Annotated in this window: 47 protein-coding genes and 7 pseudogenes (1 of these 54 cut by a window edge); 32 read left to right on the forward strand and 22 right to left on the reverse strand. The window is 68.6% G+C overall.

Annotation, left to right across the window (positions count from 1 at the left end; all coding sequences use genetic code 11):
* Window positions 1–382 precede the first annotated feature (382 nt).
* Window positions 383–1,303 (forward strand): DUF6545 domain-containing protein, encoded by a 921-nt coding sequence (locus GA0070608_RS28940; protein ID WP_091632445.1) that lies wholly within the window; start codon window positions 383–385, stop codon window positions 1,301–1,303.
* Here the strand turns inward: GA0070608_RS28940 and GA0070608_RS28945 are convergent.
* The 12 genes from GA0070608_RS28945 to GA0070608_RS28995 form a co-directional block, all read right to left on the reverse strand.
* Window positions 1,259–3,643, reverse strand: a complete 2,385-nt coding sequence (locus tag GA0070608_RS28945; RefSeq protein ID WP_176733890.1) for an EAL domain-containing protein — start codon at window positions 3,641–3,643, stop codon at window positions 1,259–1,261. The two genes, GA0070608_RS28940 and GA0070608_RS28945, sit on opposite strands and share 45 nt — an antisense overlap.
* Before the next feature lie 812 nt (window positions 3,644–4,455).
* Complete coding sequence (locus GA0070608_RS28950; protein WP_091632453.1) at window positions 4,456–5,097, reverse strand: hypothetical protein; 642 nt, start codon at window positions 5,095–5,097, stop codon at window positions 4,456–4,458.
* Window positions 5,098–5,767: 670 nt separating this feature from the next.
* Window positions 5,768–5,953, reverse strand: coding sequence for a hypothetical protein (locus GA0070608_RS32405; RefSeq protein ID WP_141719593.1), 186 nt, complete (start codon window positions 5,951–5,953; stop codon window positions 5,768–5,770).
* Between the two features lie 44 nt (window positions 5,954–5,997).
* Window positions 5,998–6,255, reverse strand: coding sequence for a hypothetical protein (locus GA0070608_RS28955; RefSeq protein WP_091632457.1), 258 nt, complete (start codon window positions 6,253–6,255; stop codon window positions 5,998–6,000).
* Complete coding sequence (locus GA0070608_RS28960; RefSeq protein WP_245716000.1) at window positions 6,252–7,799, reverse strand: ATP-binding cassette domain-containing protein; 1,548 nt, start codon at window positions 7,797–7,799, stop codon at window positions 6,252–6,254. Before GA0070608_RS28960 ends, GA0070608_RS28955 begins: the two co-directional genes overlap by 4 nt.
* Window positions 7,796–8,839 carry a branched-chain amino acid ABC transporter permease gene (locus tag GA0070608_RS28965; RefSeq protein WP_091632461.1) on the reverse strand — a complete coding sequence of 348 codons (1,044 nt, stop codon included), beginning with the start codon at window positions 8,837–8,839 and terminating at the stop codon, window positions 7,796–7,798. The genes GA0070608_RS28960 and GA0070608_RS28965 overlap by 4 nt, the downstream gene beginning before the upstream one ends.
* On the reverse strand, window positions 8,836–9,714 hold the full coding sequence (locus GA0070608_RS28970; RefSeq protein WP_091632466.1) for a branched-chain amino acid ABC transporter permease: 879 nt from the start codon (window positions 9,712–9,714) through the stop codon (window positions 8,836–8,838). The genes GA0070608_RS28965 and GA0070608_RS28970 overlap by 4 nt, the downstream gene beginning before the upstream one ends.
* A 33-nt stretch (window positions 9,715–9,747) precedes the next feature.
* Window positions 9,748–10,563, reverse strand: a complete 816-nt coding sequence (locus GA0070608_RS28975) for a class I SAM-dependent methyltransferase (protein WP_245716001.1) — start codon at window positions 10,561–10,563, stop codon at window positions 9,748–9,750.
* Window positions 10,564–10,578: 15 nt separating this feature from the next.
* Window positions 10,579–11,787: an ABC transporter substrate-binding protein gene (locus GA0070608_RS28980; RefSeq protein WP_091632469.1), complete on the reverse strand. Its 1,209-nt coding sequence runs from the start codon at window positions 11,785–11,787 to the stop codon at window positions 10,579–10,581.
* The gene (locus tag GA0070608_RS28985; RefSeq protein ID WP_091636427.1) at window positions 11,784–12,362 is read right to left on the reverse strand and encodes a GTP-binding protein; all 579 of its coding nucleotides are present in this window, start codon (window positions 12,360–12,362) and stop codon (window positions 11,784–11,786) included. Before GA0070608_RS28985 ends, GA0070608_RS28980 begins: the two co-directional genes overlap by 4 nt.
* 53 nt (window positions 12,363–12,415) lie before the next feature.
* The gene (locus GA0070608_RS28990; protein WP_091632472.1) at window positions 12,416–12,817 is read right to left on the reverse strand and encodes a roadblock/LC7 domain-containing protein; all 402 of its coding nucleotides are present in this window, start codon (window positions 12,815–12,817) and stop codon (window positions 12,416–12,418) included.
* Window positions 12,814–15,279, reverse strand: a complete 2,466-nt coding sequence (locus GA0070608_RS28995) for a sensor histidine kinase (RefSeq protein WP_091632476.1) — start codon at window positions 15,277–15,279, stop codon at window positions 12,814–12,816. Before GA0070608_RS28995 ends, GA0070608_RS28990 begins: the two co-directional genes overlap by 4 nt.
* Before the next feature lie 907 nt (window positions 15,280–16,186).
* On the opposite strand from GA0070608_RS28995, the gene GA0070608_RS33820 reads away from it, so the two are divergent.
* The 3 genes and pseudogenes from GA0070608_RS33820 to GA0070608_RS33825 all read left to right on the forward strand — a co-directional run.
* The gene (locus GA0070608_RS33820) at window positions 16,187–17,290 is read left to right on the forward strand and encodes a radical SAM protein (RefSeq protein ID WP_091632480.1); all 1,104 of its coding nucleotides are present in this window, start codon (window positions 16,187–16,189) and stop codon (window positions 17,288–17,290) included.
* Complete coding sequence (gene tmk, locus GA0070608_RS29005) at window positions 17,287–17,901, forward strand: dTMP kinase (protein ID WP_176733892.1); 615 nt, start codon at window positions 17,287–17,289, stop codon at window positions 17,899–17,901. The genes GA0070608_RS33820 and tmk overlap by 4 nt, the downstream gene beginning before the upstream one ends.
* 29 nt (window positions 17,902–17,930) lie before the next feature.
* Window positions 17,931–18,545, forward strand: a pseudogene (locus GA0070608_RS33825) (endonuclease/exonuclease/phosphatase family protein); the annotation flags it as partial.
* A 9-nt stretch (window positions 18,546–18,554) separates the two neighbouring features.
* On the opposite strand, the gene GA0070608_RS29015 reads toward GA0070608_RS33825, so the two are convergent.
* Both GA0070608_RS29015 and GA0070608_RS29025 read right to left on the reverse strand, forming a co-directional pair.
* Complete coding sequence (locus GA0070608_RS29015; protein ID WP_091632492.1) at window positions 18,555–19,244, reverse strand: class IV adenylate cyclase; 690 nt, start codon at window positions 19,242–19,244, stop codon at window positions 18,555–18,557.
* A gap of 241 nt (window positions 19,245–19,485) precedes the next feature.
* Window positions 19,486–20,265, reverse strand: a complete 780-nt coding sequence (locus GA0070608_RS29025; protein ID WP_091621200.1) for a transposase family protein — start codon at window positions 20,263–20,265, stop codon at window positions 19,486–19,488.
* A gap of 271 nt (window positions 20,266–20,536) precedes the next feature.
* Between GA0070608_RS29025 and GA0070608_RS33830 the strand changes: the two are divergent.
* From GA0070608_RS33830 to GA0070608_RS33840, 8 genes and pseudogenes are all read left to right on the forward strand, one after another.
* Window positions 20,537–20,875, forward strand: a pseudogene (locus tag GA0070608_RS33830) (nucleotidyltransferase family protein); the annotation flags it as partial.
* 133 nt (window positions 20,876–21,008) lie between these two features.
* Complete coding sequence (locus GA0070608_RS33835) at window positions 21,009–21,440, forward strand: hypothetical protein (RefSeq protein ID WP_245716003.1); 432 nt, start codon at window positions 21,009–21,011, stop codon at window positions 21,438–21,440.
* A gap of 107 nt (window positions 21,441–21,547) precedes the next feature.
* Window positions 21,548–21,898, forward strand: a complete 351-nt coding sequence (locus GA0070608_RS34425; RefSeq protein ID WP_425413261.1) for a hypothetical protein — start codon at window positions 21,548–21,550, stop codon at window positions 21,896–21,898.
* A gap of 44 nt (window positions 21,899–21,942) precedes the next feature.
* The gene (locus tag GA0070608_RS29040; protein WP_091636430.1) at window positions 21,943–22,776 is read left to right on the forward strand and encodes a carbon-nitrogen hydrolase family protein; all 834 of its coding nucleotides are present in this window, start codon (window positions 21,943–21,945) and stop codon (window positions 22,774–22,776) included.
* A gap of 88 nt (window positions 22,777–22,864) precedes the next feature.
* Window positions 22,865–24,244 carry a helix-turn-helix domain-containing protein gene (locus GA0070608_RS29045; RefSeq protein WP_091632495.1) on the forward strand — a complete coding sequence of 460 codons (1,380 nt, stop codon included), beginning with the start codon at window positions 22,865–22,867 and terminating at the stop codon, window positions 24,242–24,244.
* Window positions 24,241–25,140 (forward strand): ribokinase, encoded by a 900-nt coding sequence (locus tag GA0070608_RS29050; RefSeq protein WP_091632498.1) that lies wholly within the window; start codon window positions 24,241–24,243, stop codon window positions 25,138–25,140. The genes GA0070608_RS29045 and GA0070608_RS29050 overlap by 4 nt, the downstream gene beginning before the upstream one ends.
* A 212-nt stretch (window positions 25,141–25,352) precedes the next feature.
* On the forward strand, window positions 25,353–26,132 hold the full coding sequence (locus GA0070608_RS29055; protein WP_091621200.1) for a transposase family protein: 780 nt from the start codon (window positions 25,353–25,355) through the stop codon (window positions 26,130–26,132).
* A gap of 119 nt (window positions 26,133–26,251) precedes the next feature.
* Window positions 26,252–26,516: pseudogene (locus GA0070608_RS33840) on the forward strand (IS630 family transposase); the annotation flags it as partial.
* A gap of 3 nt (window positions 26,517–26,519) precedes the next feature.
* Here GA0070608_RS33840 and GA0070608_RS34090 read toward each other — a convergent pair.
* A complete protein-coding gene (locus tag GA0070608_RS34090; protein WP_281186163.1) occupies window positions 26,520–26,651 on the reverse strand; it encodes a hypothetical protein in 132 nt (43 codons plus the stop codon).
* 772 nt (window positions 26,652–27,423) lie between these two features.
* Here GA0070608_RS34090 and GA0070608_RS29065 point away from each other — a divergent pair.
* Complete coding sequence (locus GA0070608_RS29065) at window positions 27,424–28,509, forward strand: asparaginase (RefSeq protein ID WP_425413262.1); 1,086 nt, start codon at window positions 27,424–27,426, stop codon at window positions 28,507–28,509.
* Window positions 28,502–28,627: pseudogene (locus tag GA0070608_RS33845) on the forward strand (DUF296 domain-containing protein); the annotation flags it as partial. The gene GA0070608_RS29065 and the pseudogene GA0070608_RS33845, both read left to right, overlap by 8 nt.
* Here the strand turns inward: GA0070608_RS33845 and GA0070608_RS32925 are convergent.
* A complete protein-coding gene (locus GA0070608_RS32925) occupies window positions 28,615–29,202 on the reverse strand; it encodes a hypothetical protein (protein ID WP_176733893.1) in 588 nt (195 codons plus the stop codon). The pseudogene GA0070608_RS33845 and the gene GA0070608_RS32925 overlap by 13 nt on opposite strands.
* Entirely contained in the window at window positions 29,199–29,507 is a 309-nt protein-coding gene (locus GA0070608_RS29080; RefSeq protein WP_091632503.1) for a transposase, read from the reverse strand. Before GA0070608_RS29080 ends, GA0070608_RS32925 begins: the two co-directional genes overlap by 4 nt.
* Before the next feature lie 251 nt (window positions 29,508–29,758).
* Between GA0070608_RS29080 and GA0070608_RS29085 the strand changes: the two genes are divergently transcribed.
* Together GA0070608_RS29085 and GA0070608_RS33850 are read left to right on the forward strand one after the other, a co-directional pair.
* Window positions 29,759–30,658 carry a 2-hydroxyacid dehydrogenase gene (locus GA0070608_RS29085; RefSeq protein ID WP_091636440.1) on the forward strand — a complete coding sequence of 300 codons (900 nt, stop codon included), beginning with the start codon at window positions 29,759–29,761 and terminating at the stop codon, window positions 30,656–30,658.
* 523 nt (window positions 30,659–31,181) lie between these two features.
* A pseudogene (locus tag GA0070608_RS33850) lies at window positions 31,182–31,403 on the forward strand (IS5/IS1182 family transposase); the annotation flags it as partial.
* Window positions 31,404–31,435: 32 nt separating this feature from the next.
* On the opposite strand, the gene GA0070608_RS29095 reads toward GA0070608_RS33850, so the two are convergent.
* Window positions 31,436–32,278 (reverse strand): IS5 family transposase, encoded by an 843-nt coding sequence (locus tag GA0070608_RS29095; protein ID WP_091632506.1) that lies wholly within the window; start codon window positions 32,276–32,278, stop codon window positions 31,436–31,438.
* A gap of 332 nt (window positions 32,279–32,610) precedes the next feature.
* Here GA0070608_RS29095 and GA0070608_RS29100 point away from each other — a divergent pair, with 332 nt between their 5' ends.
* Window positions 32,611–33,357 carry an ABC transporter ATP-binding protein gene (locus GA0070608_RS29100; protein WP_091632509.1) on the forward strand — a complete coding sequence of 249 codons (747 nt, stop codon included), beginning with the start codon at window positions 32,611–32,613 and terminating at the stop codon, window positions 33,355–33,357.
* Window positions 33,354–35,960 carry an ABC transporter permease gene (locus GA0070608_RS29105; RefSeq protein WP_245716004.1) on the forward strand — a complete coding sequence of 869 codons (2,607 nt, stop codon included), beginning with the start codon at window positions 33,354–33,356 and terminating at the stop codon, window positions 35,958–35,960. The genes GA0070608_RS29100 and GA0070608_RS29105 overlap by 4 nt, the downstream gene beginning before the upstream one ends.
* 50 nt (window positions 35,961–36,010) lie before the next feature.
* On the opposite strand, the gene GA0070608_RS29110 is transcribed toward GA0070608_RS29105, so the two are convergent.
* The gene (locus GA0070608_RS29110) at window positions 36,011–36,670 is read right to left on the reverse strand and encodes a LuxR C-terminal-related transcriptional regulator (RefSeq protein ID WP_091632516.1); all 660 of its coding nucleotides are present in this window, start codon (window positions 36,668–36,670) and stop codon (window positions 36,011–36,013) included.
* Window positions 36,658–37,773: a sensor histidine kinase gene (locus tag GA0070608_RS29115; RefSeq protein ID WP_245716005.1), complete on the reverse strand. Its 1,116-nt coding sequence runs from the start codon at window positions 37,771–37,773 to the stop codon at window positions 36,658–36,660. The genes GA0070608_RS29110 and GA0070608_RS29115 overlap by 13 nt, the downstream gene beginning before the upstream one ends.
* A gap of 1,100 nt (window positions 37,774–38,873) precedes the next feature.
* On the opposite strand from GA0070608_RS29115, the gene GA0070608_RS29120 reads away from it, so the two are divergent.
* From GA0070608_RS29120 to GA0070608_RS29185, 14 genes and pseudogenes are all read left to right on the forward strand, one after another.
* On the forward strand, window positions 38,874–41,573 hold the full coding sequence (locus tag GA0070608_RS29120; RefSeq protein WP_091636443.1) for an AAA family ATPase: 2,700 nt from the start codon (window positions 38,874–38,876) through the stop codon (window positions 41,571–41,573).
* Between the two features lie 3 nt (window positions 41,574–41,576).
* Window positions 41,577–42,455, forward strand: coding sequence for an alpha/beta fold hydrolase (locus GA0070608_RS29125; RefSeq protein WP_091632524.1), 879 nt, complete (start codon window positions 41,577–41,579; stop codon window positions 42,453–42,455).
* A gap of 342 nt (window positions 42,456–42,797) precedes the next feature.
* Complete coding sequence (locus tag GA0070608_RS29130) at window positions 42,798–43,469, forward strand: ABC transporter ATP-binding protein (protein WP_245716006.1); 672 nt, start codon at window positions 42,798–42,800, stop codon at window positions 43,467–43,469.
* A complete protein-coding gene (locus GA0070608_RS29135) occupies window positions 43,466–45,076 on the forward strand; it encodes a hypothetical protein (protein ID WP_091632531.1) in 1,611 nt (536 codons plus the stop codon). Before GA0070608_RS29130 ends, GA0070608_RS29135 begins: the two co-directional genes overlap by 4 nt.
* 47 nt (window positions 45,077–45,123) lie before the next feature.
* Window positions 45,124–46,092 (forward strand): annotated as a pseudogene (trpD, locus tag GA0070608_RS29140) (anthranilate phosphoribosyltransferase); the annotation flags it as partial.
* Between the two features lie 554 nt (window positions 46,093–46,646).
* Complete coding sequence (locus GA0070608_RS29145; RefSeq protein WP_091632539.1) at window positions 46,647–47,156, forward strand: hypothetical protein; 510 nt, start codon at window positions 46,647–46,649, stop codon at window positions 47,154–47,156.
* 569 nt (window positions 47,157–47,725) lie between these two features.
* On the forward strand, window positions 47,726–48,865 hold the full coding sequence (locus GA0070608_RS29150) for a DUF932 domain-containing protein (protein ID WP_091632544.1): 1,140 nt from the start codon (window positions 47,726–47,728) through the stop codon (window positions 48,863–48,865).
* Between the two features lie 126 nt (window positions 48,866–48,991).
* A complete protein-coding gene (locus GA0070608_RS29155; RefSeq protein WP_091632547.1) occupies window positions 48,992–49,528 on the forward strand; it encodes a hypothetical protein in 537 nt (178 codons plus the stop codon).
* A gap of 334 nt (window positions 49,529–49,862) precedes the next feature.
* A complete protein-coding gene (locus GA0070608_RS29160) occupies window positions 49,863–51,386 on the forward strand; it encodes a ParB/RepB/Spo0J family partition protein (RefSeq protein ID WP_245716007.1) in 1,524 nt (507 codons plus the stop codon).
* A 522-nt stretch (window positions 51,387–51,908) separates the two neighbouring features.
* Window positions 51,909–52,058, forward strand: coding sequence for a hypothetical protein (locus tag GA0070608_RS33860; RefSeq protein WP_245716008.1), 150 nt, complete (start codon window positions 51,909–51,911; stop codon window positions 52,056–52,058).
* 63 nt (window positions 52,059–52,121) lie between these two features.
* The gene (locus GA0070608_RS29170; RefSeq protein ID WP_091632552.1) at window positions 52,122–53,318 is read left to right on the forward strand and encodes a tyrosine-type recombinase/integrase; all 1,197 of its coding nucleotides are present in this window, start codon (window positions 52,122–52,124) and stop codon (window positions 53,316–53,318) included.
* A 52-nt stretch (window positions 53,319–53,370) separates the two neighbouring features.
* Entirely contained in the window at window positions 53,371–55,773 is a 2,403-nt protein-coding gene (locus GA0070608_RS29175; RefSeq protein WP_218107610.1) for a tyrosine-type recombinase/integrase, read from the forward strand.
* Between the two features lie 40 nt (window positions 55,774–55,813).
* Window positions 55,814–55,990, forward strand: a pseudogene (locus tag GA0070608_RS33865) (YnfA family protein); the annotation flags it as partial.
* Between the two features lie 217 nt (window positions 55,991–56,207).
* Window positions 56,208–56,468: a hypothetical protein gene (locus GA0070608_RS29185; RefSeq protein WP_091632556.1), complete on the forward strand. Its 261-nt coding sequence runs from the start codon at window positions 56,208–56,210 to the stop codon at window positions 56,466–56,468.
* Window positions 56,469–56,793: 325 nt separating this feature from the next.
* Here the strand turns inward: GA0070608_RS29185 and GA0070608_RS29190 are convergent, their stop codons facing one another.
* Window positions 56,794–57,261: a hypothetical protein gene (locus GA0070608_RS29190; RefSeq protein ID WP_091632559.1), complete on the reverse strand. Its 468-nt coding sequence runs from the start codon at window positions 57,259–57,261 to the stop codon at window positions 56,794–56,796.
* Window positions 57,262–57,542: 281 nt separating this feature from the next.
* Window positions 57,543–57,671, reverse strand: the 3' portion of a protein-coding gene (locus GA0070608_RS29195) for a hypothetical protein (protein ID WP_245716009.1). Its footprint extends 120 nt past the window's final position; 129 of the gene's 249 nt are visible here — the last part of the coding sequence; the start codon falls outside the window, past its right edge; it ends in the stop codon at window positions 57,543–57,545.

A 57,671-nucleotide genomic window follows, 5' to 3' on the forward strand; every position in this document is an offset into this window, starting at 1 on the left:
CCGCATGCACCGCAGGCAGGGTGCGCGCTGCATCCCGAGTTCCACAGCGGAGGCAAGGCGACCCGATCGACATGCTGAACTGTGGCATGTGCCCACGACACTCCGGCATGGCTTTTTACCGGGTGCCGCTTGACCATGAGGGGGAGCTTAGCGGACTGCGGTTTCTCTAGCGGGAAACGATGATCGGACACCCGCAGGTGACGCTTCGGGCGCTACACTCTGACCTTTCGATCATCACTGATCGTAGTTTCGGGGGGTCGGGGTGGTTTGGGCTCGTGCGCGTCTGCGGCGGCGTCTGCGCACGGTGAGGGTGCCGCCGCCACCCGAGCCCTACACATTGGAGGCGTGGTGCCAGGCGATTGGTGATTCTCGGGGCCGGCCGTTGGTTATCCGCGACGAACGGTTCGACGCGGAATACCCCTCCGGTGTACTTGTTCCCCTGGACCGCGCCGACTACATCCTCGTCGACGCGAGCCTGCCGATGCTTGCGCGGACGCAGAGCGTGCTGCACGAGGTAGCGCATCTCGTCCTCGGCCACGCTGGCAACGCCTTGCATTCCGACATTGATCCCGCCCTGGAGGCCGAAGCGGAACTAGCCGCCGACCTGCTGTACCAGCAGATGATCCGCGCCGCTGCCAAATCCGGCAGCAGGCACGGCGAGAGGCCGGCACGACTGCGGTCCTGGCGGCCCTCGACGTGGTGGGCGGACCGCCGTACGGACTGGCACGTCAACCAGTTGTGGATCAAGCTGAGGGCCGGCTTGCCCGACGCGACGATCGTCAGCACGACCACGGGCGTCCCACTCCCGGTGGAGATCGGCGGTAGCCGGCATCGCCACCGCCGCGTCATCGAGGTTCACGACGCGCTGCGGCTTCTGCGCCCCTGGTGCAGCAGGCAGGTGCATGCCAGCGCGCAGCGGCGCGCGCACCGCTATCGCCTGGACTCCGCCACCGCCGCCGCGGTCGCGGACGCCGCCACACTCGCCGTCGCGCTGCGCCGACGCCAAGCCGCGTTTCCCGCCGTCCATGACCCGCTCGACACGACACCACCTGTCGACGTGTCCGATGTGCGAGGCGAAACCCGCCGCCTCGCGCGCATCTCCTGCGCATGGCATGACTCACCCGTTGTTGCTGCCGAGGTCGCTCGCTGGGCACCCGTGGTCGCGACCATCAACGCGAGCGACGAGCCACGCCACTCGCCTCTCGCGCAGATGCTGTCTGTGGCGCCGCTGCCCGAGGGCATCGCCCGACGCGGCCGGTCATCCCGAGCGGTGCAGCCGCAGCACTCTCGCCCGCCCGGGTAGAGCCCGTGGCTGCCACAGCCGCCCGTGGTTCCTCAACTGGCTGGGGAACATCGCGCCGCCGAACAGTGAGCCGCTGCCCAGAGCACAGCCGAGGGTAGCCAGCTCTTCTCGCTCGTCTTCCCTGGCGATGCCGGAAGCGATGACTGCGAAGCCCAGGTCGATGGAGAGGTCGACCGCCGCGCGGATGACGGAGCGGGCTGGCCGCCAGCCCGCGTCCAGCGCATAAGCCGGATGCAGACGCAAGAAGCTCCAGGTGGCGGCGTTCAGTACCTCGATGCTGTTCTGGTCGCTGCCAAAGTTCGCCAGCAGAAGCCGTATGCCGTAGTGCCGCAGCTGCTCGACGGTGTTCCGGTCGCGCAGTGCGGTCGGCTCCGCGACTTCCAGCACCAGCGATGACGCGGCCACGCCGTAGCCGCTCAGCATCTCGCGCAGAGAGTCAGCAAGCTGCGGCGTCAGCGCACGTGCCGGCACCGGCACGATCAACGCTGTCCGAGGCAGCGCCTCCCGCCAGGTGGTCGCCGCCGATACCGAGCGAGCGACCACCTTGCGCGCGAGGTCCTGCAAGGCTTCCTCATCGTCGATGAGTTGGTAGATGTCCTCGTCGGCGGCGAACACGTCGTGTCGGGAGTAGAGGAATCGCGGCGTTGACTGCACCATGACGATGCGGCCGGTGGTGAGGTCCACGATCGGCTCGCACGAGATCGCCATGCGCGCGTCCAGCAGCTCTCGGGCCAGTGAGGTGCCGGGTACGGGAGCCGTTTGGTAGGACACCAGCCGGTCCTGTCCCGCGCGGACCGCCCGCCACATCACCCGCTCCGCGCCATCCAGCAGGTCGTGCGCCTGCGCGGCCGGTCCCGACGTCATCCCGGCGCTCGCCCGCACGCTCAACGGGCCCTTCTCGTCGGTGACCAGTCGACGCAGCGCCGCCACCGCCCAGCACGCCCGCTGGTAGGCGGTGTCCTTTGACAGGCCCCACATGACCAGCGCGAATTCCGCGTCGCCGACCCGGCCGACAACAGAAGCCGCATCTCGCGCAGCCCGGCACAGCCGGCCGGCGAGTTCGTCGAGCACCCTCAGCGCGCGGTCCCTGCCGACCGCATCAGCCAGAAACTGGTAGTTCTCGAGGCGGACGACCACCACATGACACGTCCCGGTCGCCTTCGTCGCAACCCGAGACAGCAGCGCCATCCGATTCGGCAAACGGGTGTCAGGATCCTGGGTCGCCGCCAGCTCGTGCCGATGCGCATCTTCCGCCAGCAGCCCGTAGGCATGAACGCCGTCCAAGCTGGTCGACAGGTTAGCGGCGAAAGCCCGCAACGTTGCCTGCTCACGCACCGACAACACGTCACGCCGGCCCGTCAGGTACAGCCGCACCATGCCCTGCAACCCGGTCGCATCACGCCGGATCTCGTGCCGCACCACCGTCCGGGCGCCAGCCATCTCGGGAGCCTCGGACGCAGGGCCGTCGTACACGACTCCCGCCTCCCCTGCCTCGCTGTCGGCGCGCACCAGCCGCTCGCCGCCGTGAATCTCGATGTCGGCCGCCCGGGTGCCGAACAGTCCGACCGCTCCGACTGCGGCAGTGTGCAAGACGGTGTGCAGGTCCCGGGCCGACAGCGCGTCGGTCAAAGCCGCCAGGTGCTCCCAGGCGCCCCGCTCCTCACGAATACGCAGCCGGTACGTCACCGCGAGGTACAGCACGAGCATCACCGCAGGCAGGGCGATCATCGCCCGCTTGTCGAGCCCAATAACGACCGCGAACAGGCCGGCAGTGACGGTCTCGCCGAGCGCGACAATCAGACGGGTGCGCCAGAGGGTACGCAGCACCAGCGCGAACGGCTTACTGGTTGCCAGCGTCACCGCGGCGCTCGTGACCAACTCTTCGATGGCGAACAGGACGGCCGCCGCCACTAGAAGACCCGCCCCAAGACGTGCCAGCCCCGACGTATCCATCTCGGCCTCGACGAAGCCGGGACGCACCCCGAAGACATACAAAACCGCCGCTGCGGCAGCAGCCGCAACGATATCCATGGCGGTGTTCTGGATCGCCTTGTGCACGCCCGACGCTCGGGGGTACCGCGTCACCATCCGTGCCACCGCCACGCCGACGGCCGCACACAAGATCACCCAGGGCGCCGGCAACGCCGCGGCACACACCAACGACGCGGTGGGCGTCAGAGTGATCCGAATGGGCATCCGCTGCGGCAATGGCGCCGAACAGATCGCGCCCACCGCCATCAGCGCCGCACCCATCAGCGGATACACGAAATAGTAACGCGCCGGTTGCCCCACATGGTTCACCGCCCATACGAGGCACACCGACGCCAAAACGCAAACCATGGATGTCAATGTGACCAGCGCCCATCTTCCACGCTGGTTTGGCATCAATCAGGCCCCCATGATCATCGGCCCAGTCCTCTCGTGCAAGTCGTCCACAGTAGCAGCTCACACCGGTTCCTCAGCCCCACTCGACGCCCTTGCGCATGCCGCCACCTCCCTAGGCCGGATCGAGATCAGAGGGAACATATGCCATTACATAGGCTTCAATCAACGCGAAAGGTCTTTTTAGTCACCACTCGCGCACTGCGGCTTCTCCGCTGGCAAATCAGGGCGGAGCAGGCAGATCCCACAGAGGTCAAATCGACCCGATTGGCACCACTGGCATCGCCGGCAGGAAAAGACGCAGCCAGGTAGACCTAAATCACCCAGCTTTTCTGAGCAATCACCGCCGCCGCCGCGACAACCACCTCGCGGTGAGGCGCCCGCCACCCACATGCCGGTAGAACGCGCCTCGCCGCCAGCCGGGTCCGTCAGGCCGCAGCACGAGACGGACACGACCTCGACGCCCGCGCCGCGCCGCACGTCCCAAGGAAGGATCTGGTTGCGGTGGCCCGGTGCTGCACGGCGAGCTGGTCACGCCGACGGCACCACCGGCCCCGTCCGCGCCGGGCCCCCTCGACGTGCAGCGGCTGCTGGCCAGCCACCCGCACCAGCGAGGGATCAACTTGACCCGGCTGCACGACCGCCGTCCTCACCACCCTCGCCCGTACTTTGGCCCAACAGCAGCTCATCTACCGCTGGTCGGCAAAGGAACCAGCGCAGGTAGCCGTCTTGTTGCCGGGATCCGTTGCGGTATCCCCGCCGGCGGTAGCTCATGGCATCGCGACGGGATCCAGGAAGGCGCACTGGGTGGCGATCAACATCGGCAGGTTCACCGCCACCTCGCGGGCAACTCCCTCAGGCGTGAGGCCGATCGGGTCCTCACCCGCCGCCAACTCCTCCTCGTCAGCCCGTGCGAAGTAGGCGCAGGCTTCCCAGAGGTTGGGGTGCAGGAAGGAGAACGCCCACATGACGTAGGCGTCGTTCTGGAGCGCTACCAGGGGGCGGCGGTGATGGCCCATCCGGTGGTAGTGGGGCTCCTCGGCTGTCGATCCCATGCCCTCGGCGGTAGGGAAGAGACGGTAGTGCCGGAACAGGTCTTCGAGTGGGCCTTCGGGGTCGAACTCCAGCAGCAGGCCCCGGTTGACCAGATCTTCGACCAGTCCTGCGGCGTCAGGCTGTGGCTTCGGTGCGGTCAGCAGCGACTCCACCAGCCTCGCCCGGTCCACGCGCAGCTCCGAGTGGCCCTCGACGTCCAGAAAGACGGCCCCGTAGACGCCGACCTCGTCCTCGCTGAGGTCGACCATGTCGGCGCCGAGGTGGATCTCCCACGACTCCGGCGTCGGGTCGGCGGGACGCACATATCGGTGTTGTGGTCCGAGGCTGAAGCCCACCGGGACGATGACGCGAGGCATGGGCCGTTCCTTCGAACACTCTCGCGGATGCTGTCGACGATTTGTTGTTGCCGGCCGCTGTCCCAGGAGCCGGGGGCGCGGCGGCGGTCGGTCAGCCCGCCTTGCGGGCGTGGATTGCCCTGCATTGGTAGGGAGCTCAGGACCAGGTCAGGGTGGGCCATGAGGATGAGGAATTGGTTGAGGTCGGCGTCGGTGGTGTCGGGTCCGCGCAGAGTGGGTCGGAGTCCATCGACGACGTCGGCAAGTAGACGGCATCCGGGGCCGCCGCCGGTCCAGGTTTCGGTACCGGTGTGGGTACAGGCCTGGACCATGCCGGTGCCGATGAGCTGCTGGTCGATGTCGAGCGGCCACGTGGCGCCGCCGTCGGGGCCGGCGATGGTGCGATAGACGCTGCGCATGACGGTGTGGATCAGGCGGGCGTCATCCGCGCTCGCCCGTAGACGTCGATGACGTAGGTGGGATGCAGGTGTCGGGTGTCGTGGTCGACGCCTGCGACGGATCCTGTCGGGCCGACAAGAGGCAAGGCGGGTGGTGATGTTGCTGACGCGCGCGATATCAAGGACCTGCTGCCCGGGTGTGATGAGGAGCTTGTCCAGTTCGCGGTGGATGAGCGGGCTCAGCAGGCGATTCGCGGGTGGCGCGGAGTGCACGGGCGGGGCGGTGGTGGCCGTCATGGACCTGGATCTTTCTGCTTCGGTGTCGACGCGAGGTAGCGGGCGGCCCAGCGGGCGTACTCGCAGGGGAAGGGTTTGAGTTGCTGGTAGGCGATGTGGCAGCCGTGGCACATGCCGTCGTCGTCGGTGTGGGCTGCCTGGACCGCGCGGGCGTCGTCGAGAGGATCGTGCGAAGAACCCACAGGGCCGCGACGGTGGCCCTCGGGTTGACGGCCGGGTGTGGAACTCATGGCGGGCTGTGTGGCTGAGGCGGGGGCGAGGGTTCGTCGTCGATCCAGGCGACATCGGCGTTGTGGAGGCGGGCGACGCCGTCGGCGTTGGTGCAGAGTGCGAGCAGGGTGCGCCGGCCGTGCAGGTTGACGGCGAAGGCGCTTCCGTCGGGCAGGGCCAGGCCCCAGCCCACGATCTGCGGTGGGCTGTCGTCGTCGGGGTAGGCGAGAAGCGCGAAGCGGCTTGGCTTGTCCTCGGCGGGGTTGCTGCTCATGCGTTGGCTCCGACCGGGGTGACGCCAAGCAGGTCGTGGAGGCGCCGGTGATGAGATTCGGTGAAGTCGGCGGTAGCGGCGGTGAGGGCGACGTGACCGTGTTCGAGCACGACCACGTCGTCGGCGAGGGACAGGGCGAGGGACAGGTTCTGCTCGGCGATCACGACGCCGACGCCTTGGGCTGCGATCGTGGAGATGGCAACGCTGATCTGCTGCACGAGGGCAGGGGCGAGTCCCTCGGACGGTTCATCAAGCAGCAGCACTCGGGGGCGGGCCAGCAGCGCGCGGGCGAAGGCGAGCATCTGCTGTTCACCGCCGGAGAGGCGTTCGGCGGAATGGCGCAGGCGAGTGCCCAATGCGGGCAGAAGCGCGAGGATGTCGTCGCGGCTCCACTGTCGGCCGACGTGGCGGTCTCGGGTGGCGGTGGCAGCCGCGACGGTGAGGTGTTCGGCGACGGTCAAGCTGAACAGTCGTCGGCCTTGCGGCACGAGAGTCAGGCCGGCGCGGGCGATGCGGTGCGCGGCGGTGGGTAACCTGCCTCCGCCGAGCGTGACGCTGGTGGGCGGTGTGAGAGGCGTGAGCCCCGCCAGGGCGTTGAGCACGGTGGTCTTGCCGGCGCCGTTGCGGCCGAGCAGTGCCAGGATTTTCCCCTCGAAGACGTCGAAATTGAGGTCGTGCACGGCCGGCGCGCCGTCGTAGCCGGCCTGCAGGTTGCGGACCTCAAGCAGCCGACGCCGTTCACCGCTCGGTGGCACGGGATCGGGAACGCAGTCGGGTACGGCGGCGGCCGGCGTACCAGCGGTGGTGAGGTAGACGGCGCGTACGGCGGTGTCCGCGCGGATCTCGTCTGGGGTGCCGGTGGCGATGTGGTTGCCGTGTTGCAGGACGGTGACGGTGTCCGCGACGTCCCACACGAGGTCCAGGTGGTGATCGATCAGTAGGACCGTGACCTCCGGCGGGAGGGCCCGGATGGTCTCGACGAGTTGTGCGACGTCCCCGGGGTCGAGGCCGGCGGAGGGCTCGTCGAGGAGCAGCAGCCGCGGTTGGGGCGTGAGTGCGACAGCCAGTTCCAGCCGCCGCCGCACCCCGTATGGCAGGGCGGCGGCGGGCATGTCGGCGTAGGCGGCCAGCCCTGCGGCATGCAGCACGGCGCGCGCACGGTCGGTGTTCATGCCGCGGCGGGCGCTAGCGGATCGGGCAGCAGGCGGGGTGCGACGGTTGATGGCTAGGGCGACGTTCGCGGCGGCGGAGAGCCGCCCGAACACGGCGGGGTGTTGGAAGGTGCGGCCGACGCCGCGTCGCGCGCGGGCCGCGGGGCCGAGGCGGTTCACGTCGCGCCCGTCGAGCAGGACCCGCCCGCTGGTGGGGCGCACGCTGCCGGCGATGACCCCGAACAGGGTGCTTTTGCCGGCTCCGTTGGGGCCGATGACCGCGTGTCGGGCACCGGTGGGCAGGGTGATGGAGATGTCGTGCAGGGCGTGCAGGCCGCCGTAGCGGCGACCCACTCCGTCGAGGTGCAGAAGCGCAGGTGGGTAATCGTTCACGGCTGCCTTCCTTCGGGTGTGCGGCGCAGGCGTGTGGTGAGGTGGCGGGCAAGTGGCCGGCCGTAGGCGACGGCGAGGAACAGAACGCCGAGTAGCACGGGTCCGTGACCGCCCGTGCCGGCACCGACGAGGTCCCGGGTGGCGACGACAGCGAACGCGCCGAGGACGGCGCCGGTCATGCTGCCGGCGCCGATCGCGGCGGCCAGCAGCGTGAGCGCCGCGATCTCGAAGCCCAGGTCGGCGGGAGAGACGTACCGGTTGACCGCGACGAGCAGCGCGCCGCCTGCTGCGGCGAGCGTGCCGGCGGCGGTGTAGCCGGCGGCGAGTTCGAGGGTGACCGGGTGGCCGAGTGCTGCCATACGGGGCTCGTGGTCGGCGCAGCCGCGCAGGAGCAGGGCGAGGCGGGAGCGCATCAGCACGGCCACGGCGGCGGTCAGCAGGAGGAAGCAGCCCAGGGTGTACCAGTAGACGTGCCCGGCGCCGGTCAGCGGTGCCGTTGTGGGCCAGGCGGTGACCGGTGGGGTGTGCATGCCTTCGTCGCCGCCGGTGACGGTCGTCCACTGTGCGGCGATGGTCGCTGTCAGGCTCTGCACCGCGAAGGTCGCCATAAGAAACGCGGTGGCGCGGGTGCGTAGCACCAGCGGCGCCGTCGCGGCGGCGGTGATCGCGCCGGCGGCGGCTGCTGAGGCGAGCTGCACCGGGCCGGCGGTGACACCTGCTTGGGCGAGCAGGGCCGCGGTGTAAGCGCCGACGCCGAAGTAGGCAGCCTGGCCGAAGGACGGCAGGCCGGCGACACCGACGAGGAGTTGGGTGCTCATGGCCAGCACCGCGAAGACCAGTGCGGTACTGGCCAGGGACACGGTGTAGGCGTCGGTGATGGCGGGCAGCAGCAGCGCGCTGAGCGCCACGCACCCGGCCAGGCCTGCCCGAACCGCCCGCTGCGGACGGCCAAGCGGTGCGGGTGCCGCCGAGTGCGGTGGCGTGGCGGCGGCCCCGGTTGCGGTGGCGTTGGCGTTGGCGTTGGCGTTGGCGGTGCTCATGCTGGCCTCACCGCCGTCGGGGCACCGCTCTGGCCTCGGATGACGAGGACGACGAACAGGGCGCCGAAGAGAGCGAAGGGGGCGAGGGCGGGGGCGGCGAGCACGCCGAGGGTTTGGACCTGCCCGACCAGCAGGGCTGCGGCGAGGGTCGCGGGGATCGAGCCGGCGCCGCCGAGGACGACGACGATCAGCGACAGCACCAGGACGGTGGTGTCGACTCCGGGGGCGGGGCCCAGCAGGGGTGCGCCGAGGACCCCGGCGGTGACGGCGAGTGTTGCGCCGACGGCGAGGGCGGCGATGCGTACTCGGGCGGTGTTGATGCCGGTGGCGGCGGCCATGGCGGGGTCGGTGACGGTGGCGCGTAGCATCACTCCGGCGGTGGTGTGCCGCACGATCCAGTGCAGTGCAACCGCGACGGCGGCGGCGACAGCGATGAACATGAGTCGGTAGGTCGGGTAGCCGAATCCGGCGATGTCGATGCGGCCCGCCAGGACCATCGGCGGGTCGGCGGGCAGCGGGGTCGCCCCGAACACGGTGGTGAAGGCGTCCCCGGCCAGAAAGGCGATGCCGAGGGTGGCGAGGCCTTGGTCGAGGTGCCCGCGTGCGGCCAGGGGACGCAGTACAGCGGCCAGGGCCGCACCGCCGAGGGTGCCGGCGGCCACACCGACGGCCACGGCGGCGAGCAGGCCGAGCAGGCTGCCATCGGTGAACAGGTAGGCGAGGTAGGCGCCGAGGAGGTAGAGCGTGCCGTGGGCCATGTTGAGCACGTCCATGACGCCGAAGATCAGCGCCAGGCCGGCGGCGGCGACGAACAGCAGCAGCCCGAAGGCCACCCCGTCCAAGCCGGTCACCGCGAACGTCGCTACCTGTCCCACGGCACGCTTCCCCTTCCTTCTCACGGGTCCTGGTCAGTCCTCGGCCCGGCGGCCGACGGTGGTGACCATCGGGTAGGACCACGTGAGGGCGTGCGGGTCGTTCATCCCGTCGCGCAGCGTCTCCAGCTGCGGCGAGCTCATTCCCCGCGCGAGCAGCGCCGCTTCCATCTGGCGGCTGTTGCTGGCGTGCAGCAGACACCCGGCCTCCCCGCCGGACCACAGCCGGTTATGGACCTCGGCCTCGACGTCGACGAGGCCGACGTCGCGCATCGCTACGGGCACGCGGTGCGCCCAGTTGGCCGACGCGCCGTTGTCGACGGCCAAGCCCACCAGGGCGTTCTGGAACGCCAGGAACGCCTCGGCCAGGACGGCCGGACCGCGCAGCAGCATCTCGTCGAGGCGGGTGCAGTCCCACTCGGAGATCACCAGCACCCCGCCGGGCTTGAGTGCGGCGGCGGCGCGGCGCAGGACCTGCTCGCGATCAGCTAGATGCATCAGCAGCAGCCGGGCGTGCACAAGGTCGTACTCCCGCTCACCCAGGTCGATGGTGGTGACGTCGCCAGTACGCACATCGATCAGCTCGTGAGTGGGCACGTGCCGGGGGTCGGCGTCGAGGGCCACGACGCGTCCGGCGGGGCTGACCTGCTCGGCGAGCCAGGTAGCGACGCTGCCGGCGCCGGTGCCCAGGTCGAGGCACCGCCAACCGCTCTCCACGCCGGTACGGGCGAGCACGTCGGTGGAGTGTGGGTCGAGGATCTCCGCGAGCAGGCGTACCTGCCGTGCGGCCTCGCTGGTGGCGTTGTCGAAGGTGTATCGGCCGTCAACGGCGGCCACGGGTGCGTTGGTCATGGTGGAACTCCTGTTCTAGCTGCCGAGAGTGGTGAGGTTCTGCACGACGACGTTGGCGCGTGCCCGGCCGTCGTTCTGGACCTTGCGCAGGTACCAGGGCTGGATTGGGCTGTGGCTGGCGCCGAAGCGCCACTGCCCGCGTGGGCTGTCGATCGCGCCGAGCTTCCCGATCGCCGCGTTGATCGACTCGCTGGTCGGCTTGTCCCCCGCGGCGGCGATCGCGGCGGCGAGCACGAGTGCGGCGTCGTAGCCGGTGACGTTGTACAGGTTCGGGGCCGTCTGATGCTTCTGCTGGTAGGCCGGGGCGAACGCACGGTTCGCGGCGTTGTCGAGGTTCGCGGCGTAGTTGAGCACCGTCTGCACCCCGTCGGCGGCGGCGCCTTGGGCCGCTAGGACGCTGCCCTCGGTGAGGAACCCCGCCCCGTAGAGGGGGACCTTGCCCTTGAGTCCGGCCTGCTCGTACTGCTTGACGAAGTCGACGGCCATCGTGCCGGCGTAGAAGCAGTAGACGGCCTTCGCGCCGCTGGAGGTGATCTTGTTCAGGTACGGCAGGAAGTTCGTGGTGCCCGGCCACGGTGTCCAGGCCGGTTTGCCGTCGTCGTTGGCGAGCTTCCCCCCGGCCTTGACGAAGGTGTCGACGAAGCCGCCGATCTGGTCGTAGCCGCCCTGGTAGTCCGGGCCGATGACATAGACCGGCCCGTCCACCGTGGTACGCACGTGTTCGGCGATGGCCTGCCCGGTCTCCCGCGACAGCCACGAGGTGTGCCAGATGTAGGAGACGTCGGTCAGCGTGGACGGGCGGCCGCCGGTGCCCACGAACGGAGTTTTCCGTTCGGTGACCAGGGTCTTGATCGACTCCACGGCGTCGGCGCTGCCGGTACCGGCGATAACCGCCACCTTGTCCTTGTCCAGCAGCTTGCGGGCAGCGTTGAGCGCCGACTGCTTCCCCTCGGCCTCGTCAGCCGTGACGACCTGCACCCGGTGGCCACCGAGCTTGCCGTCGTGAGTGTCGAGGTAGAGCTGCCAGCCCTTGACGAGGTCATCACCGATGGCCTTATACGGGCCGGACTGCGGCACCAGCAGACCGATGCGGATCGAGCCCGCGGCAGTGGAGTCGTCGAGGCTGGAGCCGGAGCACCCAGCCGCAGCGGCGAGCATGGTCGCGGCGGCGACGGTGGCGAGTAGACGGGTGACGGGTCGTCGGCGGATCACGGGACTCCTCATCGGGGTTGGGGATGGTGGTGGGCTTGGGTACGCCGCAGGGTGATGGCGTGCTCGACCAGCGTGATGAGCGTCTGGCGGACCTGGGCGCGGTCCAGGGCGTCGCAGTGCAGCAGCGGCACCGTGTCGGCAACGTTGAGCGCCTGACGCAGCTCCGCCGCGGCGAAGCGGGGCGCCGCAGGGAAGGCGTTGATCGCCACCGCGAACGGCACCTGCTGGGCGTCGAAGTAGTCGATGGCCGCGAAGCAGTCGTCCAGGCGGCGGGTGTCGACCAGGACGACTGCGCCGATCGCGCCCCGGCACACCTCGTCCCACATGAACCAGAACCGGTCCTGCCCTGGAGTGCCGAACAGGTAGAGAATCAGCGTGTCGTCGATGGTGATCCGACCGAAGTCCATCGCGACGGTCGTCGTTGTTTTCTCCGGCACCGCGGCGGTGTCGTCAACTCCCACGCTGGCAGCCGTCATGACCGCTTCCGTGCGCAACGGTGTGATCTCGGAGATCGCACCCACGAACGTGGTCTTCCCGGAGCCGAAGCCACCCGCGACCACGATCTTCGCCGACGCGACACGGGGCATCTCGCCGGTGGGGCGTTCGCGCTGCCGGGGCACGGGTCGTTGTCGCGAGGCCGTCATACCCGCTGCACGGCTCGCTGCTCGGGCGTCAATGCCCCACCGGTCCGGTTGATCAGCATGGCCATCTCGTAGACGACCTGCCCCATGTCCGCCTCTTTGTCGGCGAGCGCGGTGAGCACCGAGCCGTCACCGATCGACATGACCGCCAGCCGGCCGCTACCCATGTCCACGACGGTCTGCTCCACCGCGCCGGCCTCCATCAGCGAAGCCATGCCACTGGTCAAGCTGGCAAGGCCGGCAGTGAACGCCGCAAGCTGGTCGGCACGGTCCTTGGCCAGGCCGGTGCTGCGGGCCAGCAGCAGGCCGTCGGTGGACACCGCGACGGCGTGCGCGACGCCTGACGTGGTGCAGAGCTGATCGAGCAGGAAGTTCCAGTTCGAACGCGCGGGCCGGGTCATCGGGGGGACTCCTTCAAGGTGTGGTGGGTGCGACGCCCGGCCGCACCGAGCGCGCTGTCGATCGCGGACATCTGCCGGCGCAGCGCCTCGGGATCACGTTGAGCAGGCACCGGCGCTTGCGCACCGGGCGCGACGGGCGGAATCACTCGTCGGCCAGGACGGCGCACCGGTAGCCCGTGCGAGGTGGTTTCGGTCGCTGGGTCAGTCGCTGCCGCCAATGCCGCATCGGCGGCAGCTTTCCAGCGAGCCGGCATCGCGGGACCGCCCTGCGCCGCACCGTCGCCAGGCGCAGAGGTGAACCACGAGTGCCGCGGGTCGGATCGCACTGCGTCGAAAATCGCCAGCGGCGGTGGCGGCCCGACCGGCGTCGACGCGGGTGCGGGCGTCGCCGGCAGTGCTCGTACGGCTGGCGGCCATGCCGCCGGTGGGGGGCCCTCTGCCCGCGGCCCAGGGCGGGCGACAACTGCGGGTAGCTCACGGGTTCGCTCGTCGGCCAGTGCGCGCGGCGGTGTCGCCGGCCAGTCCGTCTGCGCGACCGTGAACTGGTGCAAGGCGAGAGTGACATCGACACGGGTGCCTTCACCGAAGTCCGAGCGGATCTGGACTGTGATGCCGAGGCGGTTGGCGATCCGCCCGACCACGGGCAGGCCCATCTGCTGGGTGGTCGCGCGGTCCATGCGATGGGGGTGCGCTAGCCGGTCGAGGGCGGCCTGTAGTTCCGCTTCCCGCATCCCGATGCCGTAATCGCGGACCTGCAGATGCAGCAGGTCCCCGACTCGGCTGCCTTCCACCATCACCGGGGTGTCAGGGGCCGAGTACTTCGTAGCGTTGTCGATCAACTCGGCCAGCAGGTGCATGAGTTCTTCCGCCACGTCCCGACCAACCAGGACGGCACCGTCGATGATCCCGAGCTCCACACGCTTGTAGTCGTCGATCTCGCTGCCGGCGGCACGCAGCAGATCCGGCAGAGCCACCGGTTCGGGCGTCGGCCGCCCCGCACGCCCCCCTGCCAGCACCTGCAAGTTGGCCGTCATGCGACGGATCAACGTGGCGACGTGGTCAAGGTCGAACAGCTTCTCCAGCCGGTCCGGGTCTTCCTCGTCGCGCTCCAACGCGTCAAGGTTGACCATCATCCGGTCCGCACGTGACTGCAGCCGACGCGACAGCGACAGGAAGATGCCCGCCACGGTGGCACGCAACGCCGCCTGCTCACCAGCGATCCGCACCGCAGCCAACGACACCCGGTTGAAGGCGTCAGCGACCTGCCCCACCTCATCGCGCCCGTCCACCGCGATCGGCTCCGCCGCCTGCGCCATCAGCTCGTCGATCGTCGCCTGGTCGGGATGATCGCCACCGAGCTGAGCGACCATCCGCGGCAACCGATCCGCCGCGACCGAATGTGCGCCAGCGCGCAGGCGCTGCAACGAGCCCGTCATCGACCGGGTCACCCACCAGCCCACCGCCACCATCACGGCCAGGCACGCCACCACTGTCACCGACAGCAACACAATCGTGCGCCGCTGCTCATCACGACGCTGCGTCACCGCCGCCAGCAGCTCCGCGTCCAGCTCCTGCTCGGCCGCATGCAGCAGGCCCATCCGAGCACCTACGGCCGTCGCCCACCGGGAGGCGCTGACACCCAGCCGCAGGGCGCTCCCCTGCGTCGCGCGCGCCACCACGCCCAGCAACCGCTCAGCCTCAAGCACGTTCCTGCCGCTCAGCTGGGCGTTGACCCGGGCCTGCCACCGCGCCGGCGCAAGCGCGCGAAACGCCTGCATCGCCTCGGTGAAGCCGACATCCGCACCGACGATCTCCTGCTGCCCCGCCGGCGTCAGCCGCCCCGAACCGAGCGAACGCACCACCGCGACCTGCATCAACCCCAGCGACTCGACCGCCTGCGACAGCGAAGCAGCCGCCCGCAGATCGTTACCCGTCTGCGCGTCAACACCCACCTGCGACAACCCCTGCCGGTAGGCCAACAGATCAGCCACCACCGCCCGGTAGCGGAACACCACCAAACTGCTCGTCGCATCCGGCCCCGCCTGCACCTGCTGCCGCAACGGCCCCAAATTCGCCAACTGCTCCTCAACGCGCCGCAGAGGCCCCTGCAGAACCAGGGGCGCCCTCACGCTGCGCCGCGCCTCGTCGAACTGCGTGACCGCACCGTCCGTCAAGGCGGTCTGCCGGCGATACCCCTCGGCGGCGACCGCGTTGCTGCCGCGTACGAGGACCAGGGCAGCGGCCGTCCGTTCACCCTGCAGATGCGCGGCCAGTCGACCCGCCGTCCCACCCAACACGACGAGCTGCCGCGACTGCTCCGCCTGCGACGCAGCCGACGCAGCACCCGCAGCCAAAACCCCACTCAGGGCAACAGTCGCCATCAACGGCAGCGCCAACAGCAAAGCCAGTTTGGTACGGATCCGCCTGTCCTGCAGCCGCCACCGAGGCAGGCCAAGAACCATTAGCGTCTGGGAGGCTGAACGCCTCACAACTCCTCCTTCAACTTCAAGCGGCGTGCTGACACCGGTCCTGTCGGAACCCCATCTCGTCACCTTGTCGGCCGTCGACCAGAGCTAGACATGGTCTGGCTGACATGGCATTTCGCTGGGATGTGTCGGCCAGTCAAGGCTTTGAGCCTCCTGACGACGGATACGGCGATCTTTCCTCGATGAGTTGACCTCGCTGGCTTACGAGTGACGGTGCGGCTGCGGCGCTGACGCCGGCATAGATCGACCTAATGCGAGGTCGATCGATGTCGGCTAGCCCTAGAAGCGACTTGCGACAATCCGTTGACAATCCGGGGTTGGGGGGTGCCCGGAGCCTCTGGTCGCAGGAATTGTCGGCAGATTGTCGGAGATGGCTTACGCCTCTTATCGACACAGGCGGCGACGGCTTTTGCTGTCTGAGTCACCGTTCGGTCCTGAAGCGGTGAGAGGCCACGGCCCCGCGCGCGGCGTCACGGTCTTCTCTGTGTCCACCAGCTTGGGAGGGGATGCACTATGACCAGTGGACCAAGGCAATCGTCGGGCCAGGGCTGCTCGACCCGGCCGCCCAGTGCGGCGTTCGCACGCCCCCGAGCCCCGACTTCTCAGGCGATTCATCCGCGCTCACGTCGCCTCAGGCGGGCACCCCGACGCTGACCCGACCGAGGGTGAGTTGCCCGTCACCCGATGGGCTTTGGAGGTGGCACCGGCTGTGGGCGGACTGGTGGTTGTCCACCAACGCTGCCGCCGGGCACTACCGCCCCGAAACCGACCCTTGCAACGCGCCCGTCGTGCTCCGACAGCTTCGCTGGGCCGCCCACCTACTCCGTACGTCATCACCGGCCTCGGGCACCGCCTGCCCGCAACTGGAAGCGGAGAGATCGTCATGAAGCGTCTCATCGTCGACACCCACGCGTCGTCCTGCTACTTTCGCACCTCAGTAGGCGGGGACGGACGCAAGGCGTTGGTGCAGATCACCGAGCGGTGCAACCTGCACTGTGCGCACTGCTTCGTCTCTTCCACCGCAGAGGGAGCCGATCTGCCGCTGGCGGATTTCACCACCCGTGTCCTACCCCGGCTGCTTGACGCCCGCGTCGAACGCATCACGCTCACGGGCGGTGAACCGTTCGTCCATCCCGACTTCCTCGGCCTCTGCCGCGCAGTGACCGACCAGGGCCTACCCGTGGGCGTTTGCACGAACGCAACGCAGAGTAGCGACGAGGACATCGTGGCCTTGGCCGCGATGGGGAACGTCCACATCAACGTGTCCTTCGACGGATTTCGCCCCGAGAGCCACGGCAAGTTTCGTGGCGATCGGTCATCGTTCGCCACGACACTTGCCACCACCCGGAAGTTCGCCGAGGCCGGCCTACTCAAAGGCCTCTTGTCGACCCCGAACGCGCTGACCACACCTGAGGAGTTCGCTGATCTGTGTGCCTTCGGCGTTGAGGTAGGCGCCGAGTACGTGTTGATGAACCCCTTGTCGTCCTTCGGGCGAGGGGTGAAGAGCCGCAGCCGGCTCGCCGCCACGGCAGCAGCGATGAACGCCATCCGCGCCGTGACCGACCGCTTCGCCGACCAACTCGACCTCGTCCGGATTCGATTTCCCAACGACGAGTTGCCCCTGGGAGGCTGCGACGCCGGCAAGTTGATCTACGTCTTCGTCGACGGGCAAGTCGCGATCTGCCCGTACCTCGTCTTCGCTGCCCGCACGCCGCTGTCCCAGCACCACGACACCGAATTCCTGGCCGGCAACATCCTCGACAGCGATGTCACCGTCAGCCTGGACACTCACGGCTTCCACACCCGCTACGAGCCTGGCGTCAACCCGACCTGCGGCTCCTGTGCGCTCACTGGGCAGTGCGGCAAGGGCTGCCCCGCTGCGGTCGTCGCTGCCGGTGGGCGCATCGGCGAGGTCGACACCGAGCAGTGCCCGGTCACCGGGTCCGACGGCAGACGTCTGCTCCCTCTCGCCGTAGCGAAGAAGTGATCACCCTGTTCATCGCCATCGAAGGCCCCAACGGAGTCGGCAAGAGCACCACCTCCCGCCTCTTGGCCGATCGCCTCGCCGACCTCGGTCCCGCCGGCGTGCACCTGACCGCGGAACCCACCCGCACACCGCTAGGGCAGCTTCTGCGCCGGCAGGAGGACTTCCTTCACGGCAAGGCCCTCGCTCTTGCCCTCGCCGCCGACCGCGCCGCACATATCGAGAACGAGATCGTCCCTCGCCTCGACGACGGCTTCCACGTCGTCACCGACCGGTACGTCGCCTCCTCGCTGGTCCTACAGCGCGTCGACGGCCTTGACCTCGCCGAAATCTGGTCTTACAACCGCTATGTTCTTCCCGCCACCGTCATCTACCTCGAAGACGACCCCGACGTCATCCGGGCCCGACTCGCCGCGCGAGCGCACCTGACCCGCCTCGAACGCGCCGGCTCACCTGAGAAGGAACTTGTCCTTCATCGAGACGCGGCCCGGCACCTGCACCGCCAGGAATGGCGCCAATACACCATTGCCTGCGCAGGGTTAACCCCGGACCAAATCGTGAGCACTATCCTCAACCTCCTGCCCGCCGACACGCTCTTGACCAGCGAGGCCTAACACCCGTGCTGTCCGCTCTGACGATCAACATGCAGGCTGCCGCCCCAGCGCGCGCGCAACGGCTGCTCACCTGGCTCCTGGCCCGCGACGACGACGTCATCATCCTGACCGAGACCAGCAACGGTCCCGGCACCCGTCAGCTCCTCACCGAGCTGAGCGCCGCCGGCCTGACCATCACTCACCATCCATCGCCCGACGGCGACCGCGGATGCGCCATCGCCACCCGCGTCCCCAGCCACCCGGCACCGCACCTGACCGCCGGAATCAGCCTGCCCGGCAGAGCCCCTGCCACCGTTCTCGGCACCGACCCCGCCGTCACCGTGCTCGGCCTCTACGTGCCCTCCAGTGACCGCGCGCCCGCCAAGGTCGCCAAAAAGCGCGCGTTCCTCACCACGGTCCAGAACACCCTGACCCGGCTCGCTCCTACCGATCGGAACCATCTCCTGCTCGGCGGCGACTACAACGTCATCAGCCGCGACCACCAACCCCGCTACCCCGGCTTCCTCTCCTTCGAGTACGACTTCCTCGACGCCCTCGACGCCCTCGGGCTCACCGACACCCACCAGCATCTCCACCCAGGCACCCAGGCACACACCTGGATCAGCCGTAATGGCAACGGATACCGCTTCGACTACCTCCACGCCGGCCCCGGGCTACTGCCCCACGTGACCGCCGCCGCCTACCTGCACGAACCACGTCTGGACAGGCTCACCGACCACGCCGCGCACGCCATCACCATCGACGTCCGCGTGCCCGACAGACGCCGAACCGTACTCGCGGCGCAAACCCTCTTCTGAACGCCCCTCGCCGTTCGAGCGGGCCCGAAGCAGGGAGTCATAGGTGTGCGTCACACGCTCGACCGCTACGCCCAGCGCCACAACCTGGGAATGCAGTCTCTCCTGCGTCTCGGTGCCTGCGTCGTTCTCCCCCGCCATCGTCTCCACCTCAAGGAAGACGCCCAGTCCGCCAACGACGTCCACGCAGACCGTCACCTCACCCCAGGTGCCGGTTCTCCGGGTCTTGGTAATGCGGACGGTCGGCACGAAACCCATGATCAGCAGAGCGTCGTGCATCTGCGCTCGATCGGCCACGACGGTCTCGTGCTCCACGCAGGCGAGTTCGTTGTCCAGCGGGCGCTTGACGGTGAATAGGTGCCGACCGGACTGCGTACGCAGCCGCGCGAAGGTCACGTTGCGCTTCGACATCCCGTACCGCCAACTGGCGGGAGCGTACGCCTGATCGTCCTGGCGCACCGGCTCCGACAACCGAATGCCCTGGCCAGCCAGAGCCGAGAGTAGCGCCGACTCGTCGCTTACCAGATATTTGACCTCAACCTCTTGCACCGCTGGAGCCTATACACCTCGCAACGAGCTGCCTTACCGCCACGCTTTCGAGATTTCAGCCCGAGATATATGAGCTGACGTCGTTGCTTCCAGCCCCCCGTTCCCGGCCGATGGCCCCTGCCACGCCCTCGGTGCGGCCCTCTTCCGCTCCTCCCGCAGGTGGCTCCCTGGCGATCAAAGTCACCCTGTTAAGGGACGTCTCGTAACTGGGTGAAGGCGTTGCCTGGGACGGGGTCGGCGGTCAGCCGGCGAGGATGATGTTGTGGAGGTTGGCGATGCCGGAAGCGGCGTCGGCCAATGTGTGGGCGGCGCGGCGGTAGTCGCGCAGGATCTTGAAGCACTTCATCCTGGCCAGGGCGTGTTCGACCCCCGCTCGGACGGTGCGGTGTTCGACGTTGAGGGCTTCCTTCCAGGTCGGCAGCGAGCTGCCGTCGGCGGGCTTGCGGTACGGCATGATCACCTCGGGGTTACCTCGGTAGCCGCCGTCGGCCATCACCGGCCGCCCGTTCAGCTTCTGGTCGATGTCTGAGGTGCGGTAGACGATCGTGTCGTTGCGGTTGCCCGGCTGCGGATCGCCAACGGCGATGACCAGGCGGGTGCTGGCGTCGATGGCGACCTGCAGGTTCGTCGAGTAGCGGTAGTTCTTGCTGCGGGCGGCCAGGCGGTGATCGCGGGTGGGGATCAGGGTGCCGTCGACGATGGCGATCTGTTCGACCGGCCGTTTACGCACTGGTGCCAGGGCCAGTAGCGGCGCGAGGGTGTCGATGACCCGGTGCGCCGCGGAGTGCGACACCCCGAACAGCGGGCCGATCTGCCGCATCGTCAGGTTCGTACGCCAGTAGGCGGCCACCAGCAACACCCGATCCGGGAGGTCGAGGGCCCACTGCCGGCCCGGCCGGCCGTCGGCGATGCCGTCACCGCCGCGCTCGGCGACCAGCCGGACCAGCCTGCGGAACTGGGCGGGCTGCAACCCGGTGAACGGAAAGACCCACTCCGGACGGGCTGCCGAGATCACCTGCACCCCACCATGATCCACGATGGACGCGAGACCCAGTTACGAGACGTCCCTTAGGTGATTACCTCGTCCAACGGTTGCACCGTCATGTCGACACGGTGGCGCGGTCATGACGATGCAACAAGCCAGCGGACAGCGCGGCACACCAGCAGGCGAGACGCGCGTCGGTGAGCTGCGTCAACTGGTGGAATCGAGTCCATTTCTGATGCGGGCACTGGCCGTAGTGCGAGGCTGAAAGCTGCCCGACGCGTGGATCGGCGCCGGGGTCCTGCGCGACCTGGTTTGGGGCTGCCGCTATGGCGATGGATTCGACGTCCGAGCGGTACGGGACGTTGACGTGGCGTTCTTCGATCCCGACAACCTGAGCCGGGACAATGACCAACAGGCCACCGCCTGGCTGGCCGCGATAGAGCCGGACCTGCCATGGGAGGCGAAGAACCAGGCAGCCGTGCACACCTGGTATCCGCAACAGTTCGGCGGCGGCCCCGTCCCACCCTTGCGCAGCATCGCCGAAACGGTCGGCACCTGGCCCGAGTACGCCACCGCCGTCGCCATCCGCCTCGGCCCCGACGAGGGCCTCGCGGTCTGCGCGCCGCACTGCCTGGACGACCTCCTCGACGGTGTCTGGCGACGCAACCCCACCCGGGTCAGCGAGCAGACATCCAAGCGACGACTCGTCCGGCAACGCCCGCCCACCGATGGCCCGGCGTCCGCGTCATCACCGACCCGCCTGGGCAGAGGTCGGATCGGTGACCGCGCTGTTCCTCGTCGACGGAAACCAGCTGCTCTACCGGGCCTGGTTCGGCTTTCCCACCCGTATCACCAGCCGCGACAAGACCCGCGACCTCACCGGCGTGTTCGGGTTCCTCGCCCTCATGCGCAAAGCTCACCGCCTGCACGCCCCCGACAGCGAACTCGTCGTCATCTTCGACGGCGAGCACGCCACCGGCCGCACCGACACCGTGCCCGGTTACAAGGCGAACCGCGCCACCATCACCGCACTGCCCGAGGTGAAGCGAGCCCTCGATGCTGCCGCGGTCCGCTGGATCGAGATCGACGGGCAGGAAGGCGACGACATCATCGCCACCCCTACCGTCGTCCACGCCGGCCGTCCGGTGATCTGCTACTCCAGCGACCGGGACTTCTACCAACTCCTGCATCATCGGGCGTCACCGTTCTGACCCCACAACGCGCCACCATCACCGCCGCCGACATCCACCGCCGCTACCGCGTCCATCCACAGCAGTGGCCCGACTACCGGGCGCTGACCGGCGACCCCGCCGACAACATCCCCGGCATCCGCGGCGTCGGCCCCACCACCGCCGCCGCCCTCCTCCCCGACGGCTGGCACCTCGACGAACTCGCCCGCAGCCCCCCGCCTACGCAACCCCCGCTGCCACGCAGTCACCGATCGGTGGGAAAACCTGCTCGCCTGGCGCGACGCCATCCGCCTGCACACCGACATCCCGCTACCCGACGACCTCATCACCGGCCAGCCCACGGGCCCGCTGCCTCGCGCAGCCCACCTCCTCGACCGCCTCAGCCTCTGGTAGCCCCACCCCGGCCGCCCCCCGGGTCGCGATCCCTGGCGGCTGGCCACGCCAGCCGCCTTCAGCCATACCGGAAGGAAGACTCGTGACCACCAGCGGAGAGGCACCGGCGAGCCCACACCGCGCCGCGACGTTGACCATCGCCACCGCGCAACCACCGGTGACCTGCGATCCCGCCGCCAACGGCACAGCGATCCGTACCCTCATGCGCCAAGCACACGAGCGCGGCGCAGCGCTCGTGCACTTTCCGGAGGGCGCGTTGTCCGGCTACGCCGGACAGGCCAAGCAGCACTTCTCCGCCTGGAATGTCGACTGGACCCTGGTGCGGCAGGAGCTTGACGCCACCCGTGTCCTCGCCGCCAAGCTCGGTCTGTGGGTCATCGTCGGCAGCAACCACCGCCTCAGCGACGGACACCGTCCTCACAACAGTCTTTACGTGATCTCCCACCGTGGTGACATCGTCGACCGGTACGACAAGCGGTACCTGTCCCACACCGAGATCACCGACTTCTACACCCCCGGCTTCACCCCCACCACCCTTGACATCGGCGGATACCGATTCGGCCTCAGCCTCTGCATCGAGATCAACTTCCCCGAGGTGTTCCTCGATTACCTCCACCGAGGCGTGGACTGCGTTCTGTTCTCCACCTTCTCCCACGACCCGATCTTCGACGTGATCGCACGCGGGCATGCCGCCACCACGAACCAGTGGATCAGCGTCTCCGTCCCCGCCCAATGCAGCACCGCCATGCCCGCCGGGATCATCGGCCCCCACGGCGCCTGGCTCACCCAATGCACCTCCGACGGCAACACCGACCTCACGTTCGCCACCCTCGACCGCAACGCGCCGGAGCTACGAATCGCCCTGCACGCCGCTCGGCCGTGGCGAGCAACCGCCCGCGACGGGTCCATCTACCAGCAGCGTCGTGTGAACGATCCGGGTAGTCGTGATCGCACGGTATGGTGACTGCCCCCAACCCGGCCTTGATGACCGCCTCTACAGCCTCCGGCGTTGCTGACCGGTCCGAGGCCGCAACGATCCGAGGGAGGCGGAAATGACGGACCCTCACGACGTGGGTGAGGCGTGGCGCGCACTCGGGCAGCAGTTGGCCGAGTTCCGCAAGGCGGCGGGTCACACCCAGCACGCGCTGGCGCCCAGGGTGCTCGCCGGTCGCAGCACGATCGCGAACACGGAGGTCGGACGGCAGCACCCGGATCGCGCCTTTTGGGAGCGCTGCGACGAGGCCCTCAGCACCGACGGCATCCTCGCTGCCGGTTACGACCGGGTTGTCGCCCTTCAACAGCAGTACCGTCGAGCCAGAGGCACGGCGGCATTCACCGCGTCGCTGACCGCAGCGGAAGCCGATCCCCTGGTGCCCGGCGCACACGGCGAGGCTGCGGAGGAGACAGTTATCGTGACGGCTGTGGCAGATCAGCGGGGCCGGCAGGTTGAGGTCAGCCGCCGCGCGCTCCTGCAGGCGGTCCCCGGCGGTATGGTGGCATCGCTGGCAGGTCTGGATTCGCCAGCTACGGCAACACGAGCAGCCCAGGTGGATTCGGCCATCGTGGAACACTTCGCGGTACTGCGTGGAGTACTCGTGGAGTCCGACAACAGGGTCGGTGCCGCGGCGATCCTTCCGACGGCCCGGCAGCAGCTCGGGCATATCGCCGACTACCGCAGAGTTGCCCGGGGTAGCCTGCGGGACGCGTTGTTGGGTACCGAGGCACGATGGGCGGAGTTCGCCGGCTGGCTCAGCGACGACTTGGGCGACCGTGACGCCGGCGACTGGTGGCTCGCCCAGGCGTTGACCATGGCGCAGGAAGCCGCCGACATGGAGTTCACCGCCTACGTCTTCGCCCGTATGGCGCAACGGGCCGCCACTGCCGCCGACCAGGACCGGGTGCTTGGGCTCGCCCGGGCCGCCGATCGCGCCGGCAGCCTCAACGCTCAGATTCGCGCGTTCGCGGCGGTGCAACGCGCTCACGGCCACACTGTCGAAGGCGACGCCACCGCATTCCGTGCCGCCATCGACGACGCCCAGCACCTCGCCGCCTCTACCGGGGCAAACGACGGTGGGCTTGGTTCTTTCTGCACCATGGCGTACGTGTGCGCGCAGGAAGGCGATGGCTGGCTACGGCTCGGACGTCCTCGCGCCGCCGTCCGGTGCTTCCACCAAGCCCTCGAAGGGTGGCCGGAGTCGTACCGACGCGAACGGGGCCTCTACCTGGCGCGCACCGCCGCCGCCCACGCCGCCGCAGGTCAACCCGAACAGGCCGCTACCGCCGCCCTCACCGGGCTCAACCTGGCCCGCCTCACACGCTCGGCGCGCGTCCAACGTGAGGTCGCCGCTGTCAGCTGTCAGCTCGCGGCGTTCCCCACCGAGCCCGGGGTGCGGGAGTTGCACGCCGCCTTAGCCACTTCCGTCTCGGCATGATCGACAACCGGGATCCTGGCGACAGCGTCGATGTCGCCTTCGTCGGCCGAGCCAACATAGACCTGACCATCCACGTCCCCCACCGTGCCCGCGCGGGCCGCACCGCCATCGGCTCACCTCTAACCGCCAGCGCCGGAGGTAAAAGCCTGAACCAGGCCATCACCGCCGCCCGCCATGGCGGACACGCCGCCCTAATCGCCAACCTCGGCGCCGACACCTGGGGCCACCACATCACCGCCGCCCTCGCCGAGGCAGGCGTCGACACCCGCCACGTCCGGCTCATTCCCGACACCACCAGCGGGGCAGCCATCATCGAGGTCACCCCCGACGGCGCAAGCTACATCACCCTCGCCCTCTCACCCGCCACCGAACTCACCCCCGGCGACATCCACCACGCCACCACCAACCTCGCCGCACAAGCGGTCGTCGTCCAACTCGACCTCCCACCCGAACCCGTGACCACGCTGCTGAGCCACCGTCGCGCACCGATCGTCATCGGCAACCTCGTCCCCCACCCCAGCCTCGACCCCGACCTGCTGGCCAAACTCGACATCCTCGTGGTCAACCAACACGAAGCCGCCGCCATCCTCCACACCACCGTCGGCGACCCTCTCGACGCCGCCGCCGCGCTACAGCGCCTCGGACCCCAGACCGTGGTCGTCACCGCCGGTCCGAACGGCGCCGCCTACACCCACCCCAACGGGTCCGGCACCGTACCCGCACCGACCGTCCCGGTCATCGACACCACGGGAGCCGGCGATGCTTTCCTCGGCTGCCTCGCCGTCGACCTCGCCAGACACATCCCACTACCCGACGCCCTCACCACCGCCGTCCACGCCGGATCCCAAACCGTCCAACACAGCGGCGCTCACACCGCGACACGCCAGGCCACCTAATCAAACCGTCGTTCTAGGGATGCTTAGGCCCGCCACTGCCCACGCCACCAGCATGCAGGTGGCAGGGAACGGCGGCGCGGGGCGACGATCCGCACCGGTGCCAGCACCCCTGGTCCGGGGCCGCAACGCGTTATCGCTGGTTTAGCATGGATCAGCTTCGGCTAAGGGACGTCTCGTAACTGGGTCTCGCGTCCATCGTGGATCATGGTGGGGTGCAGGTGATCTCGGCAGCCCGTCCGGAGTGGGTCTTTCCGTTCACCGGGTTGCAGCCCGCCCAGTTCCGCAGGCTGGTCCGGCTGGTCGCCGAGCGCGGCGGTGACGGCATCGCCGACGGCCGGCCGGGCCGGCAGTGGGCCCTCGACCTCCCGGATCGGGTGTTGCTGGTGGCCGCCTACTGGCGTACGAACCTGACGATGCGGCAGATCGGCCCGCTGTTCGGGGTGTCGCACTCCGCGGCGCACCGGGTCATCGACACCCTCGCGCCGCTACTGGCCCTGGCACCAGTGCGTAAACGGCCGGTCGAACAGATCGCCATCGTCGACGGCACCCTGATCCCCACCCGCGATCACCGCCTGGCCGCCCGCAGCAAGAACTACCGCTACTCGACGAACCTGCAGGTCGCCATCGACGCCAGCACCCGCCTGGTCATCGCCGTTGGCGATCCGCAGCCGGGCAACCGCAACGACACGATCGTCTACCGCACCTCAGACATCGACCAGAAGCTGAACGGGCGGCCGGTGATGGCCGACGGCGGCTACCGAGGTAACCCCGAGGTGATCATGCCGTACCGCAAGCCCGCCGACGGCAGCTCGCTGCCGACCTGGAAGGAAGCCCTCAACGTCGAACACCGCACCGTCCGAGCGGGGGTCGAACACGCCCTGGCCAGGATGAAGTGCTTCAAGATCCTGCGCGACTACCGTCGCGCCGCCCACACATTGGCCGACGCCGCTTCCGGCATCGCCAACCTCCACAACATCATCCTCGCCGGCTGACCGCCGACCCCGTCCCAGGCAACGCCTTCACCCAGTTACGAGACGTCCCTTAGAAGACGCCATGGCGAAAACTGTCCGCGCACAAGGGCGAGCAAATCTGACGCTGGCCAAAGAGCACCGGGGTCGAGCTCTACTTCATACCGACCTAGGTGTCCTGGGCCAACCCGATTGAGGCCCACTTCGGCCCGCTACGGCACTTTACCGTCGCCGGTTCTAACCACCCCAACCGCACTGTCCAGACCCGGGCCCTGCACGCGTACATACGCTGGCGCAACACCAATGCCCTGTCACCCCGACGTCCTCGCAGCTCAACGCCGTGAGCGTGCCCGCGTCCGCAGCGAGAAGGGCATCCGCTGGGACGGACGTCCTCTGCCTGCTGCGGCCCAACTACCGCGCAGCCCGCAACGCTGCCGCGATCTGAACGACATCCAGATCGACGATGACCTCCTCGCCGGCCCGCACGCCGCAGGAGGCGATTGCCATGCCAATCAAGGCCAGCTCGACGGCATCGTCACGCAAGTCGTACTATTCGCGGCTTTCCTCGCCAACCCCTCCCGGCTCCTCGCAATCCCAGGCAGCGACCGCCGACTCCGCCACAGACCAAGGCAACCGCACGCTGACCCGGCTGATCCAAGGATCAAGATGAGCCCCGGCCGCCGCCAGCATGGTCCGGTTCTGCCGATACCTGACGTACTGCCCACGATCCTCCAAGATCGCCGGAGTACCCAGCCTCAATCGAGTCGCCGATCCCGAAGCTGATGAACGTATGCGGTCGGGGCACGGGCCCTGGCCTGGCCTTGATGGAGTCTTTCGGGATCCACATTGTGATCGCCGTCGGCCCGGAGTACGCCCCACTACCCGGCTTCGTCAGGGACAAGCATCGCGCGATCATGGCGCCGGCTCCGGGGATGAACGCCATGGCAACTCCGCCCCCTGAGCCGCCTGGATCCGTGCCGACGACGTCTGGCATGTCGATGTCACCGACCACGCCCACACCATCGCCGCGTACCGCGATGCCGTCGGCAACGTCCAAGCCCACTCCGTGATCGCTGACGACACGCCCGGCGGCCGGCTACGGCACCTGGCCGACTACCTGAGCCTTGAATGGCACTGGCTGCAACGACGCTGCGCCGACCTCGGCCAGTACGGCTTCGCTGGCCTCGCCGAGCCCGCAGCCGTCTGCTCTGCCTCGACGGCGTCGACCAAGCAAGCCGCTTCATCGGCACCCTGCCGTAATAGGCTCTCCTGCACACCACACCAGGCCGCGCAGCGACCGCTGGAAGGAAATGTCGTGCCCTCGACCCCGACAACACCCCCGCCGCGAGTGGTGGTGTTCGGCCTCGGCGGAACGATCGCCATGACCAGCGCCGCAGACGAAGGCGTCCGTCCGACGCTGACCGCACACGACCTGGTCAACGCCATACCCGGACTGGCCTCCGCGGGAATCGACATCGAAGTCGTGGACTTCCGCCGCCGCCCCGGAGCGTCCCTCACCTTCGCCGACATCACCGAACTCGCCACCGCAGCGACCCACGTACTCGCCGCCGGCGCGACCGGAGTGGTCGTCACCCAAGGCACCGACACAATCGAGGAGACCGCGTACCTGCTCGACCTGCTCCACCAGCGACCCGAACCTGTGATCGTCACCGGCGCGATGCGCAACCCCACCATGGCCGGCGCCGACGGGCCCGCCAACCTCCTCGCCGCCATCCAGACCGCCGCGTCCCCGGCCGCCCGAGACCAAGGCTGCCTCGTCGTTCTCGCTGACGAGATCCACGCCGCCCGCTGGGTCGCCAAAACCCATTCCACCAACGGCGCCACCTTTCGCTCGCCGGACACCGGCCCCATCGGCTACGTCATGGAAGGCACCGCAAGACTACTGACCCGCCTCCCATACCGGCTCACCATTCCCACCCCGAGCAAGCCCGAGCGCGCCCGCGTCGGCCTCTACACCGTCAGCCTCGACGACGACCCCACCCTCCTCGACGCCATCGGCCCACACTGCGACGGCCTCGTCATCGCCGGATTCGGCGTCGGCCACGTACCCGAACCCCTCATACCAACCCTCACCAACCTCGCCGCACGGATCCCCGTCGTACTCACCTCCCGCACCCCGGCCGGCCCGACACTCACCCACACCTACGGCTTCCCCGGCTCCGAACGCGACCTCCTCACCCGCGGACTCATCCCCGCCGGCTGGCTACCCCCACACAAAGCCCGCATCCTGCTCCGCACGCTCCTCGCCGCCCACGCCCAGCCGCAAGACATCGCCCCAGCATTCGCCGTTGCAGGCAACCTCGACGAACCATCCTCGTGGCCCTGGCCAACACCGACCCTGACCGCCGATCGAACGGAGGCAACCGCCGCGCATGCGTAGCCACTACCTGACCCCAGGACGCATGATCGGTGTGGTCTTCGACCACGGCGACGACTTCTTCACCGCTCTCGCCGACGCCTGCCGCGCCCACGACATCAAGCAGGGCTACATCCCCATGGGCGGATTCAACCGGTCGTTGCAACACCGCTGCTGTGCAGCAATCGTAGGTGCTCGTCGAGGGCCTCGGCGGGTGTCTTCCAGCCTCGACTTCATCCGTGAGTCGATGGAGTAGCCGACGATCCGGTTGGACCACACGTCCTTGATCGCGCACAGGTAGAGCTTGCCCTCACCGGTGCGGTGTTCAGTGATGTCGGCCAGCCACAACCGATTCGGGCCGTCCGTGGCGAAGTTGCGGCGTACCAGATCGTCGTGCACTGGCGGACCGACCTTGCCGCCCTTGCCCCGACGCTTCTTCTTGCTGAACGCGCTCCACCAGCCCATGCCAGAGCAGATTCTCCAGGCGGTGCGCTCGACCATCGGCTGGCCGGCAGCGCGGGCCTCATCAGCCAGGAACCGGTAGCCGAACTCCGGGTCGTCGCGATGGGCGTCGAACAAGGCGTCCGCCCGATACGCCTCAGCCAGTTCAGCGTCGGTGACACGGCGGGCAAGCCACCGGTAGTAGGGCTGACGAGCGATGTTCAATACCCGGCACGTCACCGCCACGGAGATACCGTCGGCGGCCAGCTCGCTCACGAGCGGGTAGAGCCTTTTCCCGGCAGATGCGCCTGCGACAGGTAAGCCGCGGCCCGGCGCAGGACCTCGTTCTCCTGCTCCAGCAGCTTGATCCTCTTGCGGGCCTCGCGCAGCTCAACTGACTCGCTGCCACTGACACCCGGTCCGGTACCGGCGTCAACGTCAGCCTGGCGCATCCATTTGAACAACGTCATCGGGTGGACTCCGAAGTCCTTGGCGATCTGCTCGACCGTCACGCCTGGATCACGGTCACGGGCCACCCGCACGACGTCATCGCGGAACTCACGAGGGTAGGGCTTGGGCACAGCAACATCCTTCCAGCCCGCCACCAGGGCAAGCCATCTCAGATGTCACCTAACGGTGCAGCAGACCCATCACGGTGGCGTGGATGGTGGCTTCTTAAGACGTGCCATCGGGGCATGCGCGTCGATCGCAGGGCTGTTGCAACCGTTCGGGTGACCCGGCTCAGTGATCCTGCGCACGTTCGTGCCGATGAACGGATGTCGGCCGCTGTGCTCCCGGACATCCGACTGTCCACCGAGGCATGATGATCGGCATGCGTTACCTGCTGCCTCACCCCGACGCCGTGGCCGACCTCAGCGATCTTGACGTCGGGCTTTACGACGGCACGCAACCCCTCCCAGAGAACCTGGACGACGTCGAGTTGTACGCGGTGCCGTACGGGATCATCGATCCGCGCCTGTGTGAGCCGATCACTCGGATGCCTCGGCTCAACGTTGTGCAGACAGTGACCGCTGGTTACGACCACGTCCTGCCATTCCTGCGGCCTGGTCTGACCCTGGCCAACGGCCGGGGCGTTCACGATGCGGCTACCGCCGAACTCGCCGTGACGCTTACGCTCGCCGCCCGGCGCGGACTGCCGCAACTCGTTCGGGCGGGCGACGAGGGCCGCTGGGACCCGTACTGGTCGCGTGGACTAACTGACGCCCGGGTCCTCATCGTCGGCTACGGCTCGATCGGCGCCGCGATCGAACGCCGGCTCGCCGGGTTCGAGGTAGCCGTCAGCCGGGTGGCCCGGACTGCCCGCCCCGGGGTCCGGCCGATCTCGGAGATCGCGGACATGCTGCCGCACGCGGACGTCGTCATCCTTTCCGCACCGCTAACCCCGGAAACCGAAGGCATGGTGAACTCGGACTTCCTAGCCAAGATGGCCGACGGGGCCCTGCTGGTAAACGTGTCAAGGGGCCGAGTGGTGGACACCGACGCGCTGCTCACCGAACTCAGCAAAGGCCGGATGCACGCCGCCTTGGACGTTACAGAGCCCGAGCCGCTGCCCGCTGGTCACCCGCTGTGGTCCGCGCCGAATGTCCTTATCAGCCCGCACGTCGGCGGCCTGACCGCTGCGTTGTCACCCCGGGCTCGCCGCTTGTTGGTCAACCAGGTCCGGCGGCACGCAGCGGGCGAACCACTCGCGAACGTTGTCGTCGCGCCATGATCGCCCACTGCAGACGTCCGAGGTAGCGGCGACCCTCGCCCACGGGCACGTACCGTTGATGCTTCAGCCCAGGGCGGACGGGCCGGTCGAAACAGTGACCCAGGCTTGAAAGGTCAGGCCCGGGTGTATGGATCGGCGCGCTGGGGCAGCTAGTGTTCGAAGCGAGGCTTCCTCTGGTGACGAAGCATGCGTGCAATTGACGCTGGGATCGGTCCAGGCGGCAGGCCAGATCGTGATGCTGGCCGGTCGCACTACGCCGGTGCCTCGCTGAAAGAACTCGTGCAGAGCGCTCGCCATCAGGTCGGGGGCCGTCGTAGTCGCGAAGTGCGACTCGCCGGGCCAGATAGTTCGGCGAGCTGTGGGCAGGGCGTCGGCGAGAGCCGTCATCGTGGTGGGCATCGGCTCCCATGTGTCTGCGCCTTACAACATCAACAGCGTCGGAATGGTGATCGAGGACCACTGGGACGGATCTGTGCTGTCGTCGGTGAGCGCCGTGAGGTCGTGCAGCCAGCCGATCGCCGAGCTCCGCACGCGCGGTATCACACCTGTCATCGCCCGACGCGGCATCGCGCACGGCTCTGGACTCGGCACTCGACGCTGGGTCGTCGTGCAGACCATCGCCCTGCTGCACTGGTTCCGGCGCCTCCGAATCCGCTGGGAGATCCGCGACGACATCCACGAAGCGTTCCTCACCCCCGCCTGCGCCGTCATCTGCTGGCGCCGACTCCAACGCTCAAAGAGTTAGGAGTTCTAAGAGGTCGCGCAGATTGGTGGTGATCATCGGCGGCGGGTGGGGCGGGTGTCCCACCGGTAGGTGGTCCACGCTCGTCTGAGCAGGCTACGGACGGTAATGATCGCGTCGGCGAGGTCGAAGAACGCGTCGATGACCTTCTCGGTTCGTTCGTAGCAGCGTTGTAGTCGGTTGAACGCGTTGTGCCAGCTGTTCGTCCGTTCGACATGCCACCGTTGGCCCGCCTGGATGGGCGCCTTGTCGCCCTTGTGGGCGATCTTGCCGGTCAGGCCGCGTTCGGCCAGCAGCGTGCGGGTGACCGCCGAGTCGTATCCGGCGTCGAGGTGCACCGCGATGGTCTCGGGGAGTGGGCCCAGGTCGTCGAGCCGGTCGAGGGTGGGTGCCAGCAGCGGTGAGTCGTGTCGGTTCGCGCCGGCCAGGACCCGGCCGAGGGGGATGCCGTGACCGTCGACCATTATCGAGCGTTTCATTCCTTGCTTGCCCCGGTCGACCGGGGACCGTCCGGCGCAGTCGCCTCCGCCGGGCGCTTTGGTGATACAGCCGTCCACGGCGATGTCGTCCAGGACCAGGCCGACGAGCCGGTCGTAGGCGTCCATCGCGATCTGCTTGAGCTGGGCGAACGCCCCGAGGCGGATCCACTCGTCACGACGGCCGCGGATCGTGGCGGCCGAGCAGGTGGCATCGGCGATCGCCTCGTAGGAACAGCCGAACCGCAGCACCTGAATCAGCTTGTCGAACACGATCCGGTCATCGACCCGCCTGCGGTGGCAGCCCAACGGATGCGTCGGGGCGTACGTCGGCCGGTCAGGTAGCAGCGCGGTGAACTGGACCCACAGTGGCTCGATCAGCCATGCTGGGATAGCAGGCACAGGATCTCCCGGTGATCACGAGGCGTAAGCACCTTCATGATCATGGATCTTGTGCCTGCACTCGTTCAGCAACGCCCGTCCAGCCTCGCCATTCTGCGCGGGCTCTAAGTGCGGACCGACGCAGCGGAGTCGGGATTGTGCCAACATCAACTCCCGGCTGGACATCGCGGCGAAACTACAGCTGGCTGTACCTCAGTTCCGGTAGTAGGAGGTATCGGCCCAGGCCGCCGCCACTCCTAGCATCGGACGGCATGAGATCAACGAGGGACCCGTCAAGACGGCGCGTCCCGCACGCCGAGACCGCCCCGACCGACTCGCCATACACCCGCGCAATGCCGACATCCGGGGCATCGTCGTACGCGGTGCGCTTAGAGTCGGTGTCGAAGGAGTACGGGTCGGGGAAGAACGCGGTACGGGCTCTCGACGCGGTGACAGCCGACTTCCCACGCGGTACGTTCACCGCCGTCATGGGCCCGTCCGGGTCCGGCAAGAGCACATTTCTGAACTGCGCGGCCGGTCTGGACCGGCCGACGTCGGGCCGGGTCATGCTGGGCGACACGGAACTGTCCAGCACGTCGGAGAGCGAGCTGACCGAACTGCGGCGCGACCGGATCGGGTTCGTCTTCCAGGCGTACAACCTGCTGGGGGCGCTGACCGTCGAGGAGAACGTCACGCTGCCGCTGCGGCTGGCGGACCGGAAGACCGACCAGGCGTTCCTGCGAGAAGTGCTCACCGCGGTCGGCCTCGGTGAGCACGTCAAGCGGCGGCCGGGCGAACTTTCCGGCGGTCAGCAGCAGCGAGTCGCGGTCGCCCGCGCGCTGATCACCCGCCCGGATGTGGTGGTCGCGGACGAGCCGACCGGCGCGTTGGATACCCGGTCCAGCAAGCAGGTTCTGGAACTGCTGCGACACGTCGTGGACGACATGGGGCAGACCGTGCTGATGGTCACCCACGACCCGGTCGCCGCCTCCTTCGCCGACTCGGTCGTGTTTCTAGCCGACGGCAGGATCGCGGGCGAGCTGACCCGACCCACTCCGGAGCAGGTTGCGTCGCACATGACGCACCTGGGCGAGTGGTGATCCGGCGCATCCGGCGGCTGGTCCACCTCGTGGTGCCGTACCGCAAAGATCTGTCGCTGGCGTGGAGCACGATCAAGGGGCGCAAGGGCGGTTTCGTCGGCTCCTTCCTCGCGATCGCCGCGGGCTCGGCAGTGATCACCGCATGCGGGATACTGCTGGTGTCCGGCCTCGGCACCGGCGTGACCCCCGAGCGCTACTCGGGCGCAGCGGTGGTCCTCGGCGCTGAGCAGTCGTTCTGGCTGGACGAGACCGCCGAGGTCCGCTACAGCGAGCGCGTCACGCTGCCCGCCGACAAGATCGCCGCCGTCGCCGCGGTGCCCGGTGTTCAGTCGGCCATCGGAGACGTCAACGTCGAGGTCAGCGTGCTGACCTCGAACGGCGACGCAGTGGCCGGCCCGGACGGCTTCCCGATGTTCGGACACGGCTGGTCCGCTGCGGCGCTCGCGCCGTTCCGAGTCCGCGAGGGCCGCGCACCCGCCGCGCCCGACGAAGTTGTGCTCGACGCCGACCTCGCCGCGCGCGGCGACGTGTCGCTCGACGCGACGGTGCGCCTCGTGGTCGGCTCGATCCCGTCGTCCTACCGCGTCGTGGGCATTGCCACCGCGCCGGGGGATGGGTTGGACCGGCAGTCCGCCGTGTTCGTCACCGACGATCAGGCGTCCAAGCTGTCCGGCCGTCCGGACCGGGTGGACGCCATCGGCGTGCTCGCCGCACCCGGTGTGACACCGGAGCAGTTGGCCAAGCGCATCACGGCCGCCGTGCCGGGCGTGGTGGCCCATACCGGCGCGGGACGCGGCGACGTGGAGTTCCTGGACGTAGGCGACGCCCGCAGCCTAGTAGTCGAGTCGGCCGCGTCGTTCGGCGGCACCATGGTGCTGATCGTGGGGTTCGTGGTGGCCAGCACCCTCGCCCTGTCGGTGCGGCAGCGGAGACGCGAACTGGCCCTGCTGCGAGCCATCGGCGCGACGCCAAAACAGATCCACTGGATGATCGACGCCGAGATCACCCTCGTGTCGTCGGTCGGCGCCGTCGTCGGCGCGATGCCCGGTGTGGCGCTCGCGTTCGTGATGCGCGGCGTGTTCGTCCTCGCGGACGCGATACCTCCGGACTTCCAGATGCGGGTGGGGTTGTTGCCCCTCCTGGCCTCCCTGGTGCTGTGCATGACCAGCGCCCGGCTCGCCGGCTGGCTGGTCGCGCGCCGGGTGGCCAAGGTCAGCCCGGTCGAGGCGATCGGAGACGCCACGGTCGAGCCCCAGAAAATCGGCTGGGTCCGGTTGACCATCGGCGTCCTACTCATCCCGCTCGGGCTGCTGCTGACCTTGGGCAACGTCGCGTCGCCGGGCGACTCGGCCGCCGACACCGCGGGGAGCGCGGTCCTGTTGTTCGTCGTGGCGCTCGGGTGTCTTGGACCCCTGCTGCTTCGCGGCGCCATCGTGCTGTTCGGCTCGCGCCTGAACCGGCAGACCACGGCCGGCGGCTTCCTCGCCCAGGCCAACGCGCGGGCCAACTCGCAGCGGCTCAGCTCGGCCACCACACCGCTGGCCATGGGCGTAACCCTGGCCGCCGTGCAGGTGTTCGGCGCCTCCACGACGATCGCCGGAGCGCAGCACCAACTCGAGAACGGCCTGCGGGCCGACCACGTACTGACCGCCTCGTCCGGTGCCGGTGTGTCCCCGGAGGTCGTAGACGCCGTGCGCAGCGTGCCCGGCGTCGCCGTGGCGACGCCGATGGCACGGACGCAGGTGCTGTTGACATTCCCGTCCGAGGACAGCACCGCCACCAAGGTCTTCGCCGCCCAGGGCGTGGCACCCGAACGGCTCTCCGAAACCATGGACCTCGCGGTGGACCAGGGCGACATCGCCGACCTGCGGGGCGACGCGGTGGCGCTGAGCCGGGTCGTCGCGCAGACCGTCCGAGCGAAAGTCGGCGGGACGATCGAGCTCCGGCTCGGCGACGGCACGGTGGTCAAGCCACGGGTGGTGGCGATCTACGAGAACGGCCTGGGCTTCGGGGACATCACCCTGCCCAACGACCTCGTCATCGCCCACACCACCGCGCGGGTGGACACCGCAGTACTGATCAGATCGGTGCACGGGACCGCCCCAGAGGCTCTCGCCGGCGCGCTGCGTGGCGCCGTCGCACGCTACCCCACGGTCCAGGTCGGCGACCGGCAGACGTTCCTGGCCGCACCCGGGTCCGGCGGCTCGGGTGACTGGGCGCTGAACCTGCTGTTCCAGACGGTGCTGCTGGGCTACATCGCCATCGCCGTGGTGAACACCCTCGTGATGGCCACAGCGGCGCGAGTTCGCGAGTTCGCGATGCTGCGACTCATCGGCGCCAGCCGAGACCAGGTCCGCGCGATGATGAACGGCGAGGCCAGGATCGTGGTCTTTTCGGCGCTGCTGTTCGGCTTGCTGGCAACGATCCCACCGCTGATCGGCATCAGCCTCGGATTGACGAAGTCGTCCGTTCCCACGATTTCCCTCACCGGGCTCACGGCGATCGTGACGCTCACCATCGCACTCTCCTGGGTTGCGATCAGTATGGCCACCCGGTACGCGATGCGATCCGCGCCGGTCGACGCGATCGGCGGGCGCGAGTGAGCCGTTTGGCGGCGGCTCGCGAGTGATCGACGACGGAGACGGGGGTCAGGTTAGCGACCGCTCATCTGGCCCCCGGCGTTGAGGTAGGCGAGGACGGCGAGGACGCGGCGATGGCCGCTGTCGGTCACGGCGAGACCGAGCTTGGCGAAGATGTTGCCGATGTGCTTGTGGACAGCGTTGTCGGTGATAACCAGCTGCGTTGCGATCGCGTTGTTGTCGTGACCCTGTGCCATCAATGCGAGCACCTCGCGTTCGCGTGGGGTGAGGGCGGCGATCGGGTCGCCGGCGCGTTGGACGAGCTGGGCGATGACCTCGGCATCCATCGCGGTACCACCGGCGGCGACGCGGCGCAGCGCGTCGACGAACCCGTCCACCCGGCTGACCCGGTCCTTCAGGAGATAGCCGACGCCACCTCCGGTGGTGGAGAGCAGTTCGGCGGCGTACTGCTGCTCGACATATTGCGACAACACCAGGACCGGCAGGCCGGGATGCTCCCGGCGGGCCTGCAGGGCGGCACGGATACCTTCGTCGCGAAACGACGGCGGCAGCCGGACATCGACGATTGTGACGTCGGGCCGGTGCTCCCGCACGGCAGTGAGGAAACCCGCCGCATCCTCGGCGATGGCGGCGATCTGGAAGCCCGCTCGGCCCAGCAGCAGTTCCAGCCCGGTGGACAGCAGCACGTTGTCTTCGGCGATCACCACCCGCACGGCAGCTCCACGGTGATGGCCGTCGGCCCGCCGGCCGGACTGTCGACCTCGACGGTGCCGTCGAGCGCGAGTACCCGGCGCCGTATCCCGGCGATGCCGGTGCCCCGCCGATCGTCGGCACCGCCGGTACCGTTGTCAGTGATCGCCACCGACAACCGGTCCGCCGTGCGGCTCACCCGTACGCCGGCCGCGGTCGCCTGGCTGTGTTTGGTGACGTTGGTGAGTGCCTCGGCGACGGTGAAGTAGACAACGGCCTCCACAGCCGGCGGGACCCGTTCGAGGTCGCCGATGTCCAGCCGGGTTGGCACGCCGCAGCCGGTGGCCACGGCGGTCAGGGCACCGTCGAGGCCCCGATCGGCGAGAATCGGCGGATAGACGGAGCGGATCACCTCGCGCAGTTCGGTCATCGCCTCTTCGGTTCCTTCGTGTGCGTCCCGGAGAAGTCCTTCCACGAACTGCTCGTCCCGCGGATTGTCGGAGAACGCCTGCCGGGCCACGGCCAGCCGCATCGCGATGGCCACCAGCCGGGCCTGGGTGCCGTCGTGCAGGTCGCGTTCGATCCGGCGCAGCTCCGCGCCGTGCGCGTCGAGCACGTCCGCTCGGGTGCGGGTCAACACGGCGACCCGTTCGGCGAGCTGGTCGTTCGTCGAGTGCGACAGCACCACCAGGCAAATTCGGGCGTGTGCGCGAGCGATCGGTGCGAAGCCCACGTACGCCAGCCCGGTGAGGAGGAGGATCTGCAGTGGACCGAGGGTGAGGGCTGTCGCCCAGCCGGTCACCGGAACGTCGATGAACAGCCGTGGCCGGTCCTCCGGCCTGAACGCCCACCACAGCGGTGTGGCGATCAAGGCGACGACGATGTTGCCCGCGCATAGCAGCGCGGGCAGGCCAAACACCACCCCAGTCAGCGCGTTCACCGGCAGCCACAGCAGGGCGCGGGAGGTGCGGACCGTGGCCGAATCGGCCCATGCCCGGCGCCCTGTCGCGCGCAGAGCAGGACGCGATGCAAACGGCGCGCCGAGCAGCCGGCCGGCACGGTAACGGTGCCAGTCCGCCCACAGCCGGGACGGCCGCGGGATGCACAGCAGCGGCAGCGTGAGCACCGTGGCGACCCCGGAGAGTAGCGAGCCCAGCAGGTAGACCCCGCAACGCCGCACCCACACCCATCGTCCCCATCGTCGACTCGACGTCACAGGATGTCCTTTCCCTGTACCCGCCGAGGCAGCTCGCCTTGTCGACACGGCGTCAAGTCTGCCCGGTGGCCGCCGCCCGTGCCATGACAGGCAGCCGGCGGCCAGCCAGCGACGCAGCGGATCGGTGAGCGATGTGACGACGACCACAGCTCAAGCAGTTCGGCATCATCCACCGCGCTCAAAGTACAGAGCCAGCGAAACGAGTACACGCGTGCCACGATGCCAACATCAGCGCGTGCTTCTGCCGCAGTCCGTTGCCCGACCGACTCAGTGTGAGCATCGGAAACGGAACGCTGGCGCGCTCACCGCACGATATCGGCGCGGTTGGTGCTCCGACGTGTGTGTCTGGCGTACCTAGCGCTGCACTGGAAGCCGTACGCCGACAACCGGATGATCTATAGCGGCCCGCCGACAAGACACGCTGGAACTTGACAGGGAAGTGGGATGCCCGTTCCCCGACGACCGCTTCTGGGCCGACCTGAAGCCCACAGTCCAGCCGAGTGGGCGGACGCCGTCGCCTTCGACCACGCGATCCGAGACGGCTCCGCGCGGGCCACCGCCGACGGTGGTCTCTACAAGAATCCGGGGCGGTTCAGCGTCGGTTCGGCCTGAAGATCGGCTTCTGCACGATCTGTGATTGCGCGGATCTTCGTCTGTGCACGGGTTCACGGCCTTCTGCGGGCGTGACAGCTTCGGTCGGAAGCAGCCGGGGGAACCGAGCCGGCTGCGACCTGCCGGGCTCCGCTGCCCCGCTTGATCGGGGTGCGCACGCTGCCGTGGGCTCCCCGGGTGGCCCCTTGCCGGTGAAAGTCATCGCGTCTGTCCTGGTCAATGCCACGATGATGCCGTGTGTGCGGGCTGCGGTCGGGTCGTGGACCGCATCTCGGTGAAGCCCGGACGAGGCGGCCGGTGGCGGCGATCATGAACTGCACGTTCACGCCGTGTCACTGTTTGTGAGAAGTGACTCTGTGGGGATGGGACGGCGTGGAAGTCTCCTAGAGTGGTTGTTCGTGCTTTACGGCAGGTCGGCGGAGGTCAGCGCACTCGACGAGGTGATCGCGCGGGCTCGCGACGGCGTTGGTGGTGCGGTGGTGTTACGGGGCGAGGCAGGCGTGGGCAAGACGGCCCTGCTCGACGCGGCGGCCGTGCGGGGCGGCGCGATGCGTGTGCTGCGGACCACCGGCGTCGAGGCTGAGACCGACCTCGCGTTCGCAGCGCTGCACCAGGTGCTGTGGCCGGTCACCGGCATGCTCGACGCGCTGCCCGAACCGCAGCACGACGCGGTGTGCGCGGCGCTGGGGCTCGCCGCGGGCACCGCCGGCGATCGGTACCTGCTGGGCGCTGGCGTGCTTTCGCTGTTGGCCGAAGCCGCCGCGCCGGACGGGCTGATCTGCGTGGTCGACGACTTCCAGTGGATCGACCAGGCATCGGCCGACGCATTGCTGTTCGCCGCCAGGCGGCTGGCGACCGAAAAGATCGCGATGCTGTTCGCCGTGCGCGGGGACGCTCCGGTCAAGGATGTGCCGCTGACGGTGGAGGTGCGTGGCCTGCCCGGAGCCGCCGCGGCCGAGATGCTGGAGTCCCGCGGCGCTGTGCAGCCCCGTGTGGCGCGGGAACTCGTCACGCTGACCCGCGCGAACCCGCTCGCGCTGGGCGAGATCGCCGCCCGCCTGACACCCGCGCAACTCGCCGGACGCGAACCGCTGCCCGACCCACTGCCCGGCGGGGCCCGGCTGTTCGGCGATCGGGTGGCTGCGTTGTCCGCCGCTGCCTGGCTGCTCGCTCTGGTCGCCGCCGTGGAGGCTGACCTCGACCTGGTCCTGCGCGCCACCGACCGGTTGTCCGCCGAGCGAACGGTACGGCCCGGAGAGAACACGGGGGCGTGGACCGGGCGGATGGCGCTGGCCGAGCTGGAGGAGTCCGGGCTGGCCGAGATCTCGGGCCCGCGCGTGCGCTTCCGTCATCCGCTCATCCGGTCGGCGGTGCACGAGGCGGCCACCCCGGCCAGGATCCGCCGGGTGCATGCCGTACTGGCGGAACTCACCGAGGGTGACCGTCGCGCCTGGCACCTGGCCGGAGCCGCCATGGGCCAGGACGAGCGGGCCGCCACCGAGTTGGTGACCGCCGCGGAGCTGGCGCGCGACCGCGGTGGGTACGGCACCGCTGCCGCCGCCCTGGCCCGGGCCGCCGAGCTGACCCCCGAGCCGCGCACCCGAGCCGCCCGCCTGAAGGACGCCGCCGTCGCGGCCTGGCTCGGTGGCCGCCCGGGACAGGCGGAGTCGCTGCTGGCCGAGGCCCGTGACCAGGCTGGCGCGGATGCCGGCCTCACCATGGAGATCGCCCAGCTCAGGGGCAGATTCGAGCTGAACTCCGGCAACGCCACCGAGGCCGTGCGGATCCTGGCCGCAGGCGACAGCCTGGAGATGCTGGCCGATGCCGCGGAGGCCGCCTCGTACGTCGGCGACACGGCGGCCATCATCGAGCTCGGGCGGAGGGCGGCAGCGCACCGCGAGGGATTCTTGCGGGACACGGTGGCCGGGATCGGCCTGACGCTGGATGGCGACGCTGCCGGGCCGGGTCTGCTGCGGCGGGCGCTGGCGCGCGTCGGCGAACTGGGGGAGGCGGCGGAGTACCTGTGGGCGGCGGCCGCGGCCAGCCAACTGGGCGAGTCGGATCTGGCGACCGAGATGGCCGAGCGGGCCGGACGGGTGGCCAGGGTGTCGGGGATGACCGGGCAACTGCCGGTCGTGCTGGAGTTCGTGGCGACGGCCGACCGCATCGCCGGGCGGCTGGCAAGCAGCCAGGCCATCTCCGAGGAGGGCCTGGAACTGGCCCGCGAGGCCGGCTACGAGAACACCGTGGCCGCACACCTGGCCAACCTGGCGGTCCTGGCGGCGCTGCGAGGCGAGGAGGAGACCTGCGAACGGCAGGCTCGCGAGGCGCTGGCCATCGCCATACCCCACCGGGTGGGTCTGCGGGCAGGCGTCGCCACGTACGCGCTGGCGCTGCTCGACCTGTGCCTGGGACGCTACGCGACGGCGCACGACCGCTTCACGGCCATCGCCGCAGCGGGACCGGGTGTCGGGCATCCCACCGTGGTGTGGCGGACGGCGCCGGATCGCGTCGAGGCCGCCGTGGGCGCGGGCGACGAGGTGGGTGCGCGGGCGGCGCTCGCGGCGTACGAGCGATGGTCGGCGCACGCCGCGACGCCCGAGTCGCGCGCCCTGCTGGCCCGTTGCCGGGGCTTGGCCGAGTCGTCCGAGGACGCCTTCGGCGAGGCGTTGCGGCTGCACACCAACCCGTTCGAGGCGGCCAGGACGGCTCTGCTGCTGGGTGAGCGCCTGCGCCGCGCGCAGCGGCCGGGCGACGCGCGGGCGCATCTGCGGATGGCGTGGGAGACGTTCGAGCGGGCAGGCGCGAGGCCCTGGGCGAGGCGCGCACAAGGTGAGCTGCGGGCGGCGGGCGAGAGCGGGCAGGCCCCGGGCTGGGCCGTGCTGGACGCGCTGACCCCGCAGGAGTTGCGCATCGCGGGCCTGGTCGCCGACGGGTTGTCGAGCAAGCAGATCGCCGCCCAACTGTTCCTGAGCCCCCGCACGGTCGAGTACCACCTGTACAAGATCTATCCGAAGCTGGGCATCGGCTCCCGCACGGAACTGGCGCGACTAGTAGTTCTACAGAAGGCACCCGCGACGGAAGAGGACATGCTCTGAGACATGACTGAGGTGAACATCTGGAGTGAAGAGTTCGGCGCCGTCACGGATGCGCCGATCCTGTTGATCATGGGGTCGATGTCGCAGGGCGTCCTGTGGCCGGACGAGTTCGTCGGCCGCCTTGTCGCTGGAGGCCGCCGCGTGATCCGGTACGACCACCGTGACACCGGCATGTCGGGCACGGTCGACTTCGCGGCGCAGCCGTACACGTGGGACGACATCAAGAACGACGTGTACCGCGTGCTGGACAACCACGGCCTGGAGAGCGCCCACCTGGTCTGCCACTCGGCCGGCGGGCTGCTCGGCCAGTTCATCGCGGTGGAGCGGCCGGAGCGGGTACGCTCGCTGACTGTCATCGGCTCCTCGCCGCTCGGCGGCGGCGAAGGTCAGGTGATCATGCGGGCTCTGCTGGGGCAGCCGCAGCCTGACGACAGCCTGCCCGAGCCGGCGCCGGAGTTCGTGGCCTTCTACCGGTCGCTGATGACCGCCGCACCGCCAGCGGACCGGCGCGCCCAGATCAACAGCATGATCGCCGAACAGCGCGTGCTGCACGGCACCGGGCTGCCGTTCGACGAGGACGCGGCGCGCCGGCTACAGGAACGAATCTACGATCGGGCCCGCGACCTGACGGCGGTAACCAACCACCGGCTGGCCGCAGCGGCCAACCCGGACTTCGAGCCGGCGGGCGTGCTGCACCAACTGAAGGCGCCCACGCTGGTCATCGAGGGCAGCCACGAGCCGGTCAAGCCGGGCCACGGCGCGATCATCGCCGAACAGATCCCGGGAGCGCGGCTGATGATCACGGCGGGCATGGGGCACACGCTGCCGCCGGAGGTGCACGAGGAACTGGCCGCCGCCATCCTCACGCACACAACCGAGTGATAGCTCATCCGACTGGACAGAACGGTGAACTGGTGGTGGGAGAGCGGAGCCGAACGAACGTCGCTCTGCCGTAGCAGCGGGCTACTGCTGGCGTGCCGTCACTCAGATGGCCGCTCGGCGGCCAGTGCATTTCGTTGTGTACACGCTCCCCGGCAACCCGCTTCGACGTCCTGTCGCACGGACGAGATCCGCGGCCTGATTGACGAATAGTGCGGTCGAATTGACCGGTCTGCCGTTCCTTGCCGGAAAGAGACGATGCAAGTGTTCGATTCTGTCCCAGCCGTTGAGGTAACTGACCTCGCCCAGCGTTTCGGCGCTGTACTCGCCGTCGACCGGGTCAGCTTGAGCATCCCATCGGGAATGTGCTACGGCATCGTCGGCCCGAACGGGGCCGGCAAGACCACCATGCTGACGGCCATGTGCGGGTTGCGGGAGCCGACCTCCGGCACGATCAGGATCGCCGGTCATGACCTGCGAACCGATCGGCAAGCCGCGCTCGCCCAGCTCGGAATCATGATGGACGGGCTGTCGCTACCCGAACGGCTGACCGCCACCGAGGTGCTGCGGTACAGCGCCGGGCTGCGTGGGCTGGATGACAGCTGGCGGGTCCGCGCCGAGGACCTGCTGGAGATCCTTGGCCTCGACGCTACTCCACGCGCGCTGATCGTGGAGTATTCCACCGGTATGCGCAAAAAGATCAATCTGGCGCTGGCGATGCTGCACCGCCCCCGGGTGCTGGTCCTCGACGAGCCGTTCGAGGCAATCGACCCGGTCTCGGCCCGCTCCATCGAACAGGTGCTCACACAGTACGTCGCCGCCGGCGGCACGGTGGTCATGTCGAGCCACATGATGGACTTCGTCGAACGCAACTGCCGCCGGGTGGCGTTGGTGGCCGGTGGCCGGGTGTTGGTCGAGGGGCCGGTAGACGAGGTGGCAGCGAACGGGACGCTCAACGAACGTTTCGTCGAGCTGGTCGGCGCCGATCCGGTCCGCCCGCTGAGGTGGCTGACATGACCCGAGCCCTGTTCGCGCTGAAGCTGCGCCTGCTCCGCAACGGCCCGCACAACGAGCGCGGATTCAGCCTGGTCACCGGTATGGCCCTGGCCGCGTTGGTGGTCATCGGCGCAGCAGTGGCCAACCGCGGACTGCTCCACGAAGGCTGGATCGCCGTGGCGCTCACCGGATGGGGAGGCATGTGGCTGTTCGGCCCTCTGACCCAGCCACGCCACGATCCGTCGGTCATCTCGCGCGACTGGTTACGCGGCTATCCGCTGCGGCCATGGCGCGCGGCTCGGGCTTTGTCCTGGACCGAGCTGCTGGGCGTCGGCCCGCTGGTCACGCTGACCTGTCTGTCGTCCCTGGTCGTGCTGGCCGCACCGGGCGGCCTGACGGCGGCCACGATCGGCGCGGTGGCGATGGTGGCACAGCTGTACCTGCTGGTCTGGGCGGGTAAGACGGTGGCGGCGATCGCGGCCTGGCTGTTGCAGACCCGGGCCGGGATGAGGCTGGCCGCCACCCAGACCGCCGTCATGCTCGCGCTGTCGTTCGCTGGCTGGGTGCCGATCGCGGCATGGTTGCTGCCCCGCCTCGGTCAGAGCGACACCACCCTGGTCCTCCCCACCTTCGGGCAGCTACCCGCGCCGATCATCGACGTGCTCGCCCTCCTGCCCACGGGATGGGGGTACCGCGCCGCGATCGCCGCCCGTGACAGCGCCGGGACGGAAGCGGTCGTCGTGCCGCTGATGGCCCTCCTGACCCTGGGTGCACTGCTGCACATGGGCTGGACCACCCTGACAGCGCGGGCCCTACGCCGCCCACCCCGCCTCGTGACGCCGCGACGCCCTCACGCACCGGGTCATGGGCTGTCGCTTCCGTTCACGACGCCGCAGGTGTCCGCTGTCGTCTCGCGAGAGCTGGTTACCTGGTCGCGGGATCCCGCGCGCGGTATGGAACTGCGTAGCGCCTGGCTGACCCCGCTGCTGATGGCGCTCATCATCGCGGTCACCGACTGGAGTTGGGCGCTGCCCCTCGTGGGTCCCGCGGCGGCGGTGTTCGGCGCGATGGTCGCGGTCAACACCTACGCCCTGGACGGCACGGCCCTGTGGCAGCTGCTCACCACACCGGGCGCCCTTCAGGCTGACGTACGCGGCCGGATGGCGGCATGGTTCTTGTTATTCGGCGTACCGTCGATCGTGCTGGCGGCCGTGTTGTGGGCCGTGACCCGCTCTCCACTGGGCGTCGTCGCCATCAGCGGCGCCATCGCCGCAGCCGCAGTGGCCTGCGCCGTGGCACCGCTGATCGCGCTCCTGATGCCGGCTGTCGGCACCGATGCCCGCGATCGCCGCTACCCTGGACAACGAGCAGGCGATCCGACCGGTGGACAAATGACGATCTTCCCCGTGGTCCTGCTGGGCGCCATTCTCCCCGGCATCATCGGCGCCACCACCGGGGGTCACTTGTGGGCGCCGGTGCTCGCGGCCCTCCTGCTAGCCGCGGTCAGCCTCTCCCTGACCCCCACCCTCACCGCGCGTCTGCTGCAGCGGCAAGGCGCCAGCCTGCTCGACGTGATGGTCTCCAGCGACGCTGCCCTGTTGCACCGCCCTGCAACGAGAGCACCCTAGTACTGCCCTGTTACAGAGGTTGAATCGTCAGGGTTAGAGCGAGACGGGCGATGCGCGAGGTGATGCGCGGCGACGCCGAGCCCGCCGCGCTGGCCGGCTTCCTGATCGCGCTGCGCGGCAAGGGAGAGACCGCCAACGAGATCAGCGGGCTGATCGAGGCAATCCTGTCCGAGGCCGTCGCGGTGCCGGTCGACCAAGATGCCGTCGACATCGTCGGCACCGGCGGCGACCAGGCACACATAGTCAACATCTCCACCATGGCCGCTCTCGTGGCCTGCGGAGCGGGCATCCCCGTCGTCAAGCACGGCGGCCGGGCCGTGTCGTCCAAATCCGGATCCGCCGACGTCCTCGCCGCCCTCGGCATCCCCCTGGACCTCACGCCCGACGCCGTCGCACGCTGCGTCCAGGAGGCCGGCATCGGCTACCTGTTCGCGCCCCGCTTCCACGCCGGACTGCACCACGCCGCACCGATCCGCCGCATTTTGGGAGTGCCCACTGTGATCAACTTCGTGGCGCCCCTGGTCAACCCGGCCCAGCCCAGGGCCGGCTGCATCGGCTGCGCCAACCTACCCCTCGCTCCGGTGCTGGCCCAGGTCCTCGCCGACCGGCGCAGCAGCGCCCTCGTGGTCCGTGGCCACGACGAGCTCGACGAAATCTCGACCGCCACCCCCACCCAAGTGTGGGTCGCGTCGGGCAAGACCGTGCGCGAGACCGTTCTCGACGCCGCCGACTTCGGCCTGCCCCGGTCTAAGGCCGGCGACCTGGCTGGCGGCGACGCCACCTACAACGCCAAGGTCGCCCATCGCGTCCTCGTCGGCGACCGCGGCCCCGTCCGCGACGCCGTGCTAGTCAACGCCGCCGCCGGGATCGCCGCCTACTGCGGCCTCGACGGCGACCTCACCGCGGCCATCGGCGCCGGCCTGGCGGAGGCCACCCGGTCGATCGACTCCGGCGCCGCGCGCTCGGCCCTCGACCGCTGGGTCACCGTCGCGCAGGCCGCCAGCACCACCGGCTAAACGTCGGAGCCCGGTCGGTGGTCGACCGCCGGGGCCGGGCTTCACCGTCCGCGGTAGCAACGGCCAGAACGCCTCCCCAATCACGATCCGTGAGGTCGTGTCGTCACACAACCTCAACCAAGGTGCCCGGTAATTACAGCTAGCGCGGGACCGCGACTGATGCCGCCGGCATCACCTTCTGCTCAGATGGCCAGGACATCCACCGCGCGCCGCGCGGCGCCGACAAACGGCGGGTGTAGCCGTGATCGGACGCGTAGGCACGGTGTAGACGTCCGGTTCGTGGCCCGCCGGCCGACCGCGGACCACACACTTAACCCAACACCGTGAGCAACACTCACGATGCGCTGGCCGTGGCGCTACGGAGCCCAGCGATCGGAAAGCCCGAGATCCGACTGCTAGCATCAGAAGCTCTTCGGCCTCACGTTCACGGCGTTTGCGGTGTGAGGTTGGGATGTTGGTTGTTTCAGGCGGCCGGGGGGTTGCCACTTCGTCCGCGCGAGCGGATGAAGTCCCCCGGTCGTTTCCACCGCTGGACAGTCGCGGGCAGGGGCAGCATGGAGATCCGGACCATCGGTGGTCAGCCGCATACCGACATCGCCGGGGCGGCCGAGTTCACACGTCGTTCCGAGGCGACGGTCCGGCTCAAGACCTCCCCCAAGCAGCGCGAGCGGGGCTCTGGTTGGCCTGCGCCGGTCACGCAAGACAAGAAGTCATGGTTTCCGATCGACGAGCTGAAGCGCGTCCGGGACATCCTCCTGCCACAGATCGTCGAGTCCGCCAGAGCACGCGTTTATCAGATCAAGCTTGATGGCGATCCTGAGGAACTGCTGCCCGCCGCCGAATTTCGGAAGATCCTCGATATCAGTCCAGGCGCATGGGACTTGTACGCGGGCCGCAGCAAAGCAGCATGGAAACGGCACGAAGACGGCTACCTGCCCTTGTTCGATCTCGAAGAACCGGCACCTACGGGGGGCATGACCCGCTACTGGAAGCGCCGCCGCATACAGGAGTGGATCAACGCCAGGGGCGGGAGTGTCCAGGACCCAAATAGGCCATCCGAATAAGTTTGGCAGCACAGCGCCTAACCCACCCCGCTGAATCGACCCACTGCCGACAACCTCCGGCTCAATCAGCGTCTCGGCCGCCCAGCACCGCATTTAGCCGGCGTTTCGAGCTTCAAGCATGGCGACGGCCTCCGTCGTCATCGACCGATGAACCGCTGCGCCGACGGAAACCTTGTCAGGGTGAGGTCAAGAACCATCACCGGCAGTGGAGGAGGCGCTCGCCGTGTCCCGCCCGGCGATGCTCCTCACTGCACCGATGCAGTTGAGGTTAGGTCAACTGCGCCACGGTGGCAGTGACCAAACCCATTCGAGCCGTAACACGAAAGCAGACTTGGTGGCATGGCACAGCCCAAATTTCTCGCTTCCACCAAGATGCGCGCCACATCCTTCCCGTCATCATTCACCCTCGCGCTAAGCCGGCGAGCGCTACAAATCTCGCTCATAATTGCTTAAGAACGAGCGATTCAAGTAGACATATAGCGATAGGCCATGTATGCTTATATACATGAGGGAGGGGCGGCAACCCCCGACCGAATGACCAACAATCCAACCTCACCGAAGGAAGCGCCGTGAGCGACACGATCAGCACCATTCCCCTGTCGGCCCGACACGCCTCTCTGGCGGATTTGACCGCCATCCTCAATCAGCAGCAGGGCCACAAGCTCGACATCGTGGCCGGTACCGGGATGCTGCGAGCCGAGGCGGGCCACTTGCGCATCACGGGGGCGGACCCGGTTCTCACCGATACCGGGGTCACCTCCGCCGATGGGCTGTACCTGCCCACCGAAATCGGCGACGCCGGGCTCGGCGAGAAGCTGGGCATCCCCACCTCCTACCTGCGCAAGACCCGCGCCCAGGCTCTGCACCTCTACGACACCAACGTCAACGGCTGGTTCGATCTCCAACACGGCAAGCGATACCTCGCGCGCTGCCTGTCCGACGGCAACGGCGGCGGCATCCTGCGCGCCTTCCTCAGCGACGGCTACAAGATCATCGATCACCTGGACGTGCTGATGTCCGTGCTGACCGGCATCCGCGAGTCCGGGCTACGGGTGAACCTCGCGTGCGACCTGAGCGAGCGGCGCATGGTCGTCCGGGTCCACTCCGAGGCAATCAGGTCGCTCGCCCCGACCCTGCTGCGCAACTACCGCAGCCCGTTCACCGGCGCGACCGGCGCGGACAACCCGACCGTCTTCGCTGGGCTCGTCTTCGCCAACAGCGAGACCGGTTCCGGCGCGATGACCCTCACCCCGCGTCTCGTCGTTGAGGTCTGCGACAACGGCGTGACCATCACCAAGGACGTCCTGCGTGCGGTTCACCTGGGCGCGAAGATGGACGAGGGCACGATCCGGTGGAGCAACGACACCCACGAGGCGAATCTCAGCCTCATCGGTAAGCAGGCCCGCGACGCCGTACGCCGCTTCCTCGATGTCCGCTACATCCGCCGCAAGATCGAGGAGATCGAGGAGAAGGCGGGCCGGCGCATCCCGGACCCCGACCACACCATCCGCGTCGTCGGGCAGCGGCTGCGCTTCACCGAGGACGAGCAGCGCCTGATCCTCAACCACTTCATCGACGGCGGGGACCGCACCGCCGGGGGCGTGCTGCACGCGGTCACCAGCGCCGCGCAGACCCTCAACGACCCCGATGCCGCGTTCGACATGGAGAACGTCGGCATCCGCGCCATGGAGATCGCTGCCACGCTCTGACCGTTGGTCGGGTGCCGCTGCCAGCGGCACCCGACCCGCAGCGGCCCGCACCCGCGACTTCCCGCCGGTGCACGCACGGTTCTCGCGTGCCATCCCGTGCCGATTTTCTTCCACGATGGAGCACCCATGCCCATGTTCATCGGGCTGCCTCACGGCGTATCACTGCCCCGAAACCTCGCAGAGCCCGACGCGCGACACCTCGTATCCGTACTCGCCCGCACCTTTCAATGGACCGGCCCCCTGTTCGGCCGCGCGGAAGTCGAGGCGTACCTACACGCCCAGGCAGACGACCCCGCAACCCTGCCCAGCCCCGCACTGACCGAAGAGAACTGGCAGCGCGTGCAGAAGACCGCCGCGTGGAAAGGCCTCGCCCTCGATGCCCGCCGCGCGATCGCCACAGCCGACGTCATCGGTCAAGCCCTCCGGCAGGCCGGCTGCTGCTGCACCCACTGCGACACCCCGATCTCCGGCCCACCAACCGCCAACTGGGGCCTGTGCCCCGTCTGCCTGAACCGCGCACACCTCGCCGACCTGCAGCTCATGCCTTGCCCCGCAGGCGACGGTGCCAGCAAACACCGCTGGGACGGCGGCACCTGCACCGACTGCACCATGCCGTCACCACCCAACCGCCCACACCTCACCGCCCTTGCCACAGCGGCCTGACTGACCAAAACCCGGTTCCTTGACAACTCCACAGCGACCCGCGCGTAGCCCACCACCGCTGCCCCTGGCAGCGGTCCCCTGAACCACCGGAGTGCGCTGGACGGCAACCCCAGACGCGCCCCGGCTCAACCAACACACCCACAACCCGAAGGGAGCACGAACCGTGCTCACGGAAACCGCACCCGCACCGCAGATCGACAACGAAACCCCCGGCGACTCCCCGGACGCCCTCGGTCTTCCCGAAGCAACCGAGGCAGCGACGCCCCACAGCGACGCCCGGTCGCAAGGCACCGGCGACGACCAGGACATGCCCGAACTGCCCGGCCGGCACTGCATGGTCGAGGTCGCCAACATCAAACCGAACCCGAGCAACGCCCGCGACGACGCGCAGGCCCTCCCCGGCATCGTGCAGAACCTGCACCAGGACGGCGTTCGCGGCCTGCTCTCGCCGCTGATCGTCACGCCGCTCGGGCTCGCCGACGAAGGCCCGTACCTCATCATCGACGGCGAACAGCGCTACTGGTCCGCCGTCGAGGCAGAGCAGAAGTGGATCTCTGTCATCGTCCGTGACGACCTGGTCGCCAACCGTCAACAGCTCATCAGCATGCTCCGGCAGGTCCACCGCACCGAACTCACCGCAGCCCAGCAAGCCCGAGGCATCCAGCAACTCGCCCTCGACGGCATGACCGACGACGACATCGCCCGCCACACCGGCTACCGGCCAGAGCAGATCAAGGCCGGGCAGCAACTCGCCACCCTCGACAAGCGGACCACCGAGCGCACGCACACCCTCGGGCTCGACCTCACCCAGGTCGCCGCGCTCGCAGAATTCGCCGACGAACCCGAATGCGTCGAAACGCTGCTGGACGAGGCCGAGAACGGGCCCTTCGCGTTCGCCCGAGCCGTCGAGCAATATCGCGGCACCCGGGCCGCCATCGCCGCAGAAGCCGCCCGCCGCGCCGAACTTGTCGCCGCCGGAATCACGCTGCTGTCCGAGCACCCCCGATACAACGACCCCAAGATCAAGGAGGTCAGCGACCTACGCGACGCCGAGGGCAACCACGTCGACCCCGAAGGGCACAACGGCTGCCCCGGCCACGCCGTCCGGCTTTTCCTCACCTACGACGACCGACTGACGGAAACCACTTACTGCACCGACTGGCGCGCGCACGGCCACGCCCTGCCCGCCTACGCCATGACCTCCACCCGCAGCGGTCCCATGACCGAACAGGAGAAGGCCGAACGGCGACTGGTCATCGAGAACAACAAGGCCATGGATGTCGCCAACACGGTCCGCCGTGAATGGCTGGCGACGTTCCTGACCGCCAAGACCCCACCGAAGGGAACCGCGAAGCTCATCGCGGAGATGCTGGCCGACTCCGGCTACATCCTCTCCACCTGGGTCAACGGCGGACGGAAGATGCTCGACGAACTCCTGTCACCGGGCAAGACCAAGCGACCCGGCACCAAACGCGTCCCCACGCGAGGTGTCAGCGACGGCCGCTACTCGGTCATCTCGCTCACGGCAATCGCCGCCGCCAACGAAAGCGGCATCACCCGCTCCTCCTGGCGGGCACCCGACCCGGCGGTCGCCAAGTGGTTGCAGTGGTGCGTCTCCAACGGCTTCCAAGTCGGCGCGGTCGAACAGCTCATCATCGACTCCGTCGCCAACCGCACCAAGCAGCGCAACGACCTCAACGTCGTCACGGCCCCTGAGCCCGACGAGCTGCTATCTGGGCTCGACACCGACACCGCCGACAACGAGATCGCGCGCCAGCCGGACGGGGAAACGCCCAGCCCCTCGGACGACACCGACGAACCTGCCGCTTCCGAGCCCGAAAGCCGTCTCGCCGCCTGATACAGCCGGTCGGGGGCCACATCAAGCCCCCGACCGGCACCCCCTCAACACTCGGACACGCCCTCCCCCTCATCTCGCGTCGAGGCCCTCAGCCCGTACAACGAAGGCCACCAGCCCTCTGATGGCAATTCCGAAACACCAGCAACGAACCTCATTCTTCGAAGCCACCGATCGGCTCAGCGCCGCTCGCCTACGCGCGGTGCCCAGATCCAGGGCGCATCGAGCGCCCGGCTCCGGACGAGGGGCGCTCACGCGCCGCCCCTCGCCTCCCCCGGCTCCCCACTCCCCCACCGTCCGCCCCGCACGGCACAACGAGCCCTCCCGGTCAGACCCACATGCCAGACAGCACCCGAACGGACCGTCATGCCCACCCAGAACCCGAACCCGCTCCCAGCACTCAGCACCCCCAAGAAACACCTGCACGTCGTCCAATACTCCGGAGGCATCGGAAGCTGGGCCGCCGCCCAACGCGTCGCCGCTCACCACGGCACCGACCGACTCGTCCTACTCTTCGCAGACGTCTTGACCGAAGATCCCGACCTGTATCGCTGGCTTGACGACAGCAGTGCACAACTCGGCGTACTCATCACCCGCGTCGCCGACGGCCGTACCCCCTGGCAGCTCTTCCACGACGTCCGCTACCTCGGCAACAGCCGCATAGCCCCCTGCTGAGTTATCTGCACCGGGCCGTCTCGTTGGCCTTGGTGCCAGCGATGATGACCAGGAGGGCGCTGCGTGGATTTGCGTATCTTGTTGATAGAGGGGCGCGGCACAGTCCCGCCGGTCGGTTCGGTGGTGGACACCTCCTTACTGCATCCGCCGTTCGTCGTACGTGATACGCGGGGAGCCGCGGTCGAGCCGGCGACTGGCTATCTCCGTGAACTCGCGCTGAGCGATTGCAGCCCGTTGACCTGCCGCAGTTACGCGTTCGGGTTGCTGCGGTGGTTCCGGCTGTTGTGGGCTCTGCAGATGGGCTGGCATGAGGCGACCGAGGCCGAGGTCGCAGTGTTGGTCGGCTGGCTCCGCTCGGCCAAGAATCCGCAGCGGCAGCGGTCGGATCCGGGTGCGCCGCCTGCCGGGTCAGTGAATCCGAAGACGGGCAAGTCGGCTCTGCAGGCGGGCTATGCGCCGTCGACGATCAACCACGCGCTATCGGTGGTCAGCGGGTTCTACCAGTTCCACGCTCGTCACGGTCGTGGCCCGGTGCGCAATCCCGTCCCGGTCTCAGCGGAACGACGCCGAGCGATGGCACACCGCAGCCCGTTGGAGACGCCGGCGAAGTTCGGGCGGGCGCGGCTGCGGCAGCGGGTTCCCGCCCCGCTGCCTCGCTCGATCCCGGATCGGTTGTGGGACGAACTGTTCGCGGCGCTGGACTGCGACCGTGACCGGGCGCTGCTCGAGTTCTTCGTCTCCAGCGGAGCGCGAGCCGCTGAGCTCCTCGGGTTGTTGCTAAAGGACCTCGACTGGGCCGGCCAGCGGATCTGGGTGGTCTCGAAGGGCACCCGAGCGCGACAGCTGGTGCCGGCTTCACCACAGGCGTTCCTCTACCTGGCGCGATACTTCGATGAGGCGGGTACGCCGACGGCCGGTGAGCGAATCTGGCGTACCCGCCGCGGTGAGGATCGGCCGTTGGCCTACTGGGCCCTGCGGCGGATCTTGCAGCGGGTCAACGCTCGGTTGGGCACCAACTGGACGCTGCATGATCTGCGGCATACCGCGGCGACGCGGATGGTCAACGGTGGCCGGCTGACGCTGCCGGAGGTGCAGGTAATCCTGCGGCACGCCGACATCCGGGTGACCGGCCGCTACCTGACCGCGCGGGTGGAAGATCTCGTCGACAAACTCGCCGAGCATTACAACCGGCCGCGGCCGGTGATGACGTACGCACCGGGTTACGACCCTGCCGACATCGCGGCGGTGTTCGGTGGCTAAGTCGGCGACCACGACTACGGGTCTGACCCGACGGCATCACCGGCACGGCCCGGTGCTGGAGGAGCTCGGTTTTGCGAGCCGATTCGTGCAGGGACGTATCCCGGCGCAGCCGGCGACAGCAGCGACAGCACCGCGTCCATTCGGTGACCTGGCTACGGCCTCGGTCGACCGGCTCAGGGAGGTCACCGCGGCGGCTTGGGACGGGCCGGCGAGGGACTGCGCGCAGCGCCGGACTCAGGTGACGGCGGCGCTGCAGTACCTGCAGACGTTCTCCGGCACGACGTGGCAACAGCGGTGGGACGCGAGCCCGTTGGGCGCCGGCACAGTCGCGGCGAGCAGTGTGATCTCCGGGATCGAGCCGAGCCAGACGATCAGTCCCGGCATCAAGATGCTGTTCTGCCTGCGGGTCATCCAGCCGTCGCTGATGGCGTTTCGGCGCAACAAGTTCCGCGACTATCCGGGCCAGTTCATCACCGCGCAGAAGGACGCTCTGCTGGAGAGGTACGCCGGACAGGTCGACGAGCACGATGCCCGATGGATCCATCGACGCAAAGCCTTGTTCGACGTGTGCTGCCTGCTCACCGTGCAAGGCGTCGCGCTCGCCGACGTCACCCCGGGCGCGTTGCTGCACTACACGCACGAGACCCGCCAGGTCCGCACGGTGCTACGCGACGGCAAGAAGGACGCGAACCAGTTCGCGGGTATCGGTGTGTGGAACGTGCTGCACCGAATGGGGCACTTCGCGGCCAGCACGCCAGCCACGATGCGGGCCGCGATGCTGCGCGGTCAGCTCAGTACCGCCGAACTCGTCGACCGGTACCCGATCGTCCACCAGGGCGTGCGACAGCTGCTGATCGACTACATCACCCGCCGCCGCGCGGAAACCGACTACGCCACGATCAACAACCTGGCCCGGTCACTGACACACCACTTCTGGGAAAAGATCGAGGACCTCAACCCCGGTCAGGCCGACCTGCGCATCGATCCGCAGACCTACGAGGTCTGGCGTGAACAGCTACGCACCCGCGACGACGGGCAGCCGCGCGGCAACGCCGACGACATCCTCATCGCGGTCCGCAGCTTCTACCTCGACCTGCACACCTGGGCCGCCGAAGAGCCGGATCGGTGGGCGCTGTGGATCGCGCCGTGCCCGGTCGCGCAGACCGAGTTCCGCGGCGGCGGCCAGCGCCGCCGCCGTATCGAGGAACGCTCCGCCGACCGCACCCGCGTGCGGCAGCCGCTGCTACCGGTGCTGGTGGCCCACGTCGAGCAGCGGCACCAGCACGCCAAAACCCTGCTGGAAAAAGCGACCGCGACGCCGGAAAACGGTGTCTTCACCGTGGCTGGCAAGACCTACCGGCGCTACCTGTCGACCGCCGACCGCAAACGCGCCCGGCACGAGCAACGGCCGGTCCGGGCGGTCGACGAGGCCACCTGCAAGGTCATCCACGTCAGCGCGCTGGAGGAAGCCACCTTCTGGGAGTGGGCGATCGTCGAGACGCTGCGGCACTCCGGCGTACGAATCGAGGAGCTGACCGAACTGTCGCATCTGAGTATCCGTCAGTACCAGCGGGCCAACGGCGAGGTCATCGCTTTGCTGGTGATCGCGCCGTCGAAGATGGACCGCGAACGCGTCATCCCGATGTCGGCTGAGCTGTTCCACGTGATCGCCCAGGTGGTGCGGCGGCTCACCCGCGACGGCCAGCCGATCGCCCAGCTGAGCCGGTTCGACGCCCACGACAAGCTGTGGAGCACTCCGCTGCCGTACTTGTTTCAGCGGCGGCGCGGCACGAGCATCCACGTCACCACCCCGGCCACGATCGGCCTGATGCTGCGCCGGCTGTGCGAGTCCATCGCCGAGCACCATCCGGCCTTCCGCGGGCTGCACATCACCCCGCACGACTTCCGGCGGATCTTCGCTACCGAACTGGTCAACAGCGGGCTGCCGATCCACATCGGCGCCGCCCTGCTGGGCCACCTCAACATCCAGACCACCCGCGGCTACGTCGCCGTGTTCGACGACGACGTGGTGCGCCACTACCAGCAGTATCTGCAGCAGCGGCGCGGCTATCGGCCCACCGAGGAGTATCGCGATGCCACCGTAACCGAGTGGGACGAGTTCCAGGAACACTTCGACAAACGCCGCGTCGAGCTCGGCTCCTGCGCCCGCCCGTATGGCACCCCGTGCCAACACGAACACGCCTGCATCCGCTGCCCGATGCTCAACGTGGACCCGAAGATGCTGGGCCGGCTCGCCGAGTTGGAGGAAGACCTTCTCGCCCGGCGCGCACGAGCAGAAGCCGAAGGCTGGCTCGGTGAGATCGAGGGTCTTGACCTCACTCTGCGGTTCCTGGCCGACAAACAGCAGCAAGCCGTCCGGCTGCAGAACATCGCCAGCACCGTCGGGCTCGGCATGCCGGGGCTACGGCCGCCAGTCTCCGAGGGGCATACATGATGACCGCGACGCCGGCATGACCGCGACGCCGGCCAGGGGTGCCGGGATCGCCGCGCTCGGCGCGTACGGGTTCGTCGCCGCCTTGTAGGCCGACGCGAACTTCGGCCGGATCCAGGCCGCCTATAGCGTGTTCGTCGCCGGCTCGCTTGCCTGGGCGATGCTTGTCGACAGGTTCCGGCCCGACCGCTACGACGTCATCGGCGCCGTCGACTGCCTGGGCGTCAAGGCGCCTTCCCGAGCAGCGCTGAACCTCGACCGACAGCGGGCACTCATCGACACCCTGATGACGGTGGAGCTGCTACGCGCGCCACGTGGGCGCAAGGGGTTCGACCCGGACACGGTGCGCATCAACTGGCGGTCGTAGCCGGGCCGATTCGGAGTGGGGCCTATGCAGCTTCCTTGCCCGCCAACCCCCGGCGTGTCAGCATCTGCGCATGGGCATCTTCGACTCCATCGCACGCGGCTTGGGTAGCCTCCGCCCAATGTCCGACGCGGAACTCGAAGACGAGCGCGAGGCGTTGCGACAGCGCTATGTGTCCAGCGACAATGTCGGCGAGGCGTCGAACCTCTACAACGAGCTGCACCGCTACGACGAAGAAATGACGCGCCGCGCCAACGAGGCCTACGAGCGCGACAACCCGGACGCAACCACCAGGCGCCGCGAACACGGCTGGTACCTGCCGAACGACGACTAGCCCGGGCGTGTTCAGACGGCGAGCGCCGCGCTGAGGCGCTTGTGCACTGATTCTGACGGTCCCGCTCGGCCCCACCCGGACGGCGCGGTCTGGCCCCGCCGCCGCCCGTCGGGCGGCTGGTGTGACGGTCTCATCTGGCCCCACCAGGCGGCTCATTTCCCGACTACCGAGTGTCACCGCGGCATGGGTAGCGAGCACGCGGATTGCGGCAGAAGCGGACGTGGGCGGGCACGCGTCGCCGTAAGCGTTCTCCGGCATCATGATTGCCGCCGACGTATCCACCCGACCCATGGACGACAGTCATCCCTGAGCGGATGCAGCGATGCTACGGAGTGCTCTCCCTTCGCATGGGTTCCACGCCGGCGGCCGGCACCGTCGCGATCACGTAATCCTCGGCCAGGTCCGGCTGCACGTCGACCATCGCATTCCTACCGACGTAGCGGACGACGAACGTGGTCTCGCGCAGCCACATCTCGTCGTAGTCGGCAAGACTCTCTGGCACCTCCACGAGTCGCACTTCGTCACCCGGCTTGAGCAGGGCATCTGCCGGAGCCTCATCGCGTTGGATGGCCGTGATCGCGTGGATGAGAGTCTTCAGCGGTTCGGTGTCCGCGCCGTAGTGAACCAGATGGCCTGCCTGGCCGAAGATGACATCTGCCTGGGACCTGCTCAAGTCGGCGAGCGCCTCGGCCGCACCGGCCGCCAGGGCCGGACTCCCCGACGTGTCGAGTTGCGCCGCCATCGCCAGGAGCAAGCGATCGATGACAAGTTCCCTAGTCTCCTCGTCCGTCACCCGGCGAGCCTATGACCCCGCCGACGGCACCGTTGTCGGCCAGCGCGTGCAGGGTCAACTCCGGTGTCATGCAGACAGCGAGTCCGTCGGCATCCGCTCATCGGCAGAAGCGGGCAGGTGACCGAGGTGGCGCTCGGCGTCTATCAACTACCCTGAGTGACGCCGCGCTTGAGATTCTGACCATGACGTGGGGCCAAGTCAGACCGTCCCCTCTTCCGCTGCCTCAGCCGCGGTGGAGCCAGAGGGAACCGTCACGGTGGGGCCACCTATGGCCGTCAGAATCACAGAACATCGCCGTGCTGCGGCGGCACCGTGACGTCCAGGACCACTGTCTCTCCGTCACCGTTCGGCTCGACGGCGACAGCGAAGTCGAAGAACGAGCAGCACTCGGTCTCGCGGGCGATCAAATC

The organism is Micromonospora peucetia, assembly GCF_900091625.1.
In the GTDB taxonomy this organism is placed as follows: Bacteria; Actinomycetota; Actinomycetes; order Mycobacteriales; family Micromonosporaceae; genus Micromonospora; species Micromonospora peucetia.

Bases quoted from the DNA above. Each gene is read 5' to 3' on its own strand.
- GA0070608_RS28965 (WP_091632461.1), bottom strand. From the start codon at position 8,839: ATGAGCACCGCCAACGCCAACGCCAACGCCAACGCCACCGCAACCGGG.
- GA0070608_RS28975 (WP_245716001.1), bottom strand. From the start codon at position 10,563: ATGACCAACGCACCCGTGGCCGCCGTTGACGGCCGATACACCTTCGAC.
- GA0070608_RS28945 (WP_176733890.1), bottom strand. From the start codon at position 3,643: ATGGTTTGCGTTTTGGCGTCGGTGTGCCTCGTATGGGCGGTGAACCAT.
- GA0070608_RS29050 (WP_091632498.1), top strand. From the start codon at position 24,241: ATGATCGACAACCGGGATCCTGGCGACAGCGTCGATGTCGCCTTCGTC.
- GA0070608_RS29045 (WP_091632495.1), top strand. From the start codon at position 22,865: ATGACGGACCCTCACGACGTGGGTGAGGCGTGGCGCGCACTCGGGCAG.
- GA0070608_RS28980 (WP_091632469.1), bottom strand. From the start codon at position 11,787: ATGAGGAGTCCCGTGATCCGCCGACGACCCGTCACCCGTCTACTCGCC.
- GA0070608_RS28955 (WP_091632457.1), bottom strand. From the start codon at position 6,255: ATGAGCAGCAACCCCGCCGAGGACAAGCCAAGCCGCTTCGCGCTTCTC.
- GA0070608_RS28950 (WP_091632453.1), bottom strand. From the start codon at position 5,097: ATGCCTCGCGTCATCGTCCCGGTGGGCTTCAGCCTCGGACCACAACAC.
- GA0070608_RS29155 (WP_091632547.1), top strand. From the start codon at position 48,992: ATGCCCATGTTCATCGGGCTGCCTCACGGCGTATCACTGCCCCGAAAC.
- GA0070608_RS29145 (WP_091632539.1), top strand. From the start codon at position 46,647: ATGGAGATCCGGACCATCGGTGGTCAGCCGCATACCGACATCGCCGGG.
- GA0070608_RS28995 (WP_091632476.1), bottom strand. From the start codon at position 15,279: ATGGTTCTTGGCCTGCCTCGGTGGCGGCTGCAGGACAGGCGGATCCGT.
- GA0070608_RS29100 (WP_091632509.1), top strand. From the start codon at position 32,611: ATGCCGACATCCGGGGCATCGTCGTACGCGGTGCGCTTAGAGTCGGTG.
- GA0070608_RS28985 (WP_091636427.1), bottom strand. From the start codon at position 12,362: ATGCCCCGTGTCGCGTCGGCGAAGATCGTGGTCGCGGGTGGCTTCGGC.
- GA0070608_RS33820 (WP_091632480.1), top strand. From the start codon at position 16,187: ATGAAGCGTCTCATCGTCGACACCCACGCGTCGTCCTGCTACTTTCGC.
- GA0070608_RS28990 (WP_091632472.1), bottom strand. From the start codon at position 12,817: ATGACCCGGCCCGCGCGTTCGAACTGGAACTTCCTGCTCGATCAGCTC.
- GA0070608_RS29185 (WP_091632556.1), top strand. From the start codon at position 56,208: ATGGGCATCTTCGACTCCATCGCACGCGGCTTGGGTAGCCTCCGCCCA.
- GA0070608_RS29125 (WP_091632524.1), top strand. From the start codon at position 41,577: ATGACTGAGGTGAACATCTGGAGTGAAGAGTTCGGCGCCGTCACGGAT.
- GA0070608_RS29085 (WP_091636440.1), top strand. From the start codon at position 29,759: ATGCGTTACCTGCTGCCTCACCCCGACGCCGTGGCCGACCTCAGCGAT.
- GA0070608_RS29135 (WP_091632531.1), top strand. From the start codon at position 43,466: ATGACCCGAGCCCTGTTCGCGCTGAAGCTGCGCCTGCTCCGCAACGGC.
- GA0070608_RS29160 (WP_245716007.1), top strand. From the start codon at position 49,863: ATGGTCGAGGTCGCCAACATCAAACCGAACCCGAGCAACGCCCGCGAC.